Origin of the sequence: Flavobacterium sp. UBA6195 (genome assembly GCF_002422095.1) — a bacterium.
Classification (GTDB): domain Bacteria; phylum Bacteroidota; class Bacteroidia; order Flavobacteriales; family Flavobacteriaceae; genus Flavobacterium.
Map to the genome: position 1 here is coordinate 1 of NZ_DITB01000091.1, position 47,356 is coordinate 47,356.

Consider the following 47,356-nt stretch of genomic DNA (forward strand, 5'->3'; position numbering starts at 1 on the left):
AATTTTTATCGGTCCAATAAAAATGCGTGTAATCGGATTCGTAATATGAAATTGGATTTTCAAGCATTGTAGAAATCCATTTAAAAGTATCAGTATTTACATTGTACAATCCAATTTTAGATGAAATGCTATCGTAAATCCAAATTTGATTTTGAGAAGACAAAGCCACTGCTTCCAAAGTAACAGGAGTTGATTTTAAATTGAAATCTATCTTTTTAATTTCATTTAATTGATTGTCCAAAAGTACTACGGTGTTGAAATTTTTATAAAAAACTACAATTTGTAATGGATTTTGAAAGTCAACTCGAGTAATTTTTCCTAAGCCTAAATTGTTGTATTGAAAGGTTTTAGATTCGCTATTTTTGATTAAGATATTATTTTTGATACTGTAGCTATTAGTTTGATTATCAAAACCTAAAAATGCATCACATTCTATTTTTGCAGTTTCTAATTTTGTAACAGGAATAATTTCCTGACTACTTAGATAAAAGTGACATAAACTTATAAAGGTTATAAATAGTAATTTTTTTAATGACATTGTTAAACTATTTCTGAAAATCAGGGTCTAATATACTACTTTAACACATAAATAGCAGTTAAATTGTGTAACAAAATGCACTATTAATAGTCTATATATATATCTATAACATCTGAAAAGAATGAAAAAAATTATTATTGCTTCGATTTTAATGATTTCTGGGTTACTAAATGCTCAGAATTTCCAAGGTATGGCGGTTTATGAATCTAAAACCAGTACAGCCGATTTTATGAAAGGAATGGGTGGAAACCGTGAGATTACCCCCGAAATGCAAAAACAAATTGAAGAAAGAATGAAAAAAATGTTTGAGAAAACGTTTATTTTAAATTTCGATAAATCAGCTTCTATTTATAAAGAAGAAGAAAAATTAGACGCTCCTGGCCAACAAGGTGGTGGAAGAATGATGATGTCTATGATGGGTGGCGGTGGCACCTTTTATAAAAATGCAAAAGAAAAACAATATATTGTTGATAAAGAGTTTTTTGGGAAAGAGTTTTTAATAAAAGATTCGTTGCCAAAATATGATTGGAAATTAGAAGGCGAATCAAAACAAATTGGTAACTATACTTGTTTTAAAGCAACAGCAGTTGTTAAAGTAAGCGAGTCAGATTTTAGAAATTTTAGATTTAGAAACAACAATGCAAAAGAGGGTGATAAAAAAACAGAAGCAGTAAAAGACACAGCAAAAGCTAAAAAAACTAACTTCACAGACGATTGGGAATTACCAAAAGAAAACACAATTACCGCTTGGTATTGTCCTGAAATCCCTATCAATCAAGGACCTGAGAATTACTGGGGATTACCTGGTTTAATCTTAGAAGTTAACGATGGCAAAACTGTAATTTTATGTTCTAAAATAGTTTTAAATTCTAAAGATAAGGTTGAAATTAAGCCTGTTTCAAAAGGAAAAGTGGTTACCCAAAAAGAGTTTGACGAAACTGTTAAAAAGAAAATGGAAGAAATGCGCGAAATGAATTCTGGACCTGGCGGAGGTAATCGTATGCAATTTAGAATGGGTAGATAAGAAAAAACATTTATGAAAAAAATATTTTTATTATTAGTTATGGCACTTACATCAAGTGCCATTTCTCAAAATATACGTTTCGAAGGAACTGTTAAAGATACCACAGGAGTTGGTTTAGAAATGGCTAATATTATGGCCATTAATCAACAAACCAAAGCCATGGATGCTTACGCCATTACTAATGAAATAGGAAAATTTACATTGAGTTTAAAGCCAAGTACTGCATACACTATTAAAGTTAGTTATATTGGATTTCAAACCTTTGAAAAAACAGTTACGACCGGAACTTCAAACATGAACTTTCCTGTGGTTTTAAATGAAGGAACACAATTAAAAGAGGTTGAAATTGTTCACGAAATGCCAGTTAGCGTTTCGGGAGATACCATCATTTATAATTCCGATTCTTTTACAAATGGTACGGAAAGAAAATTGGAAGATGTACTTAAAAAGCTTCCTGGTGTAGAAGTAAATAAAGATGGGGAAATTGAAGTAGAAGGGAAAAAAGTTCAAAAAGTAATGGTGGAAGGAAAAGATTTTTTTGATGGCGACACGAAGTTAGCTACTAAAAACATTCCAGCTGATGCTTTAGATAAAATCCAAGTTTTAAGAAATTACAACGAAGTTTCTAATTTAAAAGGACTTGAAAATAACGAAGAGAGTATTGCTTTAAATATCAAATTAAAAGAAGGTAAAAAGAATTTTTGGTTTGGTGATATGAATGCAGGTATTGGAGTTGGTATGGAAGATACTCGCTTCATTGTGAATCCAAAGTTGTTTTATTATAACCCAAAATACAGTTTAAATGTAATTGCTAATGTGAATAATATTGGCGAATTACCCTTAACGGCTCAAGATTATTTCAAGTTTACTGGAGGTTTTAAAAATATGATGCGTAAAGGCGGATCTTCTTTTAATGTGTCTTCAAATGATTTAGGAATTTTAGGACTTCGCAACAATCAAGCGGCCAATATTGAGTCAACTTTTGGAGCCGCTAATTTTAGTTTTAATCCTTCAAAAGCATGGACTTTAAGTGGATTCGGAATTTTACTTGGGAATAAAACGGAAATAGAAAACACGACCATTTCAAATCGTATTGATAATTTACCTGATGGCTCTTCTCAAACTATTTCTGAAACTAGAGAAGATTATACAAAACAAGATAGTAAACAGATTTTACTTAAATTAAGTTCAAGTTATGTGCCTTCTGAAAAAGCACATTTTGATTACGATGCTTTAGTTAAATTTTCTGATCAAAAAGAAAATACAAGTGTTTTTTCAAGTTTATTGTCAGATATCTACACTGGAAAAGAGCAAAATCCATTTTCAGTAAATCAAAATTTAAATTACTATTACACATTAAATGATAAGCATGTGTTTGCGTTTGAAATGCAACATTTGTATCAAAATGAAGATCCTTTTTATAATGCTAATTTAGAAACGTTGCCTTTTGCGCCTTTGTTAACGGGTTATATAAATGAAGGAGTTGGAGTTAGAGATGATATTTCACAAAAAAGATTTGTTCAAACTAATAAGCTAGACACTAAGTTTGATTATTATTACATGTTAACTCCAAAAAGCAATATCAATTTGACTTTAGGAAATACGTATTCATATCAAAATTTTGATTCATCTATTTTTCAATTGCTGAATAATGGAACTCAAAATAATTTAACTGATCCAACAACTTTTAATGATGTTAATTATGCGTTTAATGATGTGTTTTTAGGAGTTCATTATAAATTTTTGTTAGGTAAGTTTACATTTAATCCTGGATTTAGTGTGCATCAATTCAACATGAATGATGAGCAATTAGGAACTTCTAATAAACAATCTTTCAATAGAATTTTGCCAGATGTTTATGCTTTGTGGCAAATTAAAAAATCAGAAACTTTAACTTATAACTATTCGTTAACCAATAATTTTACTGATATTAATAGGTTAGCCCAAGGTTATGTGTTTTCAAACTATAACAGTTTGTTTAGCGGAAATCGTTATTTAGAAAACTCAACTTCTCAAGTTCATACATTGCGTTATTTTAAATATAACATGTTTAATTTTGAGAATATTTTTGCTAATATAACGTATACAAGACAATTAGATGCAATAAAAAATAGAGCTTTGTTATTAGGAGTAAATCAAATTTCTTCATCTGAAAATATGAATTCTAATTTTCCTGATGAAACTTTTTCTGCAAATGGAAATTATGGACGCTCTTTTGCGAGATATTACAAGGCGAATTTTAGAGTTGGTTTTAATTGGTCAAAGAACAACAACATTCGTGTTTATCCAGATGCAGATACTGACCCAAGTAATAACCCAACAGAAATTCAAACAATTGAATCGTACTCTCAAAGTTATAACTTGAGTTTTTCTACGAATTATAAAACGTTGCCTAATTTAACTTTGGGATATAATTTTACTGTTAACGATAACTTTTCAGATGTTATTTATATAGATAGTCCAACATTAACATTAGAATATTACTTTTTAGATGCGTTTTCATTCGTTTCAGAATATTCATACTTTCACAATAGAAACAAAACGAAAACTATTGATAGCGAATATGACTTCTTAACAGCAAGTTTAATGTATCAAAAGAAAGGGAGTAAATGGGAATGGAAACTTTCAGGAACCAACTTGTTAGATACAAAATCGCTTGACACAAATAGTTTTAGTCAGTTAGGTGGTACAAGTAGTTTTTCGAGTTACAGAGTACAACCTCGATTTGTTATTTTGAGTTTGAAATATACATTGTAGTTCTTTCGAGTATAGAGATAAAAAAACCATTCGTTAATGCGAATGGTTTTTTTATTAAAGAAAGGATTTCTTATAATTTAAAAGCAGCTTTTACTTGATCTACAAAATCTAATTTTTCCCAAGTAAATAATTCTACAGTTAATGTTTTAGATTCTCCACCTGGAGCCGTAAACGTTTTAGTCACGACTTCTGGTGTTCTTCCCATGTGTCCATAAGCAGCAGTTTCACTGTAAATCGGATTTCTTAATTTCAAACGTTGTTCAATGAAGTACGGACGCATGTCAAAAATACCTTCAACTACTTTACTGATTTGTCCATCAGTTAAATTTACTTTGGCAGTTCCGTAAGTGTTTACGTTGATTGATGTTGGTTCAGCAACTCCAATTGCATAAGAAACTTGAACTAAAATTTCGTCAGCAACACCAGCAGCTACTAAGTTTTTAGCAATATGACGAGTAGCATAAGCCGCAGAACGGTCCACTTTAGATGGGTCTTTTCCAGAGAAAGCACCACCACCGTGAGCTCCTTTTCCGCCATAAGTATCTACGATAATTTTTCTTCCAGTTAAACCCGTATCTCCGTGAGGTCCTCCAATTACGAATTTTCCTGTTGGATTAATGTGGTATATAATTGCATCATTAAATAAATGAGCATATTGAGGATTTTTAGCAATCACTCTTGGAATTAAAATTTCAATAATATCTTTTTTGATTTTCGCTAACATTGTTGGCTCATCAGCAAAATCATCATGTTGTGTTGAAACTACAATAGCGTCAATGCGAACCGGTTTATTATCGTCAGAATATTCTAAAGTAACCTGAGATTTCGCATCCGGACGTAAGTAAGTGATTTCTTTGTTCTCTCTTCTTAAGTCCGCTAGTTCTTGAAGAATTTGATGAGATAATTTCAAAGCTAACGGCATGAATTCAGCAGTTTCATTTGTAGCGTAACCAAACATCATTCCTTGGTCACCAGCACCTTGCTCTTCTTTACTAGCTCTATCCACACCTTGATTAATATCCGCAGATTGTTCGTGAATAGCAGATAAAACTCCACAAGAATTTGCTTCGAACATATATTCGCTTTTCGTGTAACCAATTTTCTTAATTACATCTCTTGCGATAGTTTGTACATCTAAATACGTGTTTGATTTTACTTCTCCAGCTAAAATTACCTGACCTGTAGTAACTAACGTTTCACAAGCTACTTTTGACTCAGGGTCAAATGCTAAAAAGTTATCAATTAATGCGTCTGAAATTTGATCCGCAACTTTGTCAGGATGTCCTTCACTCACAGATTCTGACGTAAATAAATAAGCCATAATAAATTATTTTTAAATTTTAAGTGAGGAAAAATAATTGCAGGTGCTGCCTAAAGGAGTAGTAATTACTGCTTTAGCATTTTTTAATGAGGTTGCAATCAGTTCAAATTTTTCCTCTTAGTTTTCGGATGCAAATGTATGAAATGAAATTGAATTCCAAATGATTGTTAACATTTTTTTATTTAGATATTACAAATGTAGGTTTCTTTAGAAAAATTTTCAGTTTGAAATTCAATAACATAAAAAAATATTCTAAAAAATGATTAATAAATAATAAAATTTAGAAAAATAATCTATTTATTTTTTTATTGTAGAAAATAAATCTAATTTTGCCCTGTCAAACTAAAAGAAATAGAAGATGAACTTTACAATGTGCAATATGTGTATGATGATGTGGAACAATCCGCAGAGGAAACCTATTGCATAATTTTAAAAGTAAATTAATTCAATATAACCTCTGTCGAAAGCAGAGGTTTTTTTATTTCTAAAAATCAACAAAATAATGAAAATAGCAATTTACAATCCAAGACGATGTTGTCGAATGTGTAGCTGAAAAGCAAACTTCGAACAAAAAAATCTTAATACTTAATACAAATATCTTAATACTTAAAATATCATGAGCACAAATAAATTTTCAACAAACGCTTTACACGCAGGACACGATACAACTAAAAACGCAGGAACAAGAGCGGTTCCAATTTACCAAACCACATCATATGTTTTCAATAACTCAGATCACGCAGCTAATCTTTTTGGTTTAGCTGAAGCTGGATTTATTTATACAAGATTAAACAACCCAACAAATGATATTCTAGAGCAACGCTTAGCTAAACTAGAGGGTGGAATCGGCGCTGTCGTAACTGCTTCAGGAACCGCGGCAATTTCAACCGCTTTATTAACGTTATTAAAAACTGGCGACCATATCGTTGCTTCTAATAGTTTATATGGTGGAACTTATAATTTATTAAACGTGACTTTGCCAAGATTAGGCATCACAACAACATTCGTAGATCCATCAAACCCTGAGAATTTTTTAAACGCTGCTCAAGAAAATACACGAGTGTTCTTCGCCGAAAGTTTAGGAAATCCAAAATTAGATGTACTCGATTTAAAAGCCATTTCAAAAGCAGCACAAACCTACAAAGTGCCTTTTATTGTAGATAATACAGTGGCAACACCCTTTTTGCTTAACCCAATCGAACACGGAGCTAACATCGTAATTCATTCGTTAACCAAATACATCGGTGGAAACGGTACTTCTCTTGGAGGTGTCATCATCGATGCAGGAAATTTCGATTGGAGCAACGGAAAATTTCCAGAATTTACAGAACCTTCAGCGGGTTATCACGGATTAAAATATTATGAAGTTTTAGGAGCAGCATCATTCATTGCAAAAGTTAGAATCGAAGGTTTGCGAGATTTAGGTGCTTCTTTGAGTCCGTTCAACGCATTTCAAATTATTCAAGGTTTAGAAACATTAGCTATTCGAATCAAAAAGCACAGTGAAAATGCATTAGAATTAGCCAAATGGTTGCAAAAACGTCCAGAAGTAGCTTGGGTAAATTATCCAGGATTAATTTCTTCAAAATATTATGATTTAGCCCAACAATATTTACCAGAAGGACAAAGCGGTATCGTAACTTTTGGATTAAAAGGAGGTTATGAAGCGGCTAAAAAAGTAGCTGATGAAACCCAATTTTTCTCTTTGTTGGCGAATATTGGCGACACAAAATCATTGATTATTCATCCAGCAAGTACAACGCACCAACAATTGTCAGAAGAACAACAAATCACAACCGGTGTAACGAAAGATTTAATTCGTTTATCCGTTGGATTAGAAGATATTGAAGACTTGAAAGCCGATTTACAAAGTGTTTTCGAAAAATTGCCAGTTCAAAATTTAGTTTAGGTTTTTGTTTGTTTGAAGGCTGCCGATAGACCTACCTAAAGGCAGTCTTTTTTAAAAAGAAAGATGAGTACAATTCAAAAAATAGTGTTTCAAAATATTCCGTTGCAAAATGGAGTAGTGCAATCCAAAACGATTTTGTCCTATCAATTGTTTGGGCAACCTGTTGGTTCAGCTCCTTTGGTAGTGGTGAATCATGCTTTGACTGGAAATTCGCAAGTTATTGGAGAAAACGGTTGGTGGCAATCATTAATTGGTGAGGATAAAATTATTGATACCAAAAAATATGCAGTTTTAGCTTTCAATATTCCAGGAAATGGCTATCAAGATGCAGAAAATTTGATTGAAAATTATCAAGATTTCACCACTTACGATATTGCTAATTTATTTTGGAAAGGAATCGATTCGTTTAAAGTGAATCAAGTTTTTGCAGTGATTGGTGGAAGTTTAGGTGGAGCAATTGCTTGGGAAATGGCAACGATTCGACCAAAAGCGATTGCAAATTTAATTCCAGTAGCAACAAATTGGAAAGCTTCTGATTGGTTGATTGGAAATGTATTAATTCAAGATTTGATTCTGAATAATTCTAAAAATCCAATTCACGATGCACGAATTCACGCCATGTTATTGTATCGAACACCCGAATCACTTCAAGAAAAATTCCAGACCAAATTGCAAAACTCAGAAGGATTGTTTCAAGTGGAAAGTTGGTTGTTGCATCACGGAGAAAAATTGCAAAATCGATTTCAACTTTCGGCCTACAAACTCATGAATCATTTATTGAAAACTACGGATATTTTTAAAAGCAACAATAAATCAGATGTCATCAAAAGTATCTCGTCAAATATTCATCTAATAAGTGTGGACACAGATTACTTTTTTACGGCAAACGAAATCAAAACGGCTTTTCAAGAAGTCAAGAATTACAAAAACAACGCATTTTATCACGAAATCAAATCCATTCACGGACACGATGCTTTCTTGATAGAATTTGAACAACTAAACAACATACTAAAACCTATATTTAATTAAGATGAAATCGCTCACAAAACTTTTTGCGAAAGCAAAATCCAATAAAAAAAGCGATACCATTTTTTACCAATAAAAAATAAAAACTAAAAAAAATGAAAATATTAAAATTTGGAGGAAAATCATTAGCAAACGGAGAAGGATTACAAAAAGTAGTGCAAACGATTGCTCAAAAATATTTCAATAACGAACCCATTGCAGTCGTAGTTTCGGCAAGAGGAAACGCAACAGACGAATTGGTGATTCTACTAAAAAAAGCGCAAGCCAACATCAATTTTCAAGCGGATTTTGAGCAATTCAAAAAATACCAATTGGAAGGTTTGAAAGAAAATATCTTCGAAGAAGAATTCTCAGTTTTACAGAAATTGTTAGAAGGCGTTTCGCTTTTAGGAGATTACAGCGAAAAAATCAAAGATCAAGTCATCGCGTATGGCGAAATTCTATCCGCAAAATACGTAGCTTATGTCTTAAACGAAAATAGCATCAAAGCACAATTCACCGATTCACGCCAGTTAATTAAAACTGATTTGAATTTTGGAAATGCGCAACCAATTGATGCTGTTTCAAAGCGAAATGTCTTGGATTATTTCGAGAAAAACACAGATAAAGTTAATATCGTGACGGGTTTTATTGGTTCAACGTTACACAATGAAACTACGACTTTGGGAAGAAATGGAAGTAATTACACAGCTTCTTTATTAGCGAATTATCTGAATGCCGAAGAATTTCAAAATTTCACACACGTAGACGGAATTTTCACCGCTAATCCCGATTTAGTGGCTGACGCAAAAAAAATCGAGCGTTTGTCCTTTAATGAAGCGAATGAGTTAGCAAATTTTGGAGCGCAAATTTTACATGCCAAAACCATTATTCCTTTGGTTGAGAAAAATATTCCGTTAAGAATTTTAAATACCTTCAATCCTGAAAATGATGGAACTTTAATCACTTCGGAACAAACGAATGAAGGTATAAAATCGCTTTCTGTTTTAACGAATGTGTCGCTGATTAATTTAGAAGGAAGAGGTTTGTTAGGAAAAACGGGTGTTGATGCAAGAATTTTCCGCGTAATGGCTGAAAACGATATTAGCGTGAGTATTATTTCGCAAGGTTCTTCCGAAAGAGGAATTGGTTTGGTGGTAAGTTCTGACAAGGCTTCCAAAGCTTTAGTAGGTTTGGAAAAAGAATTTGAAACTGATTTTTATACAAAAGATGTCAATAAAATTTCGGTAAACGATAACATTGCTGTGATTTCGATTATTGGGCAAGATTTAACCAATTTTCACAAACCTTACACGGCTTTAATCCGAAATAAAATCACCCCAATTTTGCTGAATAATACGGTTACAGGAAGAAATATCAGTTTGGTAATTAGTCAAGATGAATTCAAACGTGCTTTAAATGTAATTCATGGTGAAATTTTTGGAGTGGCGAAAAAAATCAACATCGCCATTTTCGGTCACGGAACGGTTGGTGGAACTTTGATTTCCCAAATTTTAGAATCCGCAAAAAACATCGAAAAACGAAAAGGAATCAAGTTGAATGTGTTTGCCATTGCGAATTCAAAGAAAGTGTTGTTGAATAAATTCGGAATTAGCGAAAATTGGAAAGCTACGTTAGAAGACAAAGGTCAAGATTATAAAGTGGAAGATATTATCGCTTATGCAAAAGAACATCATTTGGAAAATTTAATCGCGATTGATAATACCGCAAGCTCGACTTTCATTGAAAATTACATTTCATTAGCCGAAAATAGTTTCGATTTGATTTCTTCAAATAAAGTCGCAAATACAGTAAGTTATGATTTCTATAAAAAACTACGAAAAGTATTGAAAGACAATCAAAAAGAATATCTATATGAAACTAATGTTGGTGCTGGATTACCATTGATTGATACGATTAAATTACTGCATTTGTCAGGTGAAAATATCACTAAGATTAAAGGTGTTTTCTCTGGAACATTGAGTTATTTGTTCAATAATTTTTCGATAGAAGACAAAAAATTCAGCGAAGTTTTAAAAGAAGCCATCGACAAAGGTTTCACTGAACCCGATCCAAGAGAAGATTTAAACGGAAACGACGTTGGAAGAAAATTATTAATCTTAGCACGCGAATTAGATTTACAAAACGAATTCGAAGAAATCCAAATTCAAAACCTAATTCCAGAAGCTTTGCGTGAAGGAAGTGCAACCGATTTTCTAAAGCGTTTATCAGAATTAGATGGAATTTACCAAAACATCAAAGAGGCTCAAGGTCCAAATGAAGTGTTGCGTTACATCGGTGAATTATCAGGAGATTTACAACAAGACAAAGGGAAATTAGAAGTGAAATTAATTTCTGTTCCAGCTAATTCTGCTTTAGGTTCCTTAAAAGGTTCTGATTCCATTTTTGAAATTTATACGGAATCCTACGGAGAACAACCTATTGTAATTCAAGGTGCTGGCGCTGGCGCTTCGGTAACTGCAAGAGGTGTTTTTGGAGATATTTTACGTTTATCCGAAAAAAAATTATAACCACCCAAACTCAAAACCTGCAAGAAGTAAAAGTCTTGTGGGTTTTACACTTTAACGATTAAACAATTCAACAAACAAAACCATGAGCAACCAAAATTTAGGATTAGAAACCCAAGCCATCAGAACGCAATTAGAGCGCACTCAATATTTAGAACATTCCGTTCCGTTATATTTAACTTCGAGTTTTATTTTTGAAGATGCAGAAGATATGCGTGCTTCATTTGCCGAAGAAACCCCAAACAATAAAAATAATTCCGCTGAAAATGAAAATGGGGTTCTTGGAATCCCTAGGCAAATAACTGAACTTTTTCCAAAAAAAGAACGTAATATTTATAGCCGATTTTCCAATCCCAACACATCTGAATTTGTTGAGAAAATTTGTTTGATGGAAGGAGCAGAAGACGGATACGCTTTCGCAACAGGAATGGCAGCGGTGTATTCAACTTTTGCTGCTTTATTGAATTCGGGCGATCATATCGTTTCTGCAAGTAGTGTTTTTGGTTCGACACATACGTTGTTTACCAAATATTTTCCGAAATGGAATATCACGACTTCGTATTTCGATGTCAATAAACCAGAAACAATTGAAAATTTCATTCGACTGAATACGAAAATTCTTTATGCCGAATCACCAACCAATCCAGCGGTTGATATTTTAGATTTGGAATTGTTGGGAAAAATTGCAAAAAAGCACAATTTGATTTTAATTATAGATAACTGTTTTGCAACGCCATATATTCAAAACCCAATTCAATTTGGTGTCGATTTAGTGATTCATTCTGCCACCAAATTAATCGATGGTCAAGGTCGTGTTTTAGGCGGTGTAACTGTTGGACGTTCCGATTTAATTCGCGAAATTTATTTGTTTTCTAGAAATACCGGACCCGCTTTGTCGCCTTTCAATGCTTGGGTATTGTCAAAAAGTTTGGAAACGTTGCCGGTTCGTATCGAAAAACATTGCGAAAACGCTTTAAAAGTCGCCGAATTTTTAGAAAATCATCCCAATGTGGCTTCTGTGAAATATCCGTTTTTGAAATCGCATCCCCAATATGAAGTCGCTAAAAAGCAAATGAAATTAGGTGGAAATATTGTGGCTTTCGAAATCAAAGGCGGAATTGAATCGGGAAGAAAGTTTTTGGATAAAATCAAACTATGTTCGTTATCTGCGAATTTAGGAGACACACGTTCGATTGTTACGCATCCAGCTTCCACAACTCATAGTAAGTTGACTGAAGAAGAACGATTAGCAGTAAGTATTACTGATGGTTTGGTACGCGTTTCTGTCGGTTTAGAAACGGTTCAAGATGTAATTAACGACTTAAAACAAGCGTTAGAATAAAAGTTTTTAAATTATTTTATAGATTTATATTCTGTTTAAAAATATTAATTTAGAGTATAAATCTATAAATATTATTTTTTTAATGAAATTTTAGAAAATATTTCATTATTTCAATTTTGTCACTACATTTGCAGTGTTCATAATTATAGTGTTTGTTATCACGAAAGCTGGAGGGAATAGACCCTGTGAAAGCTTAGCAACCTCCCGCGCTAGTGGAAAGGTGCTACATTCTATTCCGATTTATCGGAAGCAGATAACGTTAGAATTGCTCTCCAACTTTCTACGGTAACAAATTAAGTTAATAAATAGAAATTAGGCAATTAGCCTTTGTGAGAGAATACAATGTCAAAAATTCAAGAAGAAATCAAAAAACGAATTCTCGTACTCGATGGAGCGATGGGAACGATGTTGCAACGTTATAAATTTGAAGAAGAAGATTTTAGAGGCGAACGTTTTAAAGATTTTCCACATCCATTAAAAGGAAATAACGATTTACTTTCCATTACCCAACCAGAAGCTGTAAAATCAGTACATCGTGCTTATTTTGAGGCGGGTGCCGATATTGTAGAAACCAATACTTTTTCGGGAACTACTATCGGAATGGCGGATTATCACATGGAAGATTTAGTTTATGAGTTGAATTTTCAATCCGCAAAAATCGCCCGTGAAGTCGCTGACAAATTTACCGATAAAACAAGATTTGTAGCAGGTTCTATTGGACCAACCAACAGAACAGCATCAATGTCGCCCGATGTAAACGACCCAGGATTTCGTGCGGTGAATTTTGACGATTTAAAAATTGCTTACAAACAACAAGTTGAAGCTTTAATTGATGGCGGTTGCGATTTACTTTTGGTAGAAACTATTTTCGATACGTTAAATGCGAAAGCCGCTTTGTTTGCTATTGAAGAAGTTAAAGAAGAGCGCAATATCGATATTCCAGTAATGGTTTCAGGAACGATTACCGATGCTTCTGGAAGAACATTATCGGGACAAACGGTGGAAGCTTTTTTAATTTCGATTTCACATATTACGTTGTTAAGTGTTGGATTTAATTGCGCTTTAGGAGCGGATCAATTGAAACCGTATTTGAAACGATTAGGAAATAACACCTCGTTAAATATTTCGGCACATCCTAATGCCGGTTTGCCTAATGCCTTCGGACAATACGACCAAACGCCAGAAGAGATGCAACAATTAATTCGGGAATATTTACAAGAAAATTTAGTAAATATCATCGGTGGTTGTTGCGGAACGACTCCCCAACATATCAAATTAATTGCTGAGGTAGCAAAAGAATTCAAGCCAAGAGAAAGTGTTTTGGTTTAAGTAAAGAATTACAATGAAAAACAGTACCATAAAAATACAATTCGAAACATTTTTACAGTCGCAACGATGTTGGGTATGCCAATACGTTAGCGACAGTAAATCCTTTTGGAAAGATGTTGCGAAACATTATAAAAGAATAAGTAATGAGTTATAATTCCGATAAATATTTAAAATTATCAGGTTTAGAACCTTTGATTGTAACTCCAGAAACCAATTTTGTAAACATTGGAGAACGCACAAACGTAACAGGTTCAAGAAAATTTCTACGATTAATTAAAGAAGAAAAATACGATGAAGCCTTAGATATCGCACGTGCTCAAGTTGAAGGTGGTGCGCAAATCATCGATGTTAATATGGATGAAGGAATGTTAGATGGCGTTTATGCGATGACTAAATTCCTAAATCTTATCGCAGCCGAACCTGATATAGCGAGAGTTCCTGTTATGATTGATTCCTCAAAATGGGAAATTATCGAAGCTGGTTTGAAAGTGATACAAGGAAAAGGTGTGGTGAATTCGATTTCGTTAAAAGAAGGTGAAGCTACTTTTATTCATCATGCCAAATTAATCAAACGATACGGAGCTGCTGTAATCGTAATGGCTTTTGACGAAAATGGTCAAGCGGATACGTATGAAAGACGTATTGAAATCTGTAAAAGAAGTTATGATATTTTGGTGAACCAAGTTGGTTTTCCTGCGGAAGACATCATTTTTGATCCCAATATTTTCCCAGTAGCAACTGGAATGGAGGAACATAAACTAAATGCCTTAGATTTCTTCCGTGCAACCAAATGGATTCGCGAAAATCTACCGTATGCTAATGTTTCGGGCGGTGTGAGTAACGTTTCTTTTTCTTTCCGTGGTAACGATAAAGTACGGGAAGCGATGCATTCGGCGTTCTTGTATCATGCCATTCAAAACGGAATGACAATGGGAATTGTGAATCCAGAAATGTTAGAGATTTATGATGAAATCGATCCTGTTTTATTAGAACACGTTGAAGATGTTTTGCTAAATAGAAGAGAAGATGCTACGGAACGTTTGCTAGATTTAGCCGAAAGTTTTAAAGGTGATGTAAAATCGAATGAAAAAGCTATAGCCGAATGGCGAAATGGTTCGGTTCAAGAACGTTTGACCTATTCATTAGTAAAAGGGATTGATGAGTTTATCGAAGTTGATGTGGAAGAAGCACGTCAGTTAGCCAAAAAACCAATCGAAGTTATCGAAATCAATTTAATGGCTGGAATGAATGTGGTTGGAGATTTGTTCGGTTCTGGAAAAATGTTTTTACCGCAAGTAGTGAAATCTGCTCGTGTTATGAAAAAAGCGGTGGCTTATCTTCTTCCTTATGTTAGCCCCCCAACCCCCGGAGGGGGAGCTGAAAAGCAATCGTGGAATACGGCTAGCCCAATACTGTATAAATCTCTAAAAGAGAAAGCAAAAGAAATGAGAAACAAGCCAACTGAGGCAGAAAAATTGCTTTGGAGTGTTTTATCGAATAAAGGGATTAATGGTTATAAATTTAGAAGGCAACATATTATTGGTGAATATATTGTAGACTTTGTTTGTTTGGAAAAAAAACTGGTTATTGAAGTTGATGGTTCCATTCATAATTTGAAAGAACAAATAGAACATGATAAACAGAGAACTGAATGGCTTGAATCTAAAGGATTTAAAATAGTAAGATTTAAAAATCAGGAGGTTTTAAATAATTTATTTGAAACTATTGAAAACATCAAAAAGGAATTATCCGTGAAGTTTGTAGCTCCCCCTTCGGGGGCGGGGGGGGCTGGTAAGATTCTGATGGCAACTGTAAAAGGCGATGTTCATGATATTGGTAAAAATATTGTTTCAGTAGTTTTAGCTTGTAATAATTTCGAAATTATCGATTTAGGAGTGATGGTTCCACCTGAAAAAATCATTGAAACTGCGGTTAAAGAAAATGTAGATATTATCGGTTTGAGTGGTTTGATTACGCCTTCGTTGGATGAAATGGTGTATTTGGCTAAAGAAATGGATAAATTGAATATCAAAATTCCAATTATGATTGGTGGCGCAACCACTTCTCGTGCGCACACAGCAGTGAAAATTGCTCCAGAATATAAAGAAACCGTGGTTCATGTGAACGATGCTTCTCGTGCCGTAACCGTTGCAACGAATTTACTACAACCCGATACTAAAGTTACTTATACAAAGTTACTTCGTGAAGAATACGATTCACTTCGAGAAGGATATTTAAGCAGAAGTCGTGAGAAAAATTTCTTGTCAATTAAAGAAGCAAGGAAAAATAAATTCAAAATTGATTGGGATACTTACGAACCAGTAAAGCCAAATTTCATTGGAACCAAAACCATTGAAGTCGAGTTGTCAGAATTAGTAGATTTTATCGATTGGACACCGTTTTTTCAATCATGGGAATTGTACGGGAAATTTCCAGCGATATTAACCGACGATATTGTAGGTGAACAAGCGACTCATTTGTTTGAAGATGCACAAAAAATGCTTTCTCAAATTGTTTCAGAAAATTGGTTCAATGCAAAAGGAATTTTAGGGATTTTCCCGGCGAATACAATAAATCACGATGATATCGAGCTTGTCACTTCGAGCGGAGTCGAGAAGTTTCTGAGTTTAAGACAACAATCTCAAAAAACAGTTGGAGTTCCAAATATTGCTTTGGCTGATTTTATTGCTCCTAAAGAAATTGGTAAACAAGATTATATTGGATGTTTCTGCGTTTCAACTGGTTTTGGGGTAGACGAAAAAGCTTCGGAATTCGAAAAACAATTAGACGATTACAATTCAATTTTAGTAAAAGCTTTAGGAGACAGATTAGCAGAAGCTTTTGCGGAATATTTACACTTGAAAGTTCGTAAAGAAATTTGGGGTTATGCTTCAGATGAAGTTTTGTCAAACGATGAATTAATAAAAGAACAATATCAAGGAATTCGTCCGGCGCCAGGTTATCCAGCTTGTCCTGACCATTTAGAAAAACCAACAATTTGGAAATTATTAAATGTAGAACAAGAAATAGGAGTGAAGTTAACCGAAAGTATGGCGATGTGGCCAGCAGCTTCGGTTTCGGGTTATTATTTTGCCAATCCAGAAAGTAAATATTTTGGTTTAGGAAAAATTAAAAAAGACCAATTAGAAGATTACGCCAAAAGAAGAAATATTAGTGTTGAACAAGCCGAAAAATGGCTATCACCCAATTTAGCAGATTAAATAAGTTTATAGTTTATTGTTTATGGTTAAAAGTTGGAAACCACAAACAATAAACAATTAACTACAAACATAAAACATGAAAGTAACAGAACATATACAAAACGCAAATGGAAAACCTTTGTTCTCCTTCGAAATTTTACCACCCTTAAAAGGACAAAACATTCAATCGATTTTTGATAGTATTGATCCATTGATGGAATTTAATCCGCCATTTATTGATGTAACGTATCATCGTGAGGAATATGAATTCAAGGAATTAGAAAACGGCTTGCTTCAGAAAAAAGTAGTAAAAAAACGTCCGGGAACGGTTGGGATTTGTGCCGGAATTCAGAATAAATACGAAGTAGATGCTATTCCACATATCTTATGTGGTGGTTTTACTAAAGAAGATACTGAAAATTTATTGATAGACTTGGATTTCTTAGGAATTGATAATGTTGTAGCGCTTCGTGGCGATGCAGTAAAAAGCGAAATTTATTTCAAGCCCGAAAAAGAAGGTCATGCCTATGCTTCGGAATTAGTAACACAAATAAGCAATTTGAATAAGGGAATTTATTTGGACGAAGATTTACAAAATTCAACTAAAACCGATTTTTGTATCGGAGTGGCTGGTTATCCAGAAAAACACATGGAAGCACCCAGTATGGATAGCGATATTCATTTCTTGAAGCAAAAAATTAAAAATGGTGCCGATTATATTATTACTCAGATGTTTTTTGATAACAAAAAATTCTTCGATTTTGTTGCCAAATGCAGAGCGGCTGGAATTACTGTTCCAATTATTCCGGGATTAAAACCTATCGCAACGAAAAAGCAATTGAATTTAATTCCGCATCGTTTCAAAGTTGATTTACCTGACGATTTGATTATGGCTGTGGTGAAAGCAAAAGATAATTATCACGTTAAACAAATTGGTATTGAATGGTGTACACAACAAAGTAAGGAGCTAATTGCTGCTGGTATTCCAATTTTACATTATTATTCCATGGGAAAAGCAGAGAATGTAAAAGCGATTGCTAAAGAAATTTTTTAATTACAATTATCTTGTTATTAGCCCAGTTATTAAATTACTAGTTTGTTTTTCTGGTAATAGCTTGTGGATACAATTTATTTTTTGTAACTTCATTCCAAGAAAATTAAGTTATTATGAAAAATTTAGTATTCACTTTCGTAATAGTACTCGTATCTCAAATGGGATTTGCGGGTGAGTTAGACTCTATTTTAAGTAAAGCTAGAGCTTTAACTAATAATAAAGATTACACCGAAGCAATTTTAGTATATGAAAATTATATTAAAGTATCTAAAGGTGAAAATTTAAAAGAGGTATATATAGAATTAGCAAATTGCTACTTCTATTTAGGAAAAAAACATGAAGCAGTGAATAATATAAAAACCGCTATTGTGAAACATGGTTTTACAGAAGAAGATTTTATTTATAATTCTGTACTAAATGAAAAATTATCATCTTACGCTCTTTCCGTTTTGTATGATGATTATTATAAGCTTAGAAATAAGTATTTGGCAACTTTAAATTAAGTTTAGTCAATTGATAAAAAAATCTCCTTACAAGATCTTGTAAGGAGATTTTTTTATTTCTTCCCAGTTTTCTCTCTGAATATCTGTTCAAGGTTTTTACTTTTCAATACAATTTGTAAGGTTCTTAATTGATGTTCTTGAGCAAAATCAAACAATGATGGACGCATATCCGTAGCTGAATTAAAAGTTAATTCCCAAACTAAATCATGTGTGTTTTTTGCTGATTTTAAATTAGGTAGAGATGTAAAAATAGTTTCATTTACTTTTTTATCGAATTCTACTTCAATAATTTGTTCTGCTTCTTCCTGAACAAGATTGTTTAATTTTTTATCGGTAACAATTTTACCTTTGTCAATAATGATAATTCTATCGCATATCGCTTCCACTTCTTGCATAATGTGCGTTGAAAGAAAAACGGTTTTATTTTTTCCAATGTTTTTTATCAAATCACGAATTTCTACCAATTGATTTGGGTCTAAACCAGTCGTTGGTTCGTCTAAAATCATCACATCTGGATTGTGTAATAAAGCCGTTGCTAATCCAACACGTTGACGATATCCTTTTGATAATTCTCCTATTTTCTTATGACTTTCTGGCGTTAACCCTGTTAAAGCAATTACTTCGTCAATTCTAGATTTCGCAACTTTATGTAAATCGGCATTAAAAGCCAAATATTCTCTAACATATAAATCTAAATAGAGTGGATTATGTTCAGGTAAATACCCAACCGACTTCTGTACTTCTTTTTGTGCTGAAGTTACATCGTATTCGTTTACAACTGCAGTTCCGCTATCTGCTGTTAAATAAGTGGTCAAAATTTTCATCAAAGTGGATTTTCCGGCGCCATTTGGACCTAAAAAACCTACAATTTCTCCCTTTTTTACAGAAAAGCTAACGTTATCTAACGCTTTTTGTAATCCGTAATTTTTTGAAATATTTTGAACTTCAATCGACATATGATATAAATTTTAGCAAAAGTAACTTTTTTTAATTGAACTCAAATTGATTTAAAAAAGTATTTACTGTTTGAAATTTCTTTAAAATTTTTCGCTTTTCAAGGCTGTTTTTAATTTAATTTTATAATTCTTAAGCATAATTAATTGTAATTTTGCACGCAATTGATTATTATGGAAAATAAAAAAGAATTACGCACTTGGTTAGATGATTTTCATTTGAATCATCCACTGGTAATTGCAGGACCTTGTAGTGCTGAAACCGAAGAACAAGTTTTAAAAATAGCACACGAATTGAAGAATTCTGATGTTTCTATTTTCCGTGCGGGAATTTGGAAACCTCGCACACGTCCAGGTGGATTTGAAGGTGTGGGCGAAATTGGATTAAAATGGTTACAAAAAGCCAAAGCTGAAACCGGTTTGTTAATGGCAACGGAAGTCGCTACGGCAGCTCACGTAAAATTAGCATTGGAACACGATATCGATGTGTTGTGGATTGGAGCTAGAACTACCGTAAATCCTTTCGCTGTTCAAGAAATTGCAGATGCTTTGCAAGGAACAGATAAAATCGTTTTGTTAAAAAATCCAGTAAATCCTGATTTATCTTTATGGATTGGTGGTTTAGAACGATTGTATAATGCGAATATCAAAAAATTAGGTGTAATTCACAGAGGATTTTCTACTTACGAAAAAACAAAATACCGTAATAATCCGGAGTGGCAAATTGCTATCGATATGCAAAATCGTTTTCCCGATTTGCCTTTGATTTGCGATCCTTCGCACATTACCGGAAAGCGCGATATGATTCAAGAAGTGTCGCAACAAGCTTTAGATTTGAATTACGACGGATTAATTATTGAAACCCACATTGACCCAGATAACGCTTGGAGTGATGCTGCCCAACAAGTAACGCCAGCAACATTGAAACAAATGTTCATCAATTTACGTGTTAGAAAAGTGTCGGATGATGAAAGCGAATACAACCAAAAAATGGCAAAACTGCGCATGCAAATTGATGAGTTTGATGGTAAACTGTTAGAAATTTTGGGTAACCGAATGAAAGTTGCCGATAAAATCGGATTGTTAAAGAAAGAAAAAAATGTGGCTATTTTACAAAACCAACGCTGGAACGAAATCTTAGGAAAAATGATTTTAGAGGGCGAAGAAAAAGGTTTGAGTAACGAATTTGTAATGCAATTGTTTAAAGCAATTCACCAAGAAAGTATTACACATCAAGAAAAAGTAATTAATAAATAGATTTTTTTAGAAAATATTCTTACATTTTTTGTAATATCGCGCCACAAATCTTTTAATAATAAATAATGAAAAAAATTAATCTGTTTTTGTTTGCTTTTGTGCTTGGGATTCAATTCTTAGTTGCTCAAAACAAAATAGACAAAGTGTCTTTAACTTATGGAGAAGAGTTAGCAGACGATAAACAAAAAATCGTTAAAATCGTTGGAGAATCTAATAACAAAATCTTTGCTTTAGCTATAAAAGGAAAAGATGATTATTTCATAAAAATATTTGAATCGGGTTCAATGAAACTTATTTCATCTAATCCAATTGTAATTCCTCAAATTAGTGACAAAGAAGTTGATTTTGAAGAAATTTTTCTTTTAAATGACAATCTTTATGTAATTGGTAGTGTTTACAATAAAAAAGATAAAATTTTTAATTTAGTTGCCACACAGGTTTCTGATAAAGGTGTTTTAAGTAAATCTCCAGTGGTATTGTTTGATGCTGAAGTTGCAAAAAAATCAAGCAGAGGCGATTTTTATTTCAAGTTATCTCCAGATGAGGGTGCTTTGTTAGTAATGTATACTTCATTGTTTTCAAAAGAAGATGCGGTAAAATATGAAGTAAAATTGTTTGATGACAAAATGGGAACGTTGTTCTCAAATACTGAAAAAGTTAAGTTTGATGACAGTAAAAAAGATTATGAATTTACAATTTCTGATTTTGAAGTTAATTTTCAAGATGATGTTTTCTTAGTAGTTAATGAAAGTTACAGAGATTCAAAAAAGAAAGAACAAATTGAAAAATTTGAAATCCATACTTTCAAAAGAAGTAACGGATACAAAAAGGAAATCGTAAATATTGATATTAAAGGGAAAGAAATTATCAATTGTAAAATGATTTCTACTAATAAAAATACTTTAAAAATAGTTGGTTTTTATTCAAGCGTAAGAGAAAACGGAAAAGCAAATAAAGAACTTAAAGGAGTTTATAACGCAACGGTTGATTTAAATACGAATGCAACTAATGCAGTAAAGTTTAATGAGTTTGATTATGCAACAAAAGTTAAACTATTAGGTGAGAGAAGAGCTAAAAAAGGAAAAGACGTTAAGCCTTTCTATAATATAACAACTATTATTGAAAAAAATGATGGTGGTTTAATCGTATTGTCTGAATTTCAGTATGTTTATGTAGGTCAAAGTTCTGGTATTGGGCCATTAGCGGCAACACCTGTAACGTACACTAAAAACGAAATTATTATTACAAGTTTAAAAGCAGATGGTACATTTGAATGGGGTAATGTTTTACCAAAAGAACAATCTGCAACTGTAACTACATTGTCAATTGGATTAGGATTTGCTGGAGGTAACGGAAGTTTTGCAGTTGGTGGTTCAATTCAAATTCCATTAACACAATTAGGAAAAGGTCCTGAATATTTAGGAGCAATTCCTATTTACAAAAATGGGGTACTTAATTTACTTTTTAACGATAACGTTAAAAACAAAGGTGTGACTAATATTGATGATATTAAATCCTTAGGTAATTATAACAATGCAGTTCCAGCATTATTCATTTTCGATTCTAACGGAAATATGACAAGAAAAGATCCAGAAGAAGTAATTAAAAATGAATTGGTATTGCGTCCTGGAGTATATTATAGAAAATCAGACAAAGAATTTATCGTTTACTCTTCAAGAAAAAGTAAAGATAAGTTAGGAAGAATGATTTTAGAAGAGTAATAAAAAAGGCTACCAAGAGTAGCCTTTTTTATTGCCTTAATTTTCAATAGAAACATTATCTTTGCAAGATATAACGAAGTTGAATCGGTTTTTCAAACTTCTAATTTTTACCTTTTAATGACAGGAATCGTTTATAAATCTACTGGAAGCTGGTACACCATTAAGACAGAAAATGGTGCTTTTTTAGAGTGCCGTATAAAAGGTAAATTTAGAATGAAAGGCATCAAAAGTACCAATCCTATTGCGGTGGGCGACGTTGTAGATTTCGATATTGAAAATACCACTGATGAAACCACTGGAGTAATCACAGCGATTCACGATAGAAAAAATTACATCGTTAGAAAGTCGGTAAATTTATCGCATCAAATGCATATTATCGCATCAAATATTGACGTGGTTTTTTTATTGGTTACCATTAATAATCCACCAACAACCACAAGTTTTATCGACCGATTTTTAGTTACCGCTGAAGCTTATGGAATTGAAGCCGTAATTGTCTTCAATAAAATAGATACGTTTGATGACCCTACATTAGACGAACAATTATATTTACAACATGTGTATTCTTCAATAGGCTATAAATGTTTACGTGTTTCTGCTAAAGATGGAAAAGGAATTGAAGAACTTAAAGCATTAATGAAAGACAAAGTTTCTATGTTTTCAGGACATTCGGGTGTTGGAAAATCAACTTTGGTAAACACTTTAGAACCAGGATTGAATTTAAAAACCAAACAAATTTCCGAATCGCATGCACAAGGAAAGCACACCACAACTTTTGCTGAAATGTTTGATTTGTCTTTCGGAGCTAAAATTATAGACACTCCGGGAATTCGTGGTTTTGGAATTGTCGACATGGAAAAACAAGAAATTGGTGACTATTTCCCTGAATTTTTTGCTTTGAAAGACCAATGTAAATTTAATAACTGTTTACATAAAGACGAACCGCATTGTGCCATCAAAAAGGCATTGGAAAATGACGAAATTTCATGGTCGCGCTATAAAAGTTATACCCAAATTTTAGAAGGCGACGAGGAACAATATCGTGCAGATATTTATGATGCCGAGCGAAAAAATAGTGATGAAATAAGAAATTCCTAGATTTCGAAGTCTCATAGATATTTTAAACAAGCAATAATTTGCAAATATTTTTTGCAAAAAAATACAGAAATACGGATTTTCGTAAATAAATTCTGTTATTTTTTTTATTTTTGGTGAATGAAAGCAGTTATTCAAAGAGTTTCTCATTCATCGGTAAGCATTAATAATCAAATTGTAGCTCAAATTCAAAGTGGTTTGTTAGTTTTAATTGGTGTTGAAGATGCCGATAACAAAGATGATGTTCATTGGTTAACTTCAAAAATCGTGAATCTTCGTATATTCCCAGATGAAAATGAAGTAATGAATTTATCATTAAAAGATATTGATGGAGAAATGATTATAGTTTCTCAATTCACCCTACATGCATTAACTAAAAAAGGGAATCGTCCTAGTTATATTAAAGCTTCAAAGCCAGAAATTGCTATTCCACTTTACGAATCTTTTATAAAAGAAATGGAAGTGGAATTAGGTAAAAAAGTGCAAACTGGACAATTTGGTGCGGATATGAAAGTAAGTTTGATTAATGATGGACCTGTAACGATTATAATTGACACTAAAAATAAAGAGTAATAATAAAGTAAATTCTAATGTTAAAAAAAATATTGTTTTTTCTTCTTTTAACTTCATTTTGCTATTCACAAGATTTTAGATTATCAGCGTTGTCTATTTCAAAAGAATTAACTGAAAATGCGAATAGTGTAGTTAGAGATCAAAAACTTGAAATTGACATTTCTTCTTTAAATCAAATGCAAATTAAGAAGAAAAAAATAATATCAGTTCTAAACAGTAAAGGTTTAAATAATGTAGATGCTGTGGAATATTATGACAAATCAACAAAAGTCAAATTAATTGAAGCTACTATTTACAACTCTTACGGAGAAGAAATAAAAAAAATAAAAAGAAAAGATTTTCAAGACCGAAGTGTTGTAGATGGCTTTTCGGTTTTAACAGATGGTAGGATATTGTATTTAGATTACACACCTATAGCCTATCCTTTTACAATTGTTTATGAAAGTATTGTTGAAAGTAACAATACAGCATTTATTCCTTCTTGGTATCCGCTGGATGATTATTATGAAAGTATTGAAAAATCATCAATTAAAATTGAATATATAAAAACATTAGGATTTAAGTTTAAAGAAAATAATTTTATTGGCGATAAAATAAAAAAAGAAGAAAAAGAAAATTCGATTACATATACTGCCGAAAATATTTTTGCAGAAAAACCTGAAGAATACTCTCCAATAATTGAAAAAAAATTTCCTATTGTTGTTTTTGGATTAGATAAATTTAATTTAGAAGGTTTTGAAGGTAGCGCTGTTTCTTGGGAAGAGTTCGGAAAATTATGGTATAAAAATTTAGTCTCCGATTCGGAAGAGATTAGTTTAGAAACAAAAGCAAAAATTAATGAACTTGTAAATAATGAAACGGATGTTTTAAAAAAAGCAAGAATAATTTATGAGTTTGTTCAAAATAGAACTCGTTATGTAAGTGTTCAATTAGGTATAGGTGGATGGAAGCCAATGAAGCCAATAGATGTGGATAAATTAGGGTATGGTGATTGTAAAGCCTTGTCTAATTACACACGTGTTTTATTAAAAAATGTTGGAATAGAATCGTACTACACTGTAATATACGGCGATAGTAAAAAGAAAGATTTTGATCAAGATTTTGTTTCTAAACAAGGAAATCATGTTATATTAACAATCCCTTATCAAGACAAAAATATTTTTTTAGAATGTACAAATCAAAACGTTCCGTTTGGTTACGGAGGTACATTTACAGACGATAGATTTGCTTTGTTAATAAAGCCTCAAGGCGGGCAAATAATAAAAACTAGTTCTTATTCCGAATTAGATAATTTTCAACAAATACATGCAAAAATGTCATTTGACACGAATGGAAATTTAGAAGGAAATATTAAGATTGTTTCTAAAGGAATTCAATATGATGATGTGTATAATATTCAGAATAGTTCAAAACAAGATATTGAAAATTATTATTACCAATCAAAATTTCCATGGATTAATAATATGAAAATTGAGTCGTTTACTTTTAATAATGATAAGGATAAAATTGAATTTACAGAGAATTTAAAAGTAAAAATTGAAAAAAGTTTAGTCAAAACCAACAATGTTAATTTGTTCTCATTTAATATATTTAATAAATTAACATCAATACCTCAACGATACAAAAACCGAAAGTATCCTTTAGAAATTAAGAGAGGATATTCTGATGAAGACATTGTAGAGATTGAGATTCCATCTACATTTAAAATAGAATCAATCCCTGATGATGTAATAATTGAGAATAAATTTGGGAAATATCAGATGGAGTGTAGGGTAAAGAATAACGTGTTTATTTACAAAAGAGTAGTAACAGTTAAACAAGGAGTTTACGAAAAATCAGAATACGAAAATTATAGACAATTTATTGAACAAATCGTGAAAAATGACAACGCAAAACTTACAATTAAAGAATAATAAAATGAAATTTATGAAAACAAAACTATTGATTTTTTTACTTTTTACAACATTTATATATTCTCAAGAATATGAACTTGGAAAAGTTACCATTGAAGAATTAAAAGAGACAAAACATCCAAAGGATACTTCAGCAGTTGCTGCTTTTATTTTTTCTAAAGGAAAAACTAGTTTGCAATATCAACAAGGAAAAGGATTTTTATTAGTTACAGAAGTAGAAAATAAAATAAAGATATATAAGAAGGAAGGTTATGAATGGGCAAATGAAGAAATTTCTCTTTACATTGGTGGAAATGAGAAAGAAACTGTTTCTTTTTCAAAAGCAATAACTTACAATCTCAAAGATGGAAAAATTGAAAAAACAAAGTTAGGACGTGATGGAGAGTTTGAAGAAAAAGTTAATAAGTTTTGGACAAAAGGTAAAATCTCAATGCCTAATGTAAAAGAGGGGTCTATTATTGAATATAAATATGAAATAAAATCCCCATATTTAAACAGTTTCCCTGTTTGGGAGTTTCAAACTTATATACCAGTAAATTATTCAGAATATACAACCCAAATTCCTGAATATTTTATTTATTCAAAAATGAATAAAGGTGAATTAATTCCTAAAGTTTCTGTTGATAAACAAAATAAAGATATAATATTTAATTCATCTGAAAGATATTCTGCAAATGGGGTTATGACGACTGATTTTTCAAAACAAACTGTTAATTATGAAGAAACAAAAACAACTTATGTTTTAAATGATATTGTTGCTATTAAAGATGAAGCTTTTGTTAATAATGTAAAAAATTATTCATCTAGTATCTTACATGAATTATCTATGACAAAATATCCAAATTCACCAACTAAATCATATTCATCAGATTGGGAGTCTGTCGTAAAAACAATTTACGATAATGAGGATTTTGGAGGGCAATTAAATAAAGCAAATTTTTATGAAGAGGATTTAAATGCTTTGTTAAAAGATATAACAACTACTGAAGATAAAATAATAACCATTTTTAGTTACATAAAAAACAGATTAAATTGGAATGGATACGTAGGGTATTATTCAGACAAAGGAGTAAAAAAGGCTTATCAAGAGAAAACAGGTAACACTGCAGACATTAACTTATTGTTAGTTTCAATGTTAAATTATGCCAAATTAAATGCTAGTCCCATTTTATTAAGTACTCGTTCAAATGGAATACCAATCTTTCCAAGTAGAAATGGATTTAATTATGTGATAGCAGGAGTAGAATTAAGTAATGGTTCAGTAGTTTTGTTAGATGCTACAAATAAAAATGCTGTTCCTAATATCATTCCAGAAAATGCTTTGAACTGGTTTGGAAGAATAGTGCGAAAAAATGGAACCTCTGAAATGGTAGATTTATATCCTAAAAAAGTATCATTAGAAACTATTTCAATCTTGGCAGAATTAAAATCCGATGGTTCAATTTCTGGAAAACAACGTAAACAATTAACAGATTATAATGCATTTCGATTTAGAAGTAGACATGCTAATAGAAATCACGATGATTATGTTCAAGAATTAGAAAAAGAACATAATTTTTCTGCAGTAGAAAATTATGAAGTAACTAATACTAATGATTTGTCTAAGCCTATTGTTGAAACGTATAGTTTCTCAAGTAATTCTATGACAGATATTATCGATTCTAAAATATATATTACACCAATGCTTTTTCACCAAATGGACGTAAATCCTTTTAAAGCGGAAGAAAGAGCGTATCCTATAGATTTTAATTTCCCTTCTAAAGATACGTACAACTTTAGTATAAAAATTCCTGAAGGTTATGTTGTAGAATCAAAGCCTGAGACTTTAAATTTAAATATGAATCAAAATATGGTTTCTTTTAGATATTCAGTTTCTGAAAATTTAGGTACAATTCAATTGTCATGTGTTATTGAAGTTAACTCACCAATTATTGAAAGCGATTATTATCCTCATTTAAAAGAACTTTTCAATCAAATTGTCTTAAAACAAAACGAGAAAATTGTATTAGTAAAGAAATAATTATGAATTTAAAAAACGCACAACAAGAAGTTGATAATTGGATTAAGGAACACGGTGTTCGGTACTTCAATGAATTAACAAATATGGCTCAACTTACTGAAGAAGTAGGTGAAGTGGCTAGAATTATCGCTAGAAGATATGGCGAACAATCAGAAAAAGAGTCAGATAAAAACAAAGACTTAGGTGAAGAATTAGCCGATGTTGTTTTTGTGGTTTTGTGTTTGGCAAATCAAACAGGAGTTGATTTACAAGCAGCTTTCGATAAGAAAATGGATTTAAAAACAAAACGCGATCATGATCGCCATCACAATAACGATAAATTGAAATAAATTGAACTGGATTTTACTCATAATAGCAGGTTTATTCGAAGTAGGCTTTGCAACTTGTCTCGGAAAAGCTAAAGAATCAACCGGAAACACTTCTTTACTTTGGTACGGAGGTTTTTTAGTTTGTCTTTCTATTAGCATGATTTTGCTGGTAAAAGTCACAAAAGAATTGCCTATCGGAACCGCTTATGCAGTATGGACAGGAATTGGCGCTGTAGGAAGTGTTTTAGTTGGAATTATCGTTTTTAAAGAACCCGCTACTTTTTGGCGCGTATTTTTTATTAGTACCTTAATACTCTCAATAATTGGATTGAAAGTCGTTACCAAATAATGGATTTACTTTTAACATACAGCTCGCAGCTTGCAACTCGCAACTCGCAACTTTCCATCACAGGAAGTAAATCTGAGACAAATAGACTATTGCTTTTGCAAGCTTTGTATACCAATTTAATTTTGGAAAACACTTCCAATTCTGATGACTCCGAAGTGATGCAAAAAGCATTGCAAAACTCCCCACTCATAGACGTTCACCACGCAGGAACAGCGATGCGGTTTTTAACTGCATATTTTTCTATTCAAGAAGGAAAAGAAGTAGTTTTAACAGGCTCTTCTCGAATGAAAGAACGTCCGATTCAAATTTTGGTTGACGCTTTAAATCAGTTAGGAGCCGAAATTACTTATGAAGAAAAGAAAGGTTTTCCTCCAATAAGAATCAAAGGGAAAAAAATAACCCAGAATAAAGTATCACTGTCAGCCAATGTAAGCAGTCAATATATTTCAGCCTTGTTGTTAATTGCGCCCAAATTAGAAAAGGGTTTGGAATTAACCTTAGAAGGCGAAATCACTTCGATCCCCTACATCAAAATGACGTTAGCACTATTGAATGAAATAGGAATTGAAACTTCTTTTGTTGGAAATAAGATTGTGGTTTGTCATGCTGAACTCGTTTCAGCATCTCAGTTAACTGTAGAGTCCGATTGGTCATCTGCATCGTATTGGTATTCCATTGTGGCGTTATCTAAAATCGGAACTCAAATTACTCTTTCTAGTTATAAAGAAAATAGCTTGCAAGGCGATAGCGCTTTGGTAACCATATATCAAGATTTTGGTGTTGAAACTACTTTTAATACAGATAATTCAATCACGATTTCTAAAATAAACAATTGTCAATTGTCAATTGTCAATTATCAATTAAATAATTGTCCCGACATTGCTCAAACCATAGCGGTAACTTGTTTCGGATTAGGAATAGGTTGTGAATTAACGGGATTACACACGTTGAAAATCAAAGAAACCGATCGTTTAGAAGCTTTAAAAATGGAGTTAACTAAGTTAGGAGCCGATATTTCAGTCACTAATGATGCGCTATATTTAAAATCTTCAGTAACTATTAAAGAGAATGTAAGCATCGCTACTTACCAAGATCATAGAATGGCAATGGCATTCGCACCTTTAGCTTTGAAAGTTCCAATACTAATTAATGAAGCAGAAGTAGTTTCTAAATCGTATCCCGATTTTTGGGAAGATTTGAAAAAAGCAGGATGTTCTATTGAAGAAATTTAGAAAGAAAGTCGGGATGACTGGATTCGAACCAGCGACCCCTAGCACCCCATGCTAGTACGCTACCAGGCTGCGCTACATCCCGAAACTATTGCAAAAATAATAACTTTAATTAGATTTATAAAAAATAAACATCAATTTACTTGACAACCCCTATTTGCAGATTGTATATTTGCAACCTTGTTTAGGAGTTTAAAATCTCTTTAAACTTTTAAACTATAAACTTTTAAACCTAAAAGAATGAAATTATCTCATTTCAATTTCAATTTACCAGAAGAATTATTAGCTGAATTTCCAACCGAAAACAGAGATGAATCTCGATTAATGGTGGTAAACAGAAAAACAGGAACTATTGAACATAAATTATTTAAAGATGTTATTGATTATTTTGATGACGGAGATGTAATGGTGTTAAACAATACTAAAGTTTTTCCAGCTCGTTTGTACGGAAATAAAGAAAAAACCGGTGCTCGTATCGAAGTTTTCTTATTAAGAGAATTAAATGCCGAACAACGTTTGTGGGATGTTTTAGTAGATCCAGCACGTAAAATTCGTATCGGAAACAAATTATACTTTGGAGACGACGATTCGTTAGTGGCTGAAGTTATTGATAACACTACTTCTCGTGGTAGAACATTACGTTTTTTATACGATGGTTCTTACGAAGAATTCAGAGAAAAATTAGTAGAGTTAGGAGAAACTCCTATTCCTAAATACATCAATCGTGAAGTAACGCCAGAAGACGCAGAGCGTTATCAAACCATATACGCTAAAGAAGAAGGTGCTGTTGCAGCTCCAACTGCTGGTCTACACTTTTCTAAGCATTTATTAAAACGTTTAGAAATTAAAGGTGTTGATTTTGCAGAAGTAACTTTACATGTTGGTTTAGGAACATTTAATCCAGTGGAAGTAGAAGATTTATCGAAACACAAAATGGATTCTGAAGAAATGATTATTACACAAGAAGCTTGTGATATTGTAAACAATGCCAAAGTGAATAAGAAAAAAATATGTTGTGTAGGAACAACTTCAATGAGAGCAATGGAAAGTTCGGTTTCTTCTCAAAGAACTTTGAATCCTTATACAGGATGGACTAATAAATTCATTTATCCTCCTTACGATTTTAGTATTGCAGATTGTATGATTACTAACTTCCACACCCCAAAATCAACATTATTAATGATGATTTCAGCTTTCTGTGGTCATGACTTAATGATGAAAGCTTACAAAGAAGCCATCCAAGAAAAATATCGTTTTTATTCTTACGGAGATGCGATGTTAATTATATAATTTCTCAATCCCAATCGAAAGGTTGGGATTTTTTATTTTCTAATCCTTCAGATTCAAATTCCTTTTGTCTTTTTTAAAAGTTGGACACCTACTAACTTTTACCTATTTTTGCTAACCAAATAACCAAGAAAATGATTTTTGAAAATACTCGTGAATTCGCACAAAGTTTAGACGTTCAAGACGAATTAAGAAAATACAGAGACGAATTTTACTTTCCACATGTCAACGGAAAACAAGTAATTTATTTTACTGGAAATTCATTGGGTTTACAACCTAAAAGAACGAAAGCTTACGTGGATGAAGTGATGAACGATTGGGCCAATTTAGCGGTAGAAGGACATTTTTATGCCGATAAACCTTGGTGGGATTATCAAGAACGATTCGCTGCTCCATTAAGCGAAATTGTTGGAGCAAAACCAACAGAAGTAGGAGTAATGAATACCTTAACTGTGAATCTTCATTTGTTAATGGTATCGTTTTACAACCCAACGCCAAAGAAATACAAAATCATTTGTGAGGAAAAAGCGTTTCCAAGCGACCAATACATGTTCCAAAGTCAAGTGAAATTTCATGGATATGATCCAAAAGATGCTATCGTAGAAATTAAACGAAGAGAAGGAGAAGCCAATATTCGATTAGAAGATGTATTAACTAAAATTGATGAGGTTGGGAATGAATTAGCTTTGGTTTTAATCGGTGGCGTGAATTATTATACGGGACAAGTTTTTGATATGAAAACCATTACCGAAGCCGGGCACAAATATGGCGCTTATGTAGGTTGGGATTTAGCGCATGCCGCTGGAAATATCAAATTAGCATTACACGATTGGAATGTAGATTTTGCTGCTTGGTGTAGTTATAAATACATGAATTCCGGACCAGGAAATGCTTCAGGATTTTTTGTGCACGAAAAACATCACAATGATAAAGAACTAAAACGTTTTGCAGGTTGGTATGGTCATAACAAAGAGAGAAGATTTAAAATGGAACCTGATTTTGACCCAGTTCACGGAGCAGATGGATGGCAAATTAGTAATCTTCCAATTTTATCTTTAGCACCATATTTAGCTTCGGTAGAAATGTTTGCTGAGGTTGGGATGGATAAACTAATCACAAAACGAAATTTAATAACTTCTTATCTAGAATTCATTCTTCATGAAATTGATAAAGAATTAGAAGGCGCGGATTTCGAAATTATTACACCATCCAATCCAGAAGAACGCGGATGTCAGTTGTCAGTATACCTTCACGGACAAGGAAGAGAGCTATTCGATAGATTAATGAAAAACGGCGTAATTACGGATTGGAGAGAGCCCAATGTAATTCGTTTAGCGCCTGCACCATTCTATTGTTCATTCGAAGATATGTACGAATTTGGGCAAATATTGAAAAGATTGATTTTGGAGAAATAGTGTAAACTTAATTTAATTAAAATTGAAGTCATCTTTTTTACTTTTTTCTCTTATTTTATTTTTGAGTTGTAAAACTTCGAGTATTGAGGTCAATCATTTAAAAGAAAATGAAATTACCTTATTTTATGATACAAGGGAAGTAAAAAATATTGGAGTAATTGATGCTTTTCATAAAGAATATAATAATTTTAGAGTAGGATTTTGGAAGGAATTTCATAAAAATGGGAAATTAAAATCAGAAGGTAATTATAAATTAGATACTTATAAACAATGTTGTGTAAGTGGGTTTTGTGATGGTTATTACAGTTACAAATATGGAGAATGGAAATACTATCATGAAAATGGAAACCTAAAGGCAAAAGGTACGTATCGAATAGGTAAGAAATATAAAAAAACAAGTTGTGAAGGAGGTGATGAAATAAATTTTGGTTATGTCACAAACAATTGGAATTTTTATGATACAAATGGGAATGAAATGAAACCATCTGAAAAAGATATTTTAGAAATTGAGAATAGTAGTTACCTTGATGAATTCGATATGAGTAAATATTGAAACAATTAATTTTGAATAAATAATAAATTCGGGTTCAAAACCTGAAACTTGAAACAAAACAATGACGAAACAACAAATCATAGAAAATTTTGACCCATCACAACCTGGGTTAGCAGATGCTACTGTTTTTGGATTGCCATTTTCAGCAGAGCAAAGTGAAATTATTGTAGTTCCAGTGCCATGGGAAGTAACGGTAAGTTATGGAGCCGGTGCTTCAGAAGGACCAGATGCTATTTTAGACGCTTCTTTTCAGGTGGATTTAAATCATCAAGAGTTTCCTGAATTATGGAAATTAGGAATTTACATGGATGAAGCTCCAGAACATTGGGCAAAGAATTCTGAGAAATATAAAGGAATGGCACAACCTATCATCGAAGCGTTAGAAAATGGAGAAGATGTATCAGTGTTTCCCGCCCTGCAATCCGATTTGGATAAAATCAATAAAGTGTGTAAGGAATTGCATCAAGAAGTAAAAGACCGCGTTTTGCATTGGATGAACAAAGGCAAAAAAGTAGTGCTTTTAGGTGGAGACCATTCAACACCATTAGGCTATTACCAAGCCTTAGCAACCAAATACGACAACTTCGGGATTTTACATTTAGATGCGCATATGGATTTACGTATCGCTTATGAAGGATTTACTTATTCGCACGCATCTATTATGTACAATACGTTACAAATTCCTCAAGTTTCTAAAATTGTTCAAGTAGGAATTCGCGATTTTTGTGAGCAAGAAGTGGAAGTGGCGTTGAAAGATAGAGTTTTAGTGCATACCGATATGGATTTAAAACAAGAAGCTTTCGAAGGTAAAACGTGGCAACAACAATGCGACCATATCATCGCTTCATTACCAGAAAAAGTTTGTATTTCTTTTGATATTGACGGAATGTATCCTTGGTATTGTCCAAACACAGGAACTCCAGTTCCGGGTGGATTTTCATTTGAGCAAGCCGCTTATTTGTTCAGTCGCTTAGCGGAAACTAATAAAGAAATCATCGGATTTGATTTGGTAGAAGTAGCTCCAGGAGATGATGATTGGGATGGAAACGTAGGAGCAAGAATGTTATTTCACATGTGTGGTGCTTTTGCGAAATCTCAGAAAATGAATGTTGGAAATAAAATCAAGTTTAACAAATAATTTATATCTCGCATTAAATCAGACGAAAGTCTTAAATAATACGCCCCTTAATTTATTTAAAGACAAAAACATGAGTCATTTTGTAATTGAACAATGGAGAGAATATCCAATTGAAGTTCCAGGTAAGGTTAGATATGCGGTTTCTAATTATGGTAGACTTAAAAGTTTTACTGATAAAATTGAAAACGGGAAAATTCTAAAAGGTGCTCCAACTGAAGGTTTTCTATTTTTACGTTATGTTAGATCGGTTAACGGAAAAAAAAGTTATTATTCTCATGCCATTCATAAAATGGTGGCGGAGCTTTTTATTCCAAGAGTAAGTGAAGACCAAGAATATGTTTTACATCTTGATTATGATAAAATGAATAATCAGTTGTATAATTTGAAATGGGCAACTTATAATGAGATGCGAGCTCACGGTCATAAAAGTCCAGCTGTAAAAGCCGCTTTTAAGAAGTTTCAAGAAGATAACATTAAACGTGATGGTAGAAAATTAACCTCTACTCAAGTAATGCGAATAAAGTTAAAAATGAAACGACAAGGTGAAAAGTTCAGCGTTAGAAAAACAGCTAAAGAATTTAATGTTTCTGAAATGCAAATTTATCGTATTAAATGGGGTCAAAATTGGGGACACATACAAGTATAAACCGAAGCAAATGCTTCGGTTTTTTTTATAAGTTATTGATGTTTTCCAAAATCGAAATCGCTTTTTCTTTTGTTGCTGCTAATTCTTCGGGTTTCATTTTTCTAAGTAAGGCTAACATCATGCTCATTCTTTGATTATTGGCAAAATGTTGTTTTTTTTCATCTAAAAAATGCCAATACAAACTGTTGAACGGACAGGCTTTTTCGCCCAATTTTTCTTTTACGTTGTAATGACAACTGCCACAATAGTTACTCATTTTATTGATATAACTTCCTGAAGAAACATAAGGTTTCGTTGCCACAATTCCACCATCAGCATATTGACTCATGCCTCGTGTATTCGGCATTTCTACCCATTCAATCGCATCGATGTAGACACCTAAATACCAAGCATCAACTTCATCAGGATGCAATTGGGCTAACAAGGAGAAATTTCCAATGACCATCAATCGCTGAATATGATGCGCATAGGCTTCCGATAAACTTTGAGAAATCGAATGTTGCATGCATTTCATTTTAGTTTTTCCAGTCCAAAAGAAATCAGGTAGCGGATTGTAGTTTTCTAAGGCGTTCATTTGGGCATAATTCGGCATTTCTTTCCAATAAATTCCTCTAACGTATTCGCGCCAACCAATAATTTGTCGCACAAAGCCTTCTACTTGCGCCAATTCAATGGTTTCTTGATTTTGATAATAATACGAAACCACTGCATCCACCACTTCTTTCGGACTAATCATTTTGGAATTCATCGCAAAAGACAAACGCGAATGAAACAGAAATTTATGTCCACTAAACAACGAATCTTGATAGGTTCCAAAATGTGCCAACAAATGCTCACAGAAATAATCAATCAATTGCAAACTTTCATTTCTTGAAGTCGGCCAATTGAAATTTTCTACATCAACACTTCCAAAAGTGGTGATGTTTTGACTTTCAATTTCGGCAACAATTTCGCTGACATTTTTATGAAATTCCAAAGGAAACGGGATCGGAACTTCGTTTTTATATTGATTACGGTTGTTATGGTCAAAGTTCCATTTTCCATCTAACGGTTGATCACCCACCATTAGAACATCGTGTTTTTTTCGCATCATACGATAGAAACTTTCCATCAAAAGTTGCTTTTTTCCTTTGAAAAAATCAGCCAACTCATTTCTGGAAGTATAAAAATGTTCGGAATCCACCGCTTTTGTTGGAATAACAAGTTTTTCGCATATAGATTTCAATTGTTCATCTAAACGATATTCATCAGGAAATTGGTATTCAAATTGTTCGATTTTATTCTTTTCAACCAAACTCAAAATCAATTGTTCCAAATTCTGAGGATTATTGGCATCCGAAATTTTATAATAAACCACATGATGACCTCGTTTTGTCAATTCTTCCGAAAAATTTCGCATGGAAAGAAAAAACGCCGCAACTTTTTGAATATGATGTTTTACATAATCCGTTTCCTGACGCATTTCTGCCATTACATATATCACATTCGGATTGATTTCTTCAAACCAAGAATGTTGTGAATTGAGTTGGTCGCCCAAAAGTAATCGTAATATTTTCATTTAAAATAATTCAGGAATTAACCACATTTTCTGAAATTTTCCATCGCTATCGTACATTTCTGCTTGGCGCTTGATGTTGAATTTTCTGTCTCTTGGATCGTTTCCAACACCAGCGTTGTACATCCAATTGCCATAATTGCTGTGCACATCGTAATCAATCAACATACTTTCGAAATACGCTGCACCAATGCGCCAATCTTGTTCCCTTTCTTTTGCCCAATAACTCGCTACATTTTGACGACCGCGATTGCTCATCCAACCCGTTTTCTGCATTTCAATCATGTTGGCATTCACGAAATGTTCCGGAGTTGTGCCGTTTGTCCATTGATTGAAAGCTTTTGTATTTTGATTCCAATGGTATTCTTTTTGCAAAATACCATTCAATTGAAAAATTTTGTTGCCGTGTTTTAGCGAAATGTACTTGAAATAATCACGCCAAATCAATTCGAAAATCAACCAATACGTATCTTCGTTTTTGACTACTTTTTTCTCAAATTGTTGCACTTCCCAGTAAATCATTCTAGCCGAAATACTTCCATTTGCTAACCAAGCCGAAAGTTTTGAACTGTAATCTTTTCCAACTAAACCGTTTCGAGTTTTCTTGTAAACAGAAAGTTTTTTGGTATCCCAAAAGTATTCTTTGATTCTTTTTTTAGCTTGATTTTCGCCACCTTTAAAAGGAAAAGCCGTTTTATTGGGTTGCTTAAACTCATCAAATCCTAAATCTTCTAAAGTTGGAATAGTAGTTTTTTCTTCAATTAGATTAGAAATTGGTTTTGCTGAGATGGAAACGGTTGGTCGCACTCGGATTTTCTTTTCCATTTGTTTTCTGAACTCTGTAAAAACTTCTGGAATCTTTTCCCAATCTTCATACGGAACATCATCAGGATGAAATAGAAATTGGTCGTAATATGTTTTCCAATTCACCGCTGGAATTAAATTTCGCACTTCAGTTTCAACATCTACTTCTTCTTGCGTCCATTCGTTTTGACTGTAAATCGTTTCAATTTGATATTTTGCCGCTACTTCTGGAATCAATTGTTCGGGATAGCCGTAATAAACTAATAACGAGATATTCTTCTCTGCTAAATTTTGTTGTAATTCGGCTAAAGTTTCTAAAAGAAATTGAGTTCTAAATTTTTCTGTTTTCTTGAAACCGTATTGAGTGGTTTCGAAATGTCTCGGATCTAAACAATAAATTCCTATTACTTTTTCATTTTCCCTACAAGCATTGTACAACGAATGATTGTCAATCGTGCGCAAATCGTTTCTAAACCATATTAATCCGTTCATGCTATTTGTTTTTATTCATTCTACATTTATCACTGCAATACATAACTTCTTCCCAATTTTTCTCCCATTTTTTGCGCCATGAAAAAGGGCGTTGACAGGTTTTACATATTTTTTCGGGAAGATTTACTTTTTTATGCGCCATTATAACATCGAAGTTGAAGGTTTATCTGGTCGCGCATAATGAAATCTGTCGGATAGTTTCGGAACAGCATAACCATCTAAACCATTAATAGCTACTACATTTCCTCTATCCAATTGCATCCAATTGTCATCATGAAAAAGGTTTTCATCCGCATAAATAGTTTCAATAGAAGCGATAATGTGAATACAATCGTTTTCTTTAATTTTGTACTCGTTTACATATTTGCACAATAATTTTACTGGACTTCCTTTTACAAAAGGAACCTTCAAATCATCAATAAATTCCGGTTCTAAGTTCGTTTTATCGAATTCTGAAATATGTTCGTCATAACTTGAGGATGTATGATGTGCATCGGCAATCATTTCTTCGGTAATATGATTTACAGTAAAATATCCGGTTTCTTTTATGTTTTTATAAGTGTCTCTTGGAACTGTTGTGGGTCTTAAAATAAATCCTAGCAAGGGTGGTTCGCTTCCTAAGTGGGTCACACTACTGAAAACAGCTACATTCAAAACGCCTTCGGTTGAAACCGTTCCTATTAAATTAGCGGATTTATAACCAGTAACACAATTGACTAAGTTCAGTCGAGGGACTTTTGACATATAGAACAATTCGTCTTTCGTAATCTTTTTCATAGCAATTTTTATTCAAAGATACATTTTGTTTAACTAATATTAAAAATAATTAAACAAAATTTGAATTCAAAATCAAAAATCTAATAAAAGTCGGGCTTAGAAATTTATTATTCTGTATTTTTGCAGTCCAAATTTTTACAAAAGTCTTCATGCAAACGCCACAAAAAATTGCTGTTGTAGGTTCAGGATTAGTAGGAACTTTATTGGCAATCTATTTAAAAAGAGCCGGACATACAGTACATGTTTTCGACAGAAGTCCCGATATTAGAACGGTTGAGTTTTCGGGTCGTTCCATTAATTTGGTGATGTCAAATCGCGGTTGGAAAGCATTGGAAGATGTGGGTTTAGATGAGGAAATTAGAAAAATCGGAATTCCAGTAGATAAAAGAGCCATCCATTTACAAGATGGAAAACTAAATTATCAATTTTACGGAAAAGAAGGTGAAGCTATTTTTTCATTGTCAAGAGGCGTTTTGAATAGAAAAATGGTTGATTTAGCTGAAGCTGAAGGGGTGGAATTCTTTTTCGAACGTAAAATTTGGGATGTAACTTTAGCCACTGCAACTTTATGGGAAGGCGAAACCGAGCAAGACGAGTGGACTGAGTTAAAATACGACAAAGTTTTCGGAGCCGATGGTGCTTTTTCGAGAATTAGACACAGAATGCAACGTCAATCGATGTTTGATTATTCGCAAGAGTTCATGAAAATTGGTTACAAAGAATTACATATTCCTGCCAATGCGGATGGTTCTCCAAAAATTGATATTCATTCGTTACACATTTGGCCAAGAGGAAATTTCATGTTGATGGGATTGGCTAATTTAGACAACTCGTTTACTTGTACTTTGTTCATGCCGATTGAAGGCGAAAATTCGTTTGAATCATTAACTAACGAAGAGAAATTAGTTTCGTTTTTCGCGACTTATTTTCCAGACACAAAAGATGTAATTCCTGATTTAGTGCGTGATTTTTTCAGAAATCCGAACAGTTATTTGGCGATTATGAAATGTTTCCCATGGACATTTAACGATAAAATTGCTTTAATTGGTGATTCAGCACATGCGATTGTGCCTTTTTACGGTCACGGAATGAATGCAGGTTTTGAAGATATCACGATTTTGAATGAATTAATGCAACAACATGGTGACGATTGGGATCGAATTTTTAAAGCTTACGAAATTTCAAGAAAGCCAAATGCAGACGCCATTGCCGAACTTTCCAGAAGAAATTTTGAAGAAATGAGTGCAAAAACTGCGGATGCTAATTTCTTACTACAAAAGAAAATCGAAAAATGGTTTTCCGATAAACATCCAGAAAAATGGATGCCTTTGTATAGTAGAGTAACTTTTAGTTTACAACCTTATTCAGAAGCCATGGCGATTGGTGATTTTCAAAATGAAATTATGCAAGAAGTTTTGAAAATGGATAACATTCATGAAAATTGGAATTCGGAAGAAGTTGAAAATAAGATTTTAGAATTATTAAAATAGAAAAGAGGCAATCGCCTCTTTTTTATTCTTCTCTATTAACAGCATCCATACTAAAAGCTGGCGTACAAATCGCCAAGTATTCACAAGGTTCATCAAACGGATTGGAATATTGAACACGTGTGTTTTTCTCAATTTTTATCGATTGACCTGCTTCTAAAACTATTGTTTCATCTTCGATGATAAATTGCTTTTTCCCTTTAATGATATAAGTATATTCATCAAATTCTGGAGTTTGAAAAGGTTCGCTCCAACCCGGTGGCGCTATCATATGCGCTATAGAAATCGCTGAATTGTTTGTAGTTGCCAATCCGTGATGTTCTTCAATCAATTTTCCATCTGTAGTTGGAACTACGAATGGTGCTTTTTGTATAAAATATTTTTTCATGTCTTACTTCTTAAATATAAAATAAACCGCCAACACTAAAAAACAAAATCCTACGGCATGATTCCATCGGAATGTTTCGTTTTTGAAAAATAGTAAAGAGAAAATAACAAAAATGACTAACGTAATCACTTCTTGAATTACTTTTAATTGCATTAATGAAAACGGTCCGCCATTACCTTCATAACCCAGTTTATTGGCTGGAACTTGAAAGAAATATTCAAACAACGCTAATCCCCAACTGATTAAGACAACTGTTATTAATCCCGCATTTTCAAACCATTTTAATTCTTTAAATTTTAAGTGCCCATACCAAGCCAATGTCATAAAAACATTAGAAAGTATGAGTAATCCTATGGTAATAAATCCTTTCATCTTAATTTTTGAGTTTAAAAGGTTAAAAGTTAAAAGTTAAAAGTTTATAAGTTAAACCCAAAACCTTTCATCCAACACCCTTTACCTTTATTTCTTAAACATCTTCATTAATAAACCAAACGCACCGCGAATAAAACTAGCGCTCGTAACTACTTTGGTAATTGATTTCCCAACTACTTCAGCCGTACTAGGTTCTTCTTTTGCTTTTCGGGTTGGTTTTTCGGCTTCTTGTTTGGCTGCGACTTCTTGTGCTTCAGTAATTTTCTTGTTTAGCATTTCGTAAGCACTATCACGGTCTACAATCTCATTATATTTTTTCGCTAATTTCGATTTTGCGATACTTGCTTCAATTTCACTTTCTGTTAAAACATCCATTCTACTCATTGGTGCGCGCATCATAGTAGCTACTAATGGTGTCGGAGTTCCTTTTTCGCTTAATGCGGTTACAAAAGCTTCTCCAATTCCTAACGAAGTTAACACTTCATCAGTTTCATAAAAAGTAGTGTCGGGATAATTTTCAGCTGTCATTTTGATGGCTTTTCTATCATTCGCCGTGAAAGCTCTCAAGGCATGCTGAATTTTTAAACCCAATTGTGCCAAAACGCCTGTTGGAACATCCATAGGATTTTGCGTAATGAAATAAACTCCAATTCCTTTCGAACGAATCAATTTCACAATCGTTTCAATTTGATTTAATAATGTCTTGCTAGCTTCGTCAAAAATCAAATGCGCTTCATCAATGAAAATGACTAATTCTGGTCGACCAGCATCGCCTTGTTCGGGCATCGTATTGTAAATTTCGGCTAACAAACTCAACATGAAAGTCGAGAATAATTTCGGTTTGTCTTGAATATCGGTCAAACGCATGATGTTCACGTAACCATTTCCGTTTTCGTCAATTCGCATTAAATCTTGAATATCGAAAGATTTTTCGCCAAAGAATAATTCCGCACCTTGTTGTTCTAGTTCGATAATTTTTCTTAAAATCGAACCAGTTGAACTGGTTGAAATTCTTCCGTATTCGGCTTCAAATTCGGCTTTTCCTTCTTCGGTTGCGTAATTAAGTACTTTTTTGAAATCTTTTAAATCCAATAATGGCAAACTATTATCATCACAATATTTAAAAATAATAGAAACTACGCCGGATTGCGTATCGTTCAAATCTAATATTCGAGAGAATAAAACAGGTCCAAATTCAGAAACAGTTGCTCTCAAACGAACACCATTTTGTTCTGAAATAGTCATTAATTCTACAGGAAACCCCTTTGTTTCATAAGGAATCGAAATTTTAGCATGACGTTCGGTGATAAACGATTTTTCTTCGCCAGGCATAGCAATTCCCGAGAAATCTCCTTTAATATCCATCATCAAAACAGGAATTCCATTTTGCGATAATTGTTCGGAAAGCACTTGAATGGTTTTGGTTTTTCCAGTTCCTGTTGCTCCAGCAATTAATCCGTGACGGTTTAAGGTTTTTAATGGAATGTTTACGTGTGTATTTGGAACCGCTTCGCCATCTAAAATTCCACCTCCTAATGTGATAAATTCGCCTTTACAAGCGTAACCTTCGTTTATATGTTTGCTAAAATCTTCTGTCTTGCTCATTTTGATGTATTTTGAATTTCAAATGTAGTTAAAATACAATCAAATTTCAAGGACAATGACATTTACAATTTCAAAATTCTGACTTCTTATTTCTAAATTCTAACTTCCAAGTTGTATCTTTGCCCACTATTTTTATTTGAGATGTTACAGAAAGAAGTACAATTAGCGGTTGAAAAAGGCGAAATGTTGCCTTTAATGGAGGAGTTTTACACGATTCAAGGCGAAGGATATCATACAGGAACAGCAGCTTATTTCATTAGAATTGGCGGTTGCGATGTAGGTTGCCATTGGTGCGATGTGAAAGAAAGTTGGAATGCGGAATTGCATCCACCAACGAATACCGATTTGATTGTTGCCAATGCCAAAAAATATGCCGACACAGTTGTGGTAACAGGAGGAGAACCTTTGACTTGGGATATGACTTTATTGACTTCAAAATTAAAAGCTCAAAATTTAAAAGTACATATTGAAACTTCTGGAGCTTACGAAGTTTCAGGAACTTGGGATTGGTTTTGTTTGTCGCCAAAGAAAAACAAATTACCTGTACAAAGTGCTTACGATATTGCTAACGAATTAAAAGTTATCATCTATAACAAACATGATTTCATTTTTGCCGAAGAACAAGCGGCAAAAGTAAATCCAAACGCGATTTTGTTTTTACAACCCGAATGGAGCAAAAAAGAAGAAATGACACCTTTAATTGTAGAATATGTAATGAATAATCCAAAATGGAGAGTTTCGTTACAGACTCATAAATATTTGAATATTCCATAATTTTTGCTCGCTAAGTCGCAAAGAAGAAATATTTTATTTGTGAAACTTTGTGCAAAAACTTCGAGGTACTTTGTGTAACAAAAACTTTAAATTATATTATTGAAAGCTTTGCCAAATAATCAAAATGTTCACCTTCTAAAATAAGTTCACATTCCAATCCATTGGCAATTGCTCCGTTTTGTAGCGTATTATAATCCAAATATAACCAATCAAAAGTATCTTCGGTTGCTCCTTTATATTGAATAGTGAAGGTCAATTCACCATAATAACCATTTGCAGGAACTTCGTAAGCACCATCTTCATCTTGGTCGTACATATAAATTAAGTCGGAACTATCAATTAGAATTTGCCCACCTTCATTTAAAAGTGATTTCAATTTTTGTAAAAAAGTAGGAATCTGATTCATTTTTCCGAAAATCCCGGTTCCGTTCATCAAAAGTAGAATGGTGTCGAATTTTTCTGAAGTATCTAAATTTAATACATCCGAAACTTTACAGTTTTTCAAGCCTCTCAATTCACAAGCTTTAATTGCATTTTCCGAAATATCAATTGCGGTAACATCGAAACCTTTTTCCTGCAAATACAAAGCGTGACTTCCTGCTCCACAACCTACGTCTAACACTTTTCCTTTCGCTAATTGCAATGCTTTTTGTTCCAGTTTTGGCATGTCTTTAAAATCACGAAACAAATAGGCAACGCTCATTTCATCGGCTTCCGAAATAGAAGTTTCGGTGATTAAATCTTCGGGAGAATTATTGGTTTGGTAGTCTAAAATAGCTTTTCCGAAAAGGTCTTTCATGGTTTGTATTTCAAAATTCAACATTCGTTATTCTAAATTCGGAATTCAAAATCGTAACTTTGCAGAAGAAAATCTATAAAATGCTAAAGCCAAATTTAAACGAACTCGGAAAACTTGCCAAAGATACGCATAACGAAACCAAAAAGTATTTTGACAAGTTAAAAAAGAAAACACCCAAGAATTTGGATTATGTAATGCAAGATTTACACGATGCCGAATTCAAAAAAACGGATTGTTTAGAGTGTGCCAATTGTTGCAGAACAACTGGGCCGTTATTTACGTCGGCCGATATTGAACGAATTTCGAAAAGTTTCCGTCAAAAACCACAGCAGTTTATCGACCAATATCTTCGCATAGATGAAGATAACGATTATGTATTAAAAAGTGTTCCGTGTACATTTTTAGACAGCGACAACAAATGTTTTATCTACGATGTCCGCCCAAAAGCTTGCCGAGAATTCCCACATACCGACAGAAAAAAATTCAATCAAATCACTGATTTAACGCTACTTAATGTTGCGATTTGTCCAGCGGCTTATAATATTGTGGAGAAAATGAAGGAGAAGTTGCCTCTTTAATGAGTGGTCAGTGTTCAGTTGAAAGTGTTCAGTTTTTATCGCAATCTTGTCATTCCGTTAGGAATCTCAAAGTTTATTGGTGATAATTCGTGAAATTCACGTTTTTTAACTTCCAACTTCCATCACCCAGCTTCCATCATCACTCGTAAATCAAATATTTCTTTCTCACTTCCTTAAACTGCTCCAAACCTTCTTGCCACGTTTTTCTAATTTCTTTTTCGGTCATTCCGGCTTCAATTTGTTCGCGTAGTTTTTTGGTTCCGGCTAATTTGGTGAAGAAATCGTTGAAGAAAACAGTTTTGTCTGCGGTATTTTCGTAAGCTTTCAATAACCATTTTAATTCTAATCGGTGCACTTTCCTAATTTCGGTTAAATCTTCTCCAAAGCATAATTTTCCATTATGAACGGGATCTTTTGCTCCAAAATTTGGTTGCGGAGTAAAGCTAAAATCAAATTCACTTTTCGGTAAAAAAGGCGAACCATAAATTTGGAATTGCTTTTCAGTACCGCGACCTAAACTGACATTCGTGCCTTCAAAAAAACACAAACTCGCATACAAATTAATCGATTGATCGTTTGGTAAGTTTGGCGAAGGCTTTACAGGTAAGCTATATTTCATATCGCGCGAATAGTTCAAACAAGGTGCTACTTTCAAGTCACATTGAATACTATCTTTCAACCATTTTTCGCCATTAATCATTTTTGCATATTCGCCAATCGTCATCCCATGCAAAACCGGAATTTCATGCATCCCAACAAAACTCTTGTGTTCCTTTTCTAAAATTGGACCATCAATAATAGTTCCATTCGGATTTGGTCGGTCTAAAACCAAAAGCGGAATGTTATTTTCCGCACAAGCTTCCATCACATAATGTAACGAAGATATGTATGTGTAAAATCGCGCACCAACATCTTGCAAATCAAAAACCAAGATATCAATTCCTTCTAATTGCTCAGGTTTTGGCTTTTTATTGTTTCCGTAAAGGGAAATAATAGGCAAGTTTGTTTTGGTGTCTTTTCCGTCAACGATTAATTCGCCAGCATCTGCTGTTCCTCTAAAACCGTGTTCAGGCGCATAAATTTTCTGCAGCTTGATGTTTTGTTCGATTAAAAAATCAACCAAATGTTTTTCTTTTGAAAGAATTCCTGTTTGATTCGTAACAATTCCAACACGTTTGTCTTTCAATAAAGATAAATAACTCTCAAAGTTTTCGGCACCAGTTTTAAAAGCAACATCTGTTGAAGTGGAAGTCAAAGTCACATTATCATTGCTTGGTTTTACTTGCGGAATCGCCTTTTTGCTACTTCCACACGAAACGATTAGTAAAGAAAAAAATAATAATGTACTTTTGAAAAATAATTTAGATGTCATAAAAACCTTGAATTTAGAATATTTCATAGCCAAAAGACTAATTGCTGCTAAAAGTTATAAAAGTAGTATTTCTTCGCCAATTATAAAAATTGCGATTACGGCAATTGCCATCGGAATTATTATGATGATTATGGCGGTGGCTACAGGTGTTGGACTTCAAGATAAAATTCGCGAGAAAGTTTCGGCTTTCAACGGACACATTATTATTTCTAATTTTGATGACAATCAATCACAAGTCACCACTGAACCGATTTCTATCAAGCAAAGCTTTTACCCTAAATTCAAAAATGTAGAAGGCATCAGTCATGTGCAAGCTGTAGCAAGCAAAGCTGGAATAATTCGCACAGAAAAAGCTTTCGAAGGAATCATATATAAAGGTGTTGGTAAAGATTATAATTTCACCAATTTAGAAGAATATTTGGTTGATGGTAAAATTCCAAATCTAAAATCCGAACTAAATACCGAAGTTTTAATTTCGGAATACTTAGCAAAGCGTCTTCATTTAAAAGTAGGAGATAAGTTTCTGACTTTTTTTATGAAAGACAACGGAAAACTTCCAAATAAAAGAAACTTCCTAATCACCGGAATTTTCAACTCAGGTTTTCAAGAATTCGATGCTACTTATATAATAGGTGATATTCGTCACGTGCAACTCATTAATAAATGGCGACCAACAGATGTCGGTGCGTTCGAAGTTTTCGTAGAAGATTTTTCAAAAATCAAAGAAAAAGGAGATGAGGTCTACAAAGAAATTCCGCCTACCTATAATAGTATCACCATCGAAGAAAAGTATTATAGTATTTTCGAATGGCTAAAATTGTTCGATTTCAACATTTTGGTTATTCTAATTGTAATGATTGTCGTAGCTACTATTAATATGGTAGTCGCACTATTAGTCCTAATTTTAGAACGCACCCAAATGATCGGAATTTTAAAAGCTATGGGAGCTAACAATTGGAATGTTCGAAAAATATTCCTGTACAACGCTTTCTATTTAATCGCCCGAGGATTATTTTGGGGAAATCTTATAGCAATTTCTTTATTGTTAATTCAAAAATTCTTCGGCGTAATCCAACTCAATCCCGAAAACTATTACGTAAACGAAGCGCCAGTAAGTATTAATTTACTTCACATCGCATTATTAAATATAGGAACCGTAATCGTTTGTTTGTTGGTTTTATTAATTCCATCTTACATCATCACCAAAATTTCACCAGTAAAAGCAATACGTTTCGATTAGGTTTTTTAGAAGCAGCCGTTTAGTATTTCATAAAGAGTAATAGTCCCGCTGTGCGCTACAATCTTTTTGCTTTTTGTTGCCTTCGAGTACCTCAGGCAACAAAAAGCAAAAAGGATTTCCACTCCCATCGGGGCTCATATCTTTGT

At 33.0% G+C, this 47,356-nt stretch carries 39 protein-coding genes, 1 tRNA gene, 1 pseudogene and 1 riboswitch; of the genes and pseudogenes, 28 read left to right on the forward strand and 13 right to left on the reverse strand.

The features are described from left to right. Positions 1-538, reverse strand: a pseudogene (locus B4I81_RS08115) (hypothetical protein); the annotation flags it as partial. A gap of 121 nt (positions 539-659) precedes the next feature. Between B4I81_RS08115 and B4I81_RS08120 the strand changes: the two are divergent. Beyond that, positions 660-1,562: a GLPGLI family protein gene (locus tag B4I81_RS08120; RefSeq protein ID WP_291109495.1), complete on the forward strand. Its 903-nt coding sequence runs from the start codon at positions 660-662 to the stop codon at positions 1,560-1,562. Between the two features lie 12 nt (positions 1,563-1,574). After that, positions 1,575-4,319, forward strand: a complete 2,745-nt coding sequence (locus B4I81_RS08125; protein ID WP_291109497.1) for a TonB-dependent receptor — start codon at positions 1,575-1,577, stop codon at positions 4,317-4,319. 70 nt (positions 4,320-4,389) lie between these two features. Here B4I81_RS08125 and metK read toward each other — a convergent pair whose 3' ends face one another. Next, positions 4,390-5,640: a methionine adenosyltransferase gene (metK, locus tag B4I81_RS08130; protein WP_291109499.1), complete on the reverse strand. Its 1,251-nt coding sequence runs from the start codon at positions 5,638-5,640 to the stop codon at positions 4,390-4,392. Positions 5,641-6,256: 616 nt separating this feature from the next. Between metK and B4I81_RS08135 the strand changes: the two genes are divergently transcribed. The 8 genes from B4I81_RS08135 (at position 6,257) to B4I81_RS08170 (ending at position 18,510) form a co-directional block, all read left to right on the forward strand. Further along, positions 6,257-7,549 carry an O-acetylhomoserine aminocarboxypropyltransferase/cysteine synthase family protein gene (locus B4I81_RS08135; RefSeq protein ID WP_291109501.1) on the forward strand — a complete coding sequence of 431 codons (1,293 nt, stop codon included), beginning with the start codon at positions 6,257-6,259 and terminating at the stop codon, positions 7,547-7,549. Positions 7,550-7,612: 63 nt separating this feature from the next. Beyond that, positions 7,613-8,578, forward strand: a complete 966-nt coding sequence (locus B4I81_RS08140; protein ID WP_291109503.1) for an alpha/beta fold hydrolase — start codon at positions 7,613-7,615, stop codon at positions 8,576-8,578. A 92-nt stretch (positions 8,579-8,670) separates the two neighbouring features. Then, on the forward strand, positions 8,671-11,085 hold the full coding sequence (gene thrA, locus B4I81_RS08145) for a bifunctional aspartate kinase/homoserine dehydrogenase I (protein ID WP_291109505.1): 2,415 nt from the start codon (positions 8,671-8,673) through the stop codon (positions 11,083-11,085). A gap of 82 nt (positions 11,086-11,167) precedes the next feature. Next, positions 11,168-12,424 carry a trans-sulfuration enzyme family protein gene (locus B4I81_RS08150; protein ID WP_291109507.1) on the forward strand — a complete coding sequence of 419 codons (1,257 nt, stop codon included), beginning with the start codon at positions 11,168-11,170 and terminating at the stop codon, positions 12,422-12,424. Between the two features lie 152 nt (positions 12,425-12,576). Beyond that, a riboswitch (SAM riboswitch) is annotated at positions 12,577-12,684 on the forward strand. Between the two features lie 82 nt (positions 12,685-12,766). Continuing rightward, positions 12,767-13,753: a homocysteine S-methyltransferase family protein gene (locus B4I81_RS08155; protein ID WP_291109509.1), complete on the forward strand. Its 987-nt coding sequence runs from the start codon at positions 12,767-12,769 to the stop codon at positions 13,751-13,753. 143 nt (positions 13,754-13,896) lie between these two features. Continuing rightward, positions 13,897-16,974, forward strand: a complete 3,078-nt coding sequence (locus tag B4I81_RS08160; protein WP_291109511.1) for a vitamin B12 dependent-methionine synthase activation domain-containing protein — start codon at positions 13,897-13,899, stop codon at positions 16,972-16,974. 76 nt (positions 16,975-17,050) lie between these two features. After that, a complete protein-coding gene (gene metF, locus B4I81_RS08165; protein ID WP_291109513.1) occupies positions 17,051-18,007 on the forward strand; it encodes a methylenetetrahydrofolate reductase [NAD(P)H] in 957 nt (318 codons plus the stop codon). A gap of 113 nt (positions 18,008-18,120) precedes the next feature. Then, positions 18,121-18,510, forward strand: a complete 390-nt coding sequence (locus B4I81_RS08170; RefSeq protein ID WP_291109515.1) for a hypothetical protein — start codon at positions 18,121-18,123, stop codon at positions 18,508-18,510. Positions 18,511-18,563: 53 nt separating this feature from the next. Here the strand turns inward: B4I81_RS08170 and gldA are convergent, their stop codons facing one another. Then, entirely contained in the window at positions 18,564-19,466 is a 903-nt protein-coding gene (gene gldA, locus B4I81_RS08175) for a gliding motility-associated ABC transporter ATP-binding subunit GldA (RefSeq protein ID WP_291109517.1), read from the reverse strand. A gap of 171 nt (positions 19,467-19,637) precedes the next feature. On the opposite strand from gldA, the gene B4I81_RS08180 reads away from it, so the two are divergent. The 9 genes from B4I81_RS08180 to B4I81_RS08220 all read left to right on the forward strand — a co-directional run bounded on the left by B4I81_RS08180 (position 19,638) and on the right by B4I81_RS08220 (position 29,931). Next, positions 19,638-20,720: a bifunctional 3-deoxy-7-phosphoheptulonate synthase/chorismate mutase type II gene (locus tag B4I81_RS08180; RefSeq protein ID WP_026725905.1), complete on the forward strand. Its 1,083-nt coding sequence runs from the start codon at positions 19,638-19,640 to the stop codon at positions 20,718-20,720. Positions 20,721-20,785: 65 nt separating this feature from the next. Next, positions 20,786-22,441, forward strand: coding sequence for a hypothetical protein (locus B4I81_RS08185; protein ID WP_291109520.1), 1,656 nt, complete (start codon positions 20,786-20,788; stop codon positions 22,439-22,441). 117 nt (positions 22,442-22,558) lie between these two features. Continuing rightward, positions 22,559-23,539: a ribosome small subunit-dependent GTPase A gene (gene rsgA / locus B4I81_RS08190; RefSeq protein WP_291109522.1), complete on the forward strand. Its 981-nt coding sequence runs from the start codon at positions 22,559-22,561 to the stop codon at positions 23,537-23,539. Between the two features lie 117 nt (positions 23,540-23,656). Then, positions 23,657-24,109: a D-aminoacyl-tRNA deacylase gene (gene dtd, locus B4I81_RS08195; RefSeq protein WP_291109524.1), complete on the forward strand. Its 453-nt coding sequence runs from the start codon at positions 23,657-23,659 to the stop codon at positions 24,107-24,109. A 17-nt stretch (positions 24,110-24,126) separates the two neighbouring features. Further along, entirely contained in the window at positions 24,127-26,022 is a 1,896-nt protein-coding gene (locus tag B4I81_RS08200; RefSeq protein WP_291109526.1) for a DUF3857 domain-containing protein, read from the forward strand. A gap of 13 nt (positions 26,023-26,035) precedes the next feature. Beyond that, complete coding sequence (locus B4I81_RS08205; protein WP_291109528.1) at positions 26,036-28,042, forward strand: DUF3857 domain-containing protein; 2,007 nt, start codon at positions 26,036-26,038, stop codon at positions 28,040-28,042. A 2-nt stretch (positions 28,043-28,044) separates the two neighbouring features. Then, positions 28,045-28,371 carry a nucleotide pyrophosphohydrolase gene (locus tag B4I81_RS08210; RefSeq protein WP_014387647.1) on the forward strand — a complete coding sequence of 109 codons (327 nt, stop codon included), beginning with the start codon at positions 28,045-28,047 and terminating at the stop codon, positions 28,369-28,371. Position 28,372: 1 nt separating this feature from the next. Further along, positions 28,373-28,699 (forward strand): DMT family transporter, encoded by a 327-nt coding sequence (locus B4I81_RS08215; protein ID WP_291109532.1) that lies wholly within the window; start codon positions 28,373-28,375, stop codon positions 28,697-28,699. After that, on the forward strand, positions 28,699-29,931 hold the full coding sequence (locus tag B4I81_RS08220) for a 3-phosphoshikimate 1-carboxyvinyltransferase (RefSeq protein WP_291109534.1): 1,233 nt from the start codon (positions 28,699-28,701) through the stop codon (positions 29,929-29,931). Before B4I81_RS08215 ends, B4I81_RS08220 begins: the two co-directional genes overlap by 1 nt. A gap of 8 nt (positions 29,932-29,939) precedes the next feature. On the opposite strand, the gene B4I81_RS08225 is transcribed toward B4I81_RS08220, so the two are convergent. After that, a tRNA-Pro gene (locus tag B4I81_RS08225) sits at positions 29,940-30,013 on the reverse strand. A 155-nt stretch (positions 30,014-30,168) separates the two neighbouring features. On the opposite strand from B4I81_RS08225, the gene queA reads away from it, so the two are divergent. The 5 genes from queA (at position 30,169) to B4I81_RS08250 (ending at position 34,967) form a co-directional block, all read left to right on the forward strand. Then, positions 30,169-31,218, forward strand: a complete 1,050-nt coding sequence (queA, locus tag B4I81_RS08230; RefSeq protein WP_291109536.1) for a tRNA preQ1(34) S-adenosylmethionine ribosyltransferase-isomerase QueA — start codon at positions 30,169-30,171, stop codon at positions 31,216-31,218. Positions 31,219-31,349: 131 nt separating this feature from the next. Then, a complete protein-coding gene (kynU, locus tag B4I81_RS08235) occupies positions 31,350-32,630 on the forward strand; it encodes a kynureninase (protein ID WP_291109538.1) in 1,281 nt (426 codons plus the stop codon). Between the two features lie 22 nt (positions 32,631-32,652). Beyond that, positions 32,653-33,183, forward strand: a complete 531-nt coding sequence (locus B4I81_RS08240) for a hypothetical protein (protein ID WP_291109540.1) — start codon at positions 32,653-32,655, stop codon at positions 33,181-33,183. A 61-nt stretch (positions 33,184-33,244) separates the two neighbouring features. Further along, positions 33,245-34,321 carry an agmatinase family protein gene (locus B4I81_RS08245; RefSeq protein ID WP_291109542.1) on the forward strand — a complete coding sequence of 359 codons (1,077 nt, stop codon included), beginning with the start codon at positions 33,245-33,247 and terminating at the stop codon, positions 34,319-34,321. 70 nt (positions 34,322-34,391) lie between these two features. Beyond that, a complete protein-coding gene (locus B4I81_RS08250; protein WP_291109544.1) occupies positions 34,392-34,967 on the forward strand; it encodes an NUMOD4 domain-containing protein in 576 nt (191 codons plus the stop codon). A gap of 25 nt (positions 34,968-34,992) precedes the next feature. On the opposite strand, the gene B4I81_RS08255 is transcribed toward B4I81_RS08250, so the two are convergent. The 4 genes from B4I81_RS08255 to B4I81_RS08270 are packed head-to-tail and all read right to left on the reverse strand — an operon-like array spanning position 34,993 to position 38,595. Beyond that, entirely contained in the window at positions 34,993-36,525 is a 1,533-nt protein-coding gene (locus B4I81_RS08255) for a cryptochrome/photolyase family protein (RefSeq protein ID WP_291109546.1), read from the reverse strand. Then, positions 36,526-37,818: a DASH family cryptochrome gene (locus B4I81_RS08260; protein ID WP_291109548.1), complete on the reverse strand. Its 1,293-nt coding sequence runs from the start codon at positions 37,816-37,818 to the stop codon at positions 36,526-36,528. 1 nt (position 37,819) lies between these two features. Continuing rightward, positions 37,820-37,960: a DUF2256 domain-containing protein gene (locus tag B4I81_RS08265; RefSeq protein WP_133610440.1), complete on the reverse strand. Its 141-nt coding sequence runs from the start codon at positions 37,958-37,960 to the stop codon at positions 37,820-37,822. Next, positions 37,960-38,595 (reverse strand): flavin reductase family protein, encoded by a 636-nt coding sequence (locus B4I81_RS08270; RefSeq protein WP_291109550.1) that lies wholly within the window; start codon positions 38,593-38,595, stop codon positions 37,960-37,962. Before B4I81_RS08270 ends, B4I81_RS08265 begins: the two co-directional genes overlap by 1 nt. 149 nt (positions 38,596-38,744) lie before the next feature. Between B4I81_RS08270 and B4I81_RS08275 the strand changes: the two genes are divergently transcribed. Further along, positions 38,745-40,085: an FAD-dependent oxidoreductase gene (locus B4I81_RS08275; RefSeq protein ID WP_291109552.1), complete on the forward strand. Its 1,341-nt coding sequence runs from the start codon at positions 38,745-38,747 to the stop codon at positions 40,083-40,085. Positions 40,086-40,107: 22 nt separating this feature from the next. Here the strand turns inward: B4I81_RS08275 and B4I81_RS08280 are convergent, their stop codons facing one another. The 3 genes from B4I81_RS08280 to B4I81_RS08290 form a co-directional block, all read right to left on the reverse strand. Then, on the reverse strand, positions 40,108-40,470 hold the full coding sequence (locus B4I81_RS08280) for a cupin domain-containing protein (protein WP_291109554.1): 363 nt from the start codon (positions 40,468-40,470) through the stop codon (positions 40,108-40,110). A gap of 3 nt (positions 40,471-40,473) precedes the next feature. Further along, a complete protein-coding gene (locus B4I81_RS08285) occupies positions 40,474-40,842 on the reverse strand; it encodes a DMT family protein (RefSeq protein ID WP_291109555.1) in 369 nt (122 codons plus the stop codon). Positions 40,843-40,929: 87 nt separating this feature from the next. Further along, on the reverse strand, positions 40,930-42,447 hold the full coding sequence (locus tag B4I81_RS08290) for a helicase HerA-like domain-containing protein (protein ID WP_291109557.1): 1,518 nt from the start codon (positions 42,445-42,447) through the stop codon (positions 40,930-40,932). A 141-nt stretch (positions 42,448-42,588) separates the two neighbouring features. Between B4I81_RS08290 and B4I81_RS08295 the strand changes: the two genes are divergently transcribed. Beyond that, positions 42,589-43,221 (forward strand): 7-carboxy-7-deazaguanine synthase QueE, encoded by a 633-nt coding sequence (locus tag B4I81_RS08295; protein WP_291109559.1) that lies wholly within the window; start codon positions 42,589-42,591, stop codon positions 43,219-43,221. A 91-nt stretch (positions 43,222-43,312) separates the two neighbouring features. Here the strand turns inward: B4I81_RS08295 and B4I81_RS08300 are convergent, their stop codons facing one another. Next, on the reverse strand, positions 43,313-44,020 hold the full coding sequence (locus B4I81_RS08300) for a class I SAM-dependent methyltransferase (RefSeq protein WP_291109561.1): 708 nt from the start codon (positions 44,018-44,020) through the stop codon (positions 43,313-43,315). A gap of 80 nt (positions 44,021-44,100) precedes the next feature. On the opposite strand from B4I81_RS08300, the gene B4I81_RS08305 reads away from it, so the two are divergent. After that, positions 44,101-44,598 carry a YkgJ family cysteine cluster protein gene (locus B4I81_RS08305; protein WP_291109563.1) on the forward strand — a complete coding sequence of 166 codons (498 nt, stop codon included), beginning with the start codon at positions 44,101-44,103 and terminating at the stop codon, positions 44,596-44,598. Between the two features lie 139 nt (positions 44,599-44,737). Here B4I81_RS08305 and B4I81_RS08310 read toward each other — a convergent pair whose 3' ends face one another. Next, complete coding sequence (locus B4I81_RS08310) at positions 44,738-45,970, reverse strand: exo-beta-N-acetylmuramidase NamZ family protein (protein ID WP_291109565.1); 1,233 nt, start codon at positions 45,968-45,970, stop codon at positions 44,738-44,740. Between the two features lie 7 nt (positions 45,971-45,977). On the opposite strand from B4I81_RS08310, the gene B4I81_RS08315 reads away from it, so the two are divergent. Beyond that, positions 45,978-47,210: an ABC transporter permease gene (locus B4I81_RS08315; protein ID WP_291109567.1), complete on the forward strand. Its 1,233-nt coding sequence runs from the start codon at positions 45,978-45,980 to the stop codon at positions 47,208-47,210. The last annotated feature ends 146 nt before the right edge of the window (positions 47,211-47,356 follow it).

What these genes read in the sequence shown, in the direction of transcription:
- B4I81_RS08120 (WP_291109495.1), top strand. Translation starts at nt 660, where the DNA reads ATGAAAAAAATTATTATTGCTTCGATTTTAATGATTTCTGGGTTACTA.
- B4I81_RS08125 (WP_291109497.1), top strand. Translation starts at nt 1,575, where the DNA reads ATGAAAAAAATATTTTTATTATTAGTTATGGCACTTACATCAAGTGCC.
- metK (WP_291109499.1), bottom strand. Translation starts at nt 5,640, where the DNA reads ATGGCTTATTTATTTACGTCAGAATCTGTGAGTGAAGGACATCCTGAC.
- B4I81_RS08135 (WP_291109501.1), top strand. Translation starts at nt 6,257, where the DNA reads ATGAGCACAAATAAATTTTCAACAAACGCTTTACACGCAGGACACGAT.
- B4I81_RS08140 (WP_291109503.1), top strand. Translation starts at nt 7,613, where the DNA reads ATGAGTACAATTCAAAAAATAGTGTTTCAAAATATTCCGTTGCAAAAT.
- thrA (WP_291109505.1), top strand. Translation starts at nt 8,671, where the DNA reads ATGAAAATATTAAAATTTGGAGGAAAATCATTAGCAAACGGAGAAGGA.
- B4I81_RS08150 (WP_291109507.1), top strand. Translation starts at nt 11,168, where the DNA reads ATGAGCAACCAAAATTTAGGATTAGAAACCCAAGCCATCAGAACGCAA.
- B4I81_RS08155 (WP_291109509.1), top strand. Translation starts at nt 12,767, where the DNA reads ATGTCAAAAATTCAAGAAGAAATCAAAAAACGAATTCTCGTACTCGAT.
- B4I81_RS08160 (WP_291109511.1), top strand. Translation starts at nt 13,897, where the DNA reads ATGAGTTATAATTCCGATAAATATTTAAAATTATCAGGTTTAGAACCT.
- metF (WP_291109513.1), top strand. Translation starts at nt 17,051, where the DNA reads ATGAAAGTAACAGAACATATACAAAACGCAAATGGAAAACCTTTGTTC.
- B4I81_RS08170 (WP_291109515.1), top strand. Translation starts at nt 18,121, where the DNA reads ATGAAAAATTTAGTATTCACTTTCGTAATAGTACTCGTATCTCAAATG.
- gldA (WP_291109517.1), bottom strand. Translation starts at nt 19,466, where the DNA reads ATGTCGATTGAAGTTCAAAATATTTCAAAAAATTACGGATTACAAAAA.
- B4I81_RS08180 (WP_026725905.1), top strand. Translation starts at nt 19,638, where the DNA reads ATGGAAAATAAAAAAGAATTACGCACTTGGTTAGATGATTTTCATTTG.
- B4I81_RS08185 (WP_291109520.1), top strand. Translation starts at nt 20,786, where the DNA reads ATGAAAAAAATTAATCTGTTTTTGTTTGCTTTTGTGCTTGGGATTCAA.
- rsgA (WP_291109522.1), top strand. Translation starts at nt 22,559, where the DNA reads ATGACAGGAATCGTTTATAAATCTACTGGAAGCTGGTACACCATTAAG.
- dtd (WP_291109524.1), top strand. Translation starts at nt 23,657, where the DNA reads ATGAAAGCAGTTATTCAAAGAGTTTCTCATTCATCGGTAAGCATTAAT.
- B4I81_RS08200 (WP_291109526.1), top strand. Translation starts at nt 24,127, where the DNA reads ATGTTAAAAAAAATATTGTTTTTTCTTCTTTTAACTTCATTTTGCTAT.
- B4I81_RS08205 (WP_291109528.1), top strand. Translation starts at nt 26,036, where the DNA reads ATGAAAACAAAACTATTGATTTTTTTACTTTTTACAACATTTATATAT.
- B4I81_RS08210 (WP_014387647.1), top strand. Translation starts at nt 28,045, where the DNA reads ATGAATTTAAAAAACGCACAACAAGAAGTTGATAATTGGATTAAGGAA.
- B4I81_RS08220 (WP_291109534.1), top strand. Translation starts at nt 28,699, where the DNA reads ATGGATTTACTTTTAACATACAGCTCGCAGCTTGCAACTCGCAACTCG.
- queA (WP_291109536.1), top strand. Translation starts at nt 30,169, where the DNA reads ATGAAATTATCTCATTTCAATTTCAATTTACCAGAAGAATTATTAGCT.
- kynU (WP_291109538.1), top strand. Translation starts at nt 31,350, where the DNA reads ATGATTTTTGAAAATACTCGTGAATTCGCACAAAGTTTAGACGTTCAA.
- B4I81_RS08245 (WP_291109542.1), top strand. Translation starts at nt 33,245, where the DNA reads ATGACGAAACAACAAATCATAGAAAATTTTGACCCATCACAACCTGGG.
- B4I81_RS08250 (WP_291109544.1), top strand. Translation starts at nt 34,392, where the DNA reads ATGAGTCATTTTGTAATTGAACAATGGAGAGAATATCCAATTGAAGTT.
- B4I81_RS08255 (WP_291109546.1), bottom strand. Translation starts at nt 36,525, where the DNA reads ATGAAAATATTACGATTACTTTTGGGCGACCAACTCAATTCACAACAT.
- B4I81_RS08260 (WP_291109548.1), bottom strand. Translation starts at nt 37,818, where the DNA reads ATGAACGGATTAATATGGTTTAGAAACGATTTGCGCACGATTGACAAT.
- B4I81_RS08265 (WP_133610440.1), bottom strand. Translation starts at nt 37,960, where the DNA reads ATGGCGCATAAAAAAGTAAATCTTCCCGAAAAAATATGTAAAACCTGT.
- B4I81_RS08270 (WP_291109550.1), bottom strand. Translation starts at nt 38,595, where the DNA reads ATGAAAAAGATTACGAAAGACGAATTGTTCTATATGTCAAAAGTCCCT.
- B4I81_RS08275 (WP_291109552.1), top strand. Translation starts at nt 38,745, where the DNA reads ATGCAAACGCCACAAAAAATTGCTGTTGTAGGTTCAGGATTAGTAGGA.
- B4I81_RS08280 (WP_291109554.1), bottom strand. Translation starts at nt 40,470, where the DNA reads ATGAAAAAATATTTTATACAAAAAGCACCATTCGTAGTTCCAACTACA.
- B4I81_RS08285 (WP_291109555.1), bottom strand. Translation starts at nt 40,842, where the DNA reads ATGAAAGGATTTATTACCATAGGATTACTCATACTTTCTAATGTTTTT.
- B4I81_RS08290 (WP_291109557.1), bottom strand. Translation starts at nt 42,447, where the DNA reads ATGAGCAAGACAGAAGATTTTAGCAAACATATAAACGAAGGTTACGCT.
- B4I81_RS08295 (WP_291109559.1), top strand. Translation starts at nt 42,589, where the DNA reads ATGTTACAGAAAGAAGTACAATTAGCGGTTGAAAAAGGCGAAATGTTG.
- B4I81_RS08300 (WP_291109561.1), bottom strand. Translation starts at nt 44,020, where the DNA reads ATGAAAGACCTTTTCGGAAAAGCTATTTTAGACTACCAAACCAATAAT.
- B4I81_RS08305 (WP_291109563.1), top strand. Translation starts at nt 44,101, where the DNA reads ATGCTAAAGCCAAATTTAAACGAACTCGGAAAACTTGCCAAAGATACG.
- B4I81_RS08310 (WP_291109565.1), bottom strand. Translation starts at nt 45,970, where the DNA reads ATGACATCTAAATTATTTTTCAAAAGTACATTATTATTTTTTTCTTTA.